Source organism: Flavobacterium sp. GP15 (assembly GCF_014281985.1).
In the GTDB taxonomy this organism is placed as follows: domain Bacteria; phylum Bacteroidota; class Bacteroidia; order Flavobacteriales; family Flavobacteriaceae; genus Flavobacterium; species Flavobacterium pygoscelis.
Genome location: NZ_JACFTC010000003.1, coordinates 1 through 57,671, shown reverse-complemented (window position 1 = coordinate 57,671; position 57,671 = coordinate 1). Strand labels below are relative to the sequence as shown.

Genomic DNA, 57,671 nt, shown 5'->3' with positions numbered 1-57,671 from the left:
TAAATATTTAAAAAAAAAAAAACGGTTTGAAATATTTCAAACCGTTTTTTTTTATAACAATAAATAAAGATTACATTTTAGCTTTTAATGCTTTTGACTCAGCAGTCATTTCTAAAGCACTATACACATTCAATAATGTTTTTGCAACGTCTTTATTAGCCGGATCTAATTCGTATGCTTTTTTAAGAGAAGGAATCACACTTTTAAAAATGTTATCTCTTTTTATTTTTAACTCATCATAGCGCTTCATATCTTTTGTAGAAGTACCTAACTTGTTCATTTCATCAATAATAACTTTTTCACCTTCCAGTTTCAAAGCAGCAAGATTGATATAAGCATTGATGTAATCAGGTTTAATTTCGATAGCTTTTAAATAATATTTTTCGGCATCTACTTTATTCCCTGCATTTCCGCTAATAACACCTAAGTTAAATGTTAAATCTGCATCATTAGGATTTTTAGCCAATACCTCACCTATTAATTTTTTGTAAGTTTCAAAATCTTTAGTTTCTAAATACAAATTAGCTTCAGTCAATACTAATGAAGTATCATCAGGATTGGCAAGTCTTGCTTCAGAAATTGCTTTTTTAGCTTCGGCAGTTTTACCATTTTCAACTAAAATTAAAGCCATGTTTTTATAGATCTCTCCTCTTTTAGAAGCAATAACTTCTGTTCTAGGCTTTTCGTGAGTCCCTAATTTTACCGCTAAATCTCTTTCTTTTTCATTATTAAAAAAATCTTCGGCATTTGTTAATTTGCTTATTGCATAAAAACCTTTTCCTTTACCCGAATAATTTAATTTTTTTAATGTTTGATACAAATCTAATGCCTTATCATATTCTTTTGCATTAACATAAGTAGAAGCAGCATAATATAAATTAATAGTATCTTTTTTGTCTAACAAATAAGCATCATATAATTTCTTTGCGCTTTCTGAATGTTTATCTACTTTAGAATCTGCAATAGCAGCATTAATTAATCGAAACTTAATGTCTGTAATTGAAGATGCTGCTTGAGCAGAAAACTTTGCTTTACCAGATTCATTCTCTACTTCTATTAAATCATTGTATGCAGCAGCTGCAATACTTAAATTTTTATCTGTATCGATTTTTTTATTAGCTAATTCTAAAAAAGTATTCCCTTTTACAAAGAAATATTGTGCTTTTTCAGTATCAACTGCATTGGTGATTAAGTACTCAACATCTTTTAATATGGTAGCAGCTTCTTGAACTTCTCCTTTTTTCAATGCTTTTTCAGCCGCTTTTATTTGATCTTTTTGAGCAAAAGTAGCTACTGATATCAATAACGCTGATGCTAATACTACATATTTACTTTTCATAACATTCTTTTATTTAATAATTATTCTTAATTTAACTATGCTTCATCGTCAGAATCCTCTTCTTCAGAATCGTCTTCCAATTCTTCTTCGTTTTCAGAATCATCGTCTTCTTCTTCAGAAACTTCTTCTTCAAGCACTTCCATTACTGGTTTTACTCTTTCGATAGCTTCTGTTTCAATTACATTTCCATCTTCATCAACTACAACTTCAGCCACATCATCTTTCATCACTTTTGTAACTGCCGCGATTGAATCTTTACCTTTCAAGTTAATCAACTTAACACCTTGAGTTGCACGACCCATCACACGTAAATCCTCAATTGCCATTCTAATGGTTAGACCCGATTTATTAATAATCATTAAATCATCAGCATCTGTAACCGCATTAATAGAGATCAGCTTACCCGTTTTCTCGGTAATATTTAAGGTTTTAACCCCTTTACCTCCACGGTTTGTAATTCGGTAAACATCTTCCCCATCTTCAACTAATTTAGTACGTTTTCCGTATCCGTTCTCGGTTACCACTAAAATTTGAGAATCATTAATGTTTTCTTTATCTACAGTAACCATACCAATTACTTCATCGGTATCATCTTTTAATGTAATTCCACGAACTCCAGAAGCAGTTCTACCCATTGGGCGCGTTTTAGTTTCTTCAAAACGAACTAATTTACCTGATTTTACAGCTAGTATAATTTGGCTTTCACCATTGGTTAATTTAGCTTCAAGCAACTCATCTCCTTCTTTAATCGTTATAGCTGCAACACCATTAACTCTAGGTTTAGAGTATTTCTCTAAAGAAGTTTTCTTAACCTGACCTTTTTTGGTCACCATAATAAGGTTATGACTATTGATATAATCTTTGTCTTTTAAATCTTGTGTACAAATAAAAGCTTTTACTTTATCGTCACTTTCTATATTAACCAAGTTTTGAATCGCTCTTCCTTTAGCTGTTTTACTTCCCTCAGGAATTTCATACACACGCATCCAGAAACATTTTCCTTTCTGAGTAAAGAACATCATGTATTGATGATTGGTCGCTACAAACATATGCTCTAAGAAATCTTGATCTCTTGTACCAGCACTTTTTTGTCCTACTCCACCTCTATTTTGAGTTTTATATTCCGTTAGGTTAGTACGTTTGATATACCCTGCGTGAGAAATAGTAATTACTACATTTTCATCGGCAATTAAATCTTCGATACTTACATCTCCACCAGAATACTCAATTTTAGAACGGCGTTCGTCTCCGTATTTTTCACGAATTTCTTCCAACTCTTCTTTAATCAAAGCAGTTCTAAGATTAACATCTTCTAATAAAGCTTTTAAGTGCGCTATTAATTTCATTAACTCTTCATACTCTGCTCTTAACTTGTCTTGTTCCAGACCTGTTAATTGACGCAAACGCATTTCTACAATAGCACGCGCTTGAATATCTGATAATTTAAATCTTTCGATTAATTTTTCACGAGCTTCTTCGGTATTTTTCGAGCCTCTAATTAAAGCGATTACTTCATCAATATTATCAGAAGCAATAATTAAACCTTCTAAAATATGCGCTCTTTCTTCGGCTTTACGCAATTCAAAACGCGTTCTTCTTACCACTACATCATGGCGGTGTTCTACAAAATAGTGAATCATTTCTTTTAGATTCAACATTTGCGGACGTCCTTTTACCAATGCAATATTATTAACACTAAATGAAGACTGTAGCTGAGTGTATTTATAAAGCGTATTTAAAACTACGTTTGGCGTTGCATCGCGTTTTAAGATGTAAACGATACGCATACCATTTCTATCTGATTCATCACGAATATTGGCAATTCCGTCAATTTTTTTATCATTAACCAAATCAGCAGTACGTTTGATCATGTCTGCTTTATTAACTTGGTAAGGAATCTCGGTAACAATAATACATTCTCTACCATCTACTTCTTCAAAACCAACTTTAGCACGCATTACAACACGTCCTCTACCAGTTTTAAAAGCTTCACGAACACCATCATAACCGTATATTACTCCTCCTGTAGGAAAATCAGGAGCTTTAATATGGTGCATCAATTCATCGATTTCGATATCATTGTTGTCCATAAATGCCAAAGTACCATTGATCACTTCTGTTAAGTTGTGTGGAGGCATATTGGTGGCCATACCTACAGCAATTCCTGTTGCTCCATTAATTAATAACGTAGGAACACGTGTTGGCATTACTTTTGGCTCATATAAAGTATCATCAAAGTTCAATTGAAAGTCAACTGTTTCTTTTTCGATGTCAGCCATAATTTCTTCCGAAATTTTACGCATTCTTGCTTCTGTATAACGCATTGCTGCTGGACTATCTCCATCTACAGAACCAAAGTTACCTTGACCATCTACTAATAAATAACGCAAACTCCACTCCTGAGCCATACGAACCATGGCATCATAAACTGAAGTGTCACCATGTGGGTGATACTTACCTAAAACTTCACCGACAATTCTGGCGGATTTTTTATGGGCTTTATTTGAAAACACTCCTAAATCATACATTCCATAAAGAACTCTTCGATGTACTGGTTTCAAACCATCTCTAACATCTGGAAGTGCTCTTGATACGATTACTGACATCGAGTAATCGATGTAAGCTGATTTCATTTCATCTTCTATGTTAATAGGAATTAACTTTTCTCCTTCAGACATAAGTTGTTATATTAAAAAATTATATTAGTTTCAAAACGTGCCAATATACACCTTTTTGAAATTTTTTAGCTACTTTTAGACTACTTATTTCAATGATTTATTAACAACACCAATAATCATTTTAGTTAATAATTTAAGGGAAATTTAACGTTGAAATTATTATATTTTTTGTCTATTAGCTGACACGAGCAGTTATGGGAATAGTTTTTGTTTTCCAAACACTAATTCACTAAATTTACGATAGCAAATATATATTATGGATGATAATTTTTCACCAAGAGTAAAAGACGTTATTACCTACAGCAAAGAGGAAGCACTACGATTAGGTCATGACTTTATAGGCACCGAACATTTAATGCTAGGTATTCTAAGAGACGGAAATGGAAAAGCAATTCAAATATTAAACAATCTACATGTTGACTTGGAACACCTGCGCAGAAAAGTAGAAATTCTGAGCCCTGCCAGTTTAACTTTAGAGATTAATATTGAGAAAAAGAACTTGCACCTAACCCGTCAAGCAGAACGAGCATTAAAAACTACTTTCCTAGAAGCCAAAGTTTTTCAAAGCTCTTCTATTAGTACAGCACATTTATTATTGTGCATTTTAAGAAACGAAAACGATCCAACAACCAAGCTATTGAATAAACTAAAAATTGATTATGATATAGCTAAAGAACAGTATATAAATATGACTCCAAACGAAGAAGATTTTTTAGAAAATTTACCCCGAAACGAATCTTATAATGACGATTCAGGACAAGATGACAGTCTAAAAGAAGGCACTTTTAACAACCCCGCCAATAAATCAAACAAAAAATCCAAAACTCCAGTTTTAGATAATTTTGGGAGAGATTTAACAGAAATGGCTGAGGAAGGAAAACTCGATCCTGTAGTAGGAAGAGAAAAAGAAATTGAACGTGTTTCTCAAATTTTGAGTCGTCGTAAAAAAAACAACCCGTTACTAATAGGAGAACCAGGAGTTGGTAAATCAGCTATTGCTGAAGGTTTAGCATTAAGGATCATCCAGAAAAAAGTATCTCGTACATTGTTCAACAAACGCGTCGTTACATTAGATCTTGCTAGTCTTGTTGCCGGAACCAAATACCGAGGACAGTTTGAAGAACGTATGAAAGCGGTAATGAATGAACTAGAAAAAAATGATGATATTATTCTTTTTATAGATGAAATTCATACGATTGTTGGTGCTGGTGGCGCAACAGGTTCTTTGGACGCCTCCAATATGTTTAAACCTGCATTAGCACGTGGAGAAATTCAGTGTATTGGTGCTACAACATTAGATGAATACCGTCAATATATTGAAAAAGACGGTGCATTAGAAAGACGTTTTCAAAAGATAATTGTAGAACCAACATCAGTTGAAGAAACAATTACAATTTTGAATAACATTAAAAACAAATACGAAGATCATCACAATGTTACTTATACGCAAGAAGCGATTGAGGCTTGTGTAAAATTGACAGATAGATATATGTCAGAGCGCTTTTTGCCAGACAAGGCGATTGATGCCTTAGACGAAGCAGGGTCAAGAGTTCACATCACTAATATTGAAGTTCCAAAACAAATTTTAGATTTGGAACGTCAATTAGAAGACGTACGTGAATTGAAAAATGTGGTTGTCAAAAAACAAAAATATGAAGAAGCGGCTAAGCTTCGTGACGATGAAAAACGCATCGAAAAAGATTTAGCCGTTGCTCAGGAACAATGGGAAGAAGACGCTAAAAATAACCGAATTGAAGTAACGGAAGATAATGTTGCCGATGTAGTCTCAATGATGAGTGGTATTCCTGTGAATCGAATTGCACAAACAGAAAGTAATAAACTAGCAAAATTGCCAGAACTTATTGAAGGAAAAGTTATTGGTCAAAAAGAAGCGGTAATGAAAATTGCTCGTTCTATTCAGCGTAATCGTGCTGGTTTAAAAGATCCTAACAAACCTATTGGTTCCTTTATTTTCTTAGGACAAACGGGTGTTGGTAAAACACAATTAGCAAAAGTATTAGCTAAAGAATTGTTCGACTCTGAAGATGCATTGATTCGTATTGACATGAGTGAATACATGGAGAAATTTGCCATCTCTAGATTAGTTGGAGCGCCTCCAGGATACGTAGGTTATGAAGAAGGTGGGCAATTGACAGAGAAAGTTCGTAGAAAACCTTATTGTGTAGTATTATTAGATGAGATTGAAAAAGCACATCCAGATGTTTTCAATATGCTTTTACAAGTACTAGATGATGGTTATTTGACCGACAGTTTAGGTCGAAAAATTGATTTTAAAAATACTATAATTATCATGACTTCAAATGTTGGAGCCAGACAATTAAAAGATTTTGGACAAGGTGTTGGTTTTGGAACCGCTGCTAAAGTGGCTCAGGCTGATGATAATTCGAAAAGTATTATTGAAAATGCATTGAAGAAAACTTTTGCTCCAGAATTCTTAAATAGAATTGATGATGTAATTGTATTTAATGCTTTAGAAAAACATGATATTGATTTGATTATCGAAATCGAATTGAAAAAATTGTATGCTCGTGTGGCTGAATTAGGTTATCAATTAAATCTTTCTGATAAAGCAAAAGCTTTTATCGCTGATAAAGGTTTTGATAGACAATTTGGCGCTAGACCGTTAAAAAGAGCGATTCAGAAATACGTTGAAGATGCACTTGCTGAAGAAATAATTACTTCAAAAATTGCCTCTGGAGACGAAATATTTATGGATATTGAAGAAGGAGCTCAAGAACTAACCGTGCAAGTTCACAAAGCAGGCGAAGCAACTAATCTTTAATTTTAGATACTAATAAATACTATAAACCCGTTACGTTTTAATAACCTAACGGGTTTATTCTTTATGTTAAATAGTCTTTATTTTAGAAAACAAATTTTTACATTTGATTTCAATATAACGAGACCTTTAAAAATACTTTATGTCAGATAACAAAGTCATTCTTGGGAGTGAAGAGTGGTGCTCTTTTCCAGAATTAGGAATTCCTACTATAAAAGCGCGAGTAGATTCAGGGGCAAAAACTTCTGCTTTACATGCAATAAACATTGCTCCTTTCATTAAAAACGAAAGCAATTGGGTAAAATTTGATATTAACCCGATTCAAAATAATTTAAAAACAGTTATTCACTGTGAAGCGCCACTTATCGATAAAAGAATAGTAAAAAGTAGTAGTGGTTTTAGAGAGCAGCGTTATGTAATTCAAACCAACCTTCAAATCGGTACTTCGACTTGGCCAATTGAAATGACCTTAACCAACCGAGATTCAATGGGATTTCGAATGCTTTTGGGACGTGAAGCCATGAGTGGTAGAGTATTAGTAGATCCTGAACAAAAGTACCTTTTGGGACAACCCACTTCTGACACTTTAAAAGAACTTTATAAGAATTCTGAAAAAGCAAGTTCTGGATTACGAATTGGCTTATTGGCTAGTAATCCCGAATTATACAGCAATAAGCGTATTATGGAAGCGGGTGAAATGCGAGGTCACGAAATGCACTTCCTGAACATCAAAGAATGCTATATGAAACTGGATGCAAAAACACCAGAAATTCATTATCGTGGTGGAAAAATACTGAATCAATTTGATGCTATCATCCCTAGAATTCGCCCAAGTATAACCTTTTATGGTTGTGCATTAACAAGACAATTTGAAGCACTAAAAGTATATTGCCTCAACTCTTCGCATGCGATTACACAATCTCGTGATAAACTCTATTCGTTACAATTATTACTGAATCATGGTGTTGAAATTCCAACTACTGGATTTGCAAATTCACCATTAGACACCGATGATTTAATAAAAATGGTAGGCGGACCGCCATTGATTGTTAAATTATTGGAAGGAACGCAAGGAAAAGGAGTGGTTTTAGCGGAGACAAAAAAAGCAGCAGAAAGTGTTATCAATGCTTTTAAAAGTTTAAATGCCAATATATTAGTTCAGGAATTTATAAAAGAAGCTAACGGAAAAGATATTCGTTGTTTTGTAATAGATGGTAAAGTTGTTGCAGCAATACAGCGAGAAGCGATGCCAGGCGAATTTAGAGCCAACATCCATTTGGGCGGAACGGCTTCTATTATCAAAGTTACTCCAGAAGAAAAACGCATCGCCATAAAAGCAACAAAAGCAATGGATCTTAAAGTAGCGGGTGTAGATATCATTCGTTCTTCAAAAGGGCCATTATTACTGGAAGTAAATTCGTCTCCAGGTTTAGAAGGAATCGAAGGAGCTACCAATAAAGATATAGCTGGTGAAATGATAAAAGCAATCGAGAAAAATTTCAAAAATCGATAACATCAAATGGATGAAATACAAAAGTGTATTTATCATTATTGCCATTTCACTTGTTTATGATGCCTTAGGCTTTTTATTTGAATATGCTCATTACGAAATTGGAGTAATTACAGGAAAAGAGCTCTTATTAGTCAGTTTGTCTTTGAAAGTTATAAGTGTTCTAATCTTAATAAAAGTGTATTTTAAATCAAAAAGTAATGAACCAATATCTTGATATAATAATTCGAAGTGCAGCTGTCTATTTCTTTATGGTAATCGCATTGCGTCTTTTTGGAAAGAAAGAATTATCACAATTAAATACTGCAGATGTCATTTTAATATTATTAATCAGTAACTCCGTTCAAAATGCTATGGTAGGCAATAACACCAGCTTATGGGGTGGATTGGCGGCAGCTTCTGTTCTTTTTACCATCAATTACATTTTAAAAAAATTAATGTTTAGGTATAGTAAGTTTAGTGATTTCATGCAAGAAAAACCAGAAATATTGATACATAATGGCAATCTAGATTTCAATATTTTAAGTAAACTCAACATCACTTCTGATGAGTTGAAAGAAGCAATGAGAGAACATGGAATCGAATATTTTAAAGATGTAAAACTAGCTATGCTTGAAATTGATGGTAACATAAGTATTATTTCTGGCACTCAAAACCTAAAACAAACTCATTTCAAGCGAAAACACAATCACAAAAATCTAAGTGGACTAAACTAATTATTAAATTATAGCTAATGTTAGTAGAAATTTATTTGTAATCTAAAAAAATATTATGACTAAAATTACAGCACATATTGGTGCAGCAAATTACAGAACAGAAATTAGATCAGCAACAAACACTATTATTTCAGATGAACCAGAAAGTGCCGGAGGAATTGATTCAGGCTTTTCACCTTATGAATTGCTTGCATCGTCTCTAGCAGCTTGCACCTGCATTACATTACGTATGTATGCAAATCGAAAAGGTTGGGAATTAAAGGATGTAAAAGTAGAAGTTTATTTTGAAGAAGAAACACAAGAAAATACAACTAAAATAACACGAACCATTGAATTATTTGGAAATTTGGGTCAGGATCAAAAAGACAGATTGCTAAATATTGCAAACAAATGTCCTATTCACAAAATACTAAGCAATACTATTGAAGTCAAATCAGAACTCAAATAGTAAACTCAATAATCAAAATAAGATAAATAATTATTTTCATAAAAAAAACCATTCATTGTGAATGGTTTTTTTTATGAAAATAAGTTTATACTAGAAAAATATATTTAAAATATAATAGATTACTGCTGCCAAAATTGCCGAAATAGGAATTGTTAATACCCAAGCCCAAATCAAACTTACTGTCATCCCCCATCTTACAGCAGAAACTCTTTTTGTAAGTCCTACTCCAATAATAGATCCAGTAATGGTATGCGTTGTACTCACAGGAACTTTAAAATGCTCTGTAAAATATAAGGTCAATGCACCTGCCGTTTCTGCAGCTACACCTTCAAAAGAAGTTACTTTTGTTATTTTAGAGCCCATTGTTTTAACAATTTTCCAACCTCCGCTCAAAGTTCCTGCTGCAATGGCAGAGTAACAGGCTAGAGGAATCCATTCAGGCATTTTAAAATCGCCATCTGCGTTAGGAAGAACAACATCCAACCAATGCGGAAGACTTTCTTGCGTAATTCCACTGGTGTGAATATAAACAGTAACGGCTGCAGCAATAATTCCCATTACTTTTTGAGAATCATTTCCACCATGACCTAAACTAAAAGCCGCAGAAGATATTAACTGCATCTTTTTTAACCAATAATTCGATTGATGTAGATTTAAACTACTGAATATCATACAAAAACCACTAATTGATAGGACAATAAAGGCTACTAAAAACCATTTAATGTTGTGAGATTCTAAAGCTACACTCCAAAAATGGGAATCGAAGCGTGGTTTTTTAATCTGATCATAATAAACCATTTGACTCTCTACAAACCAAATTGTCAATATCATCAAAAAAGCGGTAAATATTTTAGGATAAATACTCTTTTTAGAAGCGTTAAGAAGCCAAATAGAGATCAAATATGACATCAATGCACCCAAAACAGGAGCCAAAACAATAAAGGCAATAATAATTAAAACTCCCGAAGGAAAACCACCATCTTTTCCGGCTGTGTACCAGTTTACGGTATCATACCAATAAGAGGTATAGCTTTTTGCACCATCTACAATTGTATATTCAAAAAAACCATGAACTGCAATAGCATGTGCAATAGCAGCGCCTGCAAAACCACCGATCAATGTATGAGAAGAACTTGAAGGAATTCCTTGCCACCAAGTAAATAAATTCCAAATAATAGCTGCAATAACTCCTGCAAGGATTACAACTAAGTCTATTTCTAGGGTATTGGCAGTTTTCGCAACGGTATCCGCTACACCAAAACCAAAAACCCAATAGGCTAAAAAGTTAAAAAAAGCGGCCCAAACTACCGCCTGGAAAGGAGTTAGTACTTTTGTGGCAACAACAGTAGCAATTGCATTAGCCGCATCATGAAAACCATTGATATAATCAAAGATTAAAGCCAGTACTATGATAACTATAAGTAGAGTAAATTCCATAATTTTAATTTCAGAATAAAACGATTTAAATTAAGAATGTTTTACAGAAATTGATTCTAGGACACTTGCTACGCTTTTGCATTTATCAGCAGCATTTTCTAAAACTGATAATACTTCTTTGTATTTAATAATGTTTTTGGCATCTGTCTCATTTTCGAATAAATCAAGAACTGCTTTATCATAAACATTATCTGATTTATTTTCTAGCTTATTGATTCTAACGATAGCATCAGTGATGTTTTTCATTTTTTTCAAATCTCTCAATTCTCTAACAGCAACATCAATGTTCTGACAAGCTTCTAGATTTATTTCTGTTAGTTTCCTGATCGATTTTGTGATTTTGTCTACTTGGTACAAACGCATTCTACTCGCAGCTCCATGTAAATAATCAGCAACATTATCGATTGAAGTGATCAAGGCATGAATATCTTCTCTATCAAATGGGGTAATAAAATTTCTACTTAACTCTAAATTCGTCTGACGTGTTATGTCCTCTCCTTTTTGTTCTAAAGTATCAATTTTCTGAAAAAGAACTTCACGTTCCTTCAATGGAAGATTAACAGCTTCGTGCAAATTTGTAGCAATTTCAATCAAATTACTTGAAGCCTCTTCAAAAAGAGGAAAGAATTTTTTGTCTTTAGGAACCAAAAACTGGAAAAAATTATTTATGTTCATTTACTTTAAATTTAGTGCGACAAAATTACAGCATTCTTGTCTTTTAATGTTAAGCTAATATTAACAAATCGGTTTCGATTTGAAAAGTATTTAAAAAAGCTACCGTGTTTTCTATATCATAGTGTAAAATTCTGTCATCTTTAATTAACGGAACTTCTTGTCTATAGGCTGTCAAAAACATTTCAATAAAATCACTCGATTGCAAAGGTCTTCTGTACTCAATAGCTTGAGAAGCGTTCATTAGCTCAATGGCTAAAATTCGCTCCAGATTATCCAACACTCGCAATGCTTTTGTAGCTGCATTTGCGCCCATACTAACGTGATCTTCTTGACCGTTACTCGAAACAATACTATCTACACTTGCTGGAGTTGCTAATTGCTTATTTTGACTAGCAATACTCGCTGCTGTATATTGTGGAATCATTAATCCTGAATTTAATCCTGGATTATCTACTAAAAAAGCAGGTAGATTTCTAGTGCCCGATATTAATTGATAGGTTCTACGCTCTGAAATGCTTCCTAATTCAGCCAAAGCAATTGCCATAAAATCTAAGGCTAAAGCCAAAGGTTGTCCGTGGAAATTTCCTCCAGAAATGATTTGGTCACTTTCAATAAAAATATTAGGATTATCCGTCACCGAATTAATTTCTGTTTTAAACACTTTCTTCACATACTCAATCGCATCTTTAGAAGCACCGTGAACTTGCGGCATACATCTAAAAGAATAAGGATCCTGAACGTGTGCTTTAGTTTGCTCGATTATCTCACTTCCTTCTAGAAACCCTTTGATACGGTTTGCCGTTACAATTTGTCCTTTATGAGGTCTAATAAAATGAATTAACTCATGAAAAGGCTCGATTCTTCCGTCGAAACCTTCTAACGAAATGGTTCCTATTAAATCTGCTAAATAAGACAACTTACTTACTTTCATCAAAATATGAGCTCCGTAAGCACTCATAAATTGAGTACCGTTTAATAATGCTAATCCTTCTTTTGATTGCAAAATGATTGGTTCCCAATTAAAAATTTTCATTATTTCACTAGAATGGACTTTTTTTCCTTCATAATACACGTCACCTTCACCCAACAATGGTAAAGATAAATGGGCTAAAGGAGCCAAATCTCCCGATGCACCTAGAGAACCTTGAGTATAAATAACGGGTAAAATATCATTGTTATAAAAAGCAATTAACCGTTCTACTGTTTGCAACTGAACTCCGGAGTGACCATAACTCAACGACTGAATTTTAAGTAACAACATCAATTTTACAATACTACTTGGCACTTCTTCTCCTGTTCCGCATGCGTGAGATTTTACAAGATTCTCCTGAAGTTTAGAAAGATTTTCGTTTGATATTTTCACATTGCAAAGTGATCCAAAACCTGTATTGATACCGTAAATAGCACCAGACTCTGCGGCCATTTTTTTGTCTAAATAATCTCTACACTTCTGAATATTTATTTTTGCTTCTTCTGATAAAGCTAATGCTTTGTGATGCGTAATAATTTCAGCTAATGATTCAAGGCTAAGTAATTCAGTACTAATGTAGTGCGTATTATCCATTTTGATAGTGTTTAAAAAGTAAAATTGAGTAAATCTTTATTATTACACAACATATATTGATAATAATTTAAAAAGAGTCCTTAAACAAAACCAAAAAATAAATTCTTTACAAAGCCATTATCTAACTTAGCCCGCGTTGTGAGAATAACATATACTGGTATTACTATTTGAAAGACAATTCAAGCTATTCATTTTTAACGAAGTAATAATATTAAAATAAAACATTAAAGCGTATTTCTGTATTTTACAATTACCTACTTAAAAAAGAGTGTTTTTATATTGTATAAAAAGTTTATTAGCAAATTTGGAATTTTTGACGGTAAAGAATAATAATGAATTAAGAAATAAAAAACTCGGCAAAATGATTATTAAACAATTTATTCTTCTTACAACTTTAAATTTTGAGCTATTCGCAAAAATGAAACAAAAGTTTTCTAACTCTCTAAAAAAGGTTAGTTTTGTAGTAATAAAATGATAAACAACAGCATAACATATCAATATTCGATGACAACTCCTATTTGGGTTGCAACTGCTGTTACGTTTACTACAACAACTACAATTACCCCTTTGGGGTAAATTTCCTACATATAATCCTATTGTATATTCTCTTTTTTTCTAGAGAAAAAATTTATTGGGCTTATAATAAATAATTCCTTCTCGCATAAACAATGCAAAATCAAGTTGTCACTTTAAAAAAAGGGCAAATCTATTTTATAAAATAATACAAATACAACTTCGCATGAGAGTTTTAAAATTTGGAGGATCCTCCGTAGCCAATGCAAAAAACATAAAACTTGTTTTAGATATTATCACTAAAAAAGCAGCAACAGAAAAATTAATCGTTGTCGTTTCCGCCTTTAGCAAAATTACCGATTTACTCCTGTTAGCTTCTAAGAAAGCAGCAGCTGGTGACGAGAGTTTCAAAGAAATTCTTGCAGATATAGAGAGACAACATTTGGATTCTTTAAAAGAATTGATTCCGATAAGCGAACAAAGTAGTCTTTTAAGCCATGTTAAAAGAATTATCAACCATTTAGAAACTTTATTAGATGGCTGTTATCTCTTAGGAGAATTATCGTTGCGAACTTCAGATACCATTTTGAGTTTTGGAGAATTACTATCGTCTTATATTATTGCGGAAGCTTTAAAACAAAATCTAAAAAATAGCGGTTATAAAGACAGTCGCGAAATAATAAAAACAAACAATCATTTTGGTAAAGCAACTGTTAATTTTGAAATCACTAATCGATTAATAACTGATTATTTTGCATCTAATGAAAATCAAGTAGTTGTAATGCCTGGGTTTATCGCAGCTTCTTTAGACGGAATCAACACTACTTTGGGTCGTGGCGGATCCGATTATACTGCGGCAATTATTGCTGGCGCATTGAATGCAACTGAACTAGAAATATGGACAGATGTGAATGGGATGTTTACCGCAAATCCAAAAGTAGTAAAACAAGCACAACCCATTGCCTTTATATCGTATCAAGAAGCAATGGAGCTGTCGCATTTTGGTGCCAAAGTTTTATATCCCCCAACTATACAACCTGTTTTAAGAAAGAACATTCCAATTCTAATTAAAAACACTTTCGAACCGCAAGCCGAAGGAACCTACATTTCCAATCAAGAAATGTCACATACCAATCCTGTGAAAGGAATCAGCCATATTGACAATATTACTTTGATCACTCTAGAAGGTTCTGGAATGATTGGCGTAACTGGTTCCTCTAAAAGACTTTTTGAAGTATTATCACATCAAGAAATTAATGTGATTTTTATTACTCAAGCCTCTTCCGAGCACTCTATTTGCATCGGAATTCTAAATTCAGATGCCGATAGTGCAGAAGAATCGATCAATAAAGCTTTTGAAGTTGAAATTTCTCAAAATAAAATAGCCCCTTGTATTGTAGAGAAAAATTTATGCATCATTGCCCTAGTAGGTGAGAATATGAAAAATCATCAAGGTTTAAGCGGTAGAATGTTTAGTACTTTGGGGAAAAATAATGTAAATATTCGCGCTATTGCTCAAGGTGCTTCCGAACGAAATATTTCGGCTGTTATTAGCGAAAGAGATGTGAAAAAAGCATTAAATAGTCTTCATGAAACCTTTTTTGAAAAGAACACCAAACAACTGAACTTATTTGTAATGGGAGTTGGAAATGTTGGTGAAAAATTCATCGAACAAATTCACCAACAAAAGAAATTCTTAAAAGAAAATCTTAAAATTAATGTACGCGTTATAGCATTATCTAACTCTAAAAAAATGTATTTTGATGAAGATGGTATTTCATTGAAAGAATGGCGATTTTTGCTAGAGACAGGAGAAACTGCTGATAAAGAAAAGTTTATTACTACAGTAAAAGAACTCAATTTGCGCAATAGCATTTTTGTTGATATTACTGCAAATGAAAGTATTTCTCAAACATACGAACAGTTTTTAAAACGCAACATTGCCGTTGTCACTTGTAATAAAATTGCTTGTGCATCTGAATTTGACAATTACAAAAAATTAAAAAAATTATCTCAAAAATTCAATGCCCCATTTTTGTTTGAAACCAATGTTGGAGCTGGTTTACCTATTATTGATACACTAAAAAATTTGATTGCTTCTGGGGATAAAGTACATAAAATCCAAGCTGTTTTGTCTGGAAGTTTAAACTTTGTTTTTAATAATTTTGATACACAAAATAGTTTTCATGATGTCGTAAAAGAAGCAGGTATTCAGGGATTTACGGAACCAGATCCTAAAATCGATTTGAGCGGAATTGATGTCGCGAGAAAAATTTTGATATTAATACGAGAAAGCGGCTATCAAATGGAAATGAATCAGATTACTAATGAATCTTTTATGCCCGCTGAATGTTTAGATACCACTTCAAACGAAACTTTTTTTGAATCATTAAAAAAACACGCCTCCCATTTTGAAGCCATTTATCAAGAAGCTGTAAGCAAAGACTCAAGACTTAAATATGTAGCACAATTTGAAGACGGCAAAGCAAATGTTGGCTTGCGTTTTATTCCTAAAGACCATCCGTTTTATAATTTAGAAGGAAAAGACAACATTGTTTTATTCTTTACAGATCGTTACGTTGAGCAACCCTTATTAATAAAAGGTGCTGGTGCTGGAGCCGCAGTTACCGCATCTGGAATTTTTGCAGATGTGATCAGAATTGGAAATAACTAATTAGTCGAAAGTGAAAAGTCTTGCTGTCGAAAGTAAAAAACTTGATGACAAAAAGGCTACAACTTTAGACTATAAGACTTTAAAAACTTTATGAATACTATTAAAATATTTTGTCCTGCAACTATTGCGAATTTGTCTTGTGGATTTGATGTCCTTGGATTATGCCTAGAAACGGCTGGCGACGAAATGATTATTCGAAAATCTGATGTAAAAGGAGTTCGTATTATCAAAATTGTTGGTGCCGATTTACCATTGGAAACCGAAAAAAATGTGGCAAGTGTAGCGGCTTTAGCAATGCTCGAAAATGTAACAACCGAGTTTGGATTTGAAATTGAAATTTACAAAAACATAAAAGCAGGAAGCGGAATCGGAAGCAGTGCGGCAAGTTCAGCAGGAGCTGTTTTTGGAATTAATGAATTATTGGGTCGTCCATTTACCAGAAAAGAATTGGTTTTATTTGCCATGCAAGGTGAAAAACTAGCCAGCGGAAACGCACATGCTGATAATGTTGCTCCTGCCCTTTTGGGCGGATTTACTTTGGTTCGGAGTTACGATCCATTGGATATTATCAAAATTAAAAGTCCATCAGAATTATACGCGACGATTATTCATCCTCAAATTGAGTTGAAAACTTCGGATGCGCGTTCCGTATTAAAACAAAATGTATCGCTAAAAAGTGCCATTGTACAATGGGGAAACCTTGGCGGATTAATCGCAGGATTATACACTCAGGATTACGATTTAATCGGACGCTCACTTCATGATGAGATTGTAGAGCCGTTGCGAAGTGTTTTGATTCCAGGATTTGATTTAATCAAGCAAACTGCTTTAGAAAACGGTGCTTTAGGTTCTGGGATATCGGGTTCTGGACCTTCTATTTTTGCTTTAAGCAAAGGTTTAGCTACTGCTGAAAAAATTGCAAAAGCCATGAGTGAAGTTTATAACAATATGAATCTGCCTTATGAAATTCATGTTTCTAGAGTAAATGATGAGGGAATGAAAGTTATTATTTAAGATTTTTGATTAACGATTTTTGATTTCAGATGTAACTGCTTTGCAAAGAATCACAAGTCGTCAATCTCTTTTCTAAAATACATTTTAAGAATAAATAATATAAGAATATTGATTAATAATTTATGATTTCAGATGTAACGACGTCACGAAAAAATCATAAATCAAAAATCGTTAATGCGCAATCAAAAATCATAATGAAATATTACAGTTTAAACCATAATGCACCAAATGTTTCTTTTCAAGATGCCGTAATACAGGGAATAGCACCCGATAAAGGATTGTATTTTCCTGATACAATAACGCCATTAAATGCTGATTTTTTTGATACTATCGAAAATCTGAGCAATGAAGAAATTGCTTATCAAGCCATTAAACAATTTGTAGGCAATGAAATTCCAGAAATTATCTTAAAAGAAATTATCGCAGAAACATTATGTTTTGACTTTCCAGTAATTGAAGTAGAAAAAGATATTTACGCACTGGAATTGTTTCATGGTCCAACTATGGCTTTTAAGGATGTTGGCGCACGATTTATGTCCCGTTGTTTAGGTCATTTTAATAAAGAAAAAAAGGACAGCAAAAACACCGTTCTTGTTGCCACGTCTGGTGATACTGGTGGCGCTGTAGCCAGTGGTTTTCTTGGCGTAAAAGGCGTTGAAGTCATCATTTTATATCCTTCCGGAAAAGTAAGCGATATTCAAGAAAGGCAATTAACCACTTTAGGTCAAAACATCACTGCTCTTGAGGTTGATGGCGTTTTTGATGATTGTCAAGATATGGTTAAAAAGGCTTTTTTAGATATAGATTTAAAAAACAAGAACTTAACTTCGGCAAACTCTATTAATATTGCGCGTTGGCTACCACAAATGTTCTATTTTTTCTTTGCATATAAAGCCTTAAAAAAAGAGAACAAACCATTAATTTTCTCCTGTCCGAGTGGCAATTTTGGAAACATTTGCGCTGGCATTATTGCTAAAAAAATGGGATTACCAATCGAACATTTTGTAGCTTCTACGAATGTAAATGATACTGTTCCTAGATTTTTAGAAAATGGTGTTTACGATCCAAAACCTTCTAAAGCTACGATTTCGAATGCAATGGATGTTGGAAATCCAAGTAATTTTATCCGAATTCAGGAAATGTATCAAAATGATTTAGCACAATTCAAAAACGATTTTTCTTCATTTACATTTTCCGATGAAGAAACACTGGAAGCAATGAAAACTATTTATAACACCAACGGTTATATTGCAGAACCTCACGGAGCAGTTGGATATTTAGGGTTAAAAAAGGAATTGCAAAACCATAAAAATGCGATTGGTATTTTTTTAGAAACGGCTCATCCTATTAAATTTTTAGATACTGTAGAACCAACTTTGAATGTAAAACTACCCATTCCGACACAAATAGAAAGCGTTTTAAATAAAGAAAAAGTGAGTGTGAAAATTAAAACGTATCAAGAGTTAAAAGAGTTTTTAATCCAATAAATAAAGTCACGCTTTAAAACTTTTACTTGATTCAAAATTATAATCCTTACCACAAATTTACCGATGCGTAAAAGATGGAGTAAGGATTTTTTTGTTTGGTATATATTCAAATAATTTATTGATAACATCTTTTTTATTAGCTCTCTTCGCAATTCTAGTTAATGAGAAAAAGTAGGTTATTTAGCCTCGATAGTAGCGGTATCCTTTATGCTTGGCGTTCAAGCATAAAGATATAGCGAATAGCGAGACGAATAGCGTTGCTGAAATCAAAATGTGTGCTCCTAATTGAACATGAGAATAGGAACTTTTACAAGTTAGTTTTTATTAAAAATAAAAGGCCTAAAGCTTTAAAAATTAAAAAACTAAGACTAATAATATCAATAAAGTAAGCAAAAAAAATATTTTAAAATCACCCATTGATTTAGACCTAAATTTTAACTACTTTTGCAAAATAATAAGTTGTTTGTGTTCCCCTCTTTTAAGAATAGAAAAAACAACTTATCTTCACAAAAAAACAAAACGTAAGTAGTACTATTTTTTTGACTTTTATTAAAATTCGAACAGAGTCGTAATGCTTCAAAAAACTACCTGATAAAGTAGCTTCCCATATCAACATAATTTATTTAAAAAGAAGGAGAAAAAAGTTTATGACGAATCATAGCATGAATGCTGTTAGTTTTGAAATTGAATTATTGGACAAACATAAAGAGTATATCAATCAGTATAAATCGAATGATTTTTACTGGGGAGTTGGTATCGAAAATGAATGTTATTTAGAGTTTGAAAAACACCGAACGGTGGATAAAGATTTTTTGCTAACCAAGGGTCTGCATGAAAAGTACAGCGTGAATCATTTTAAGAATTACAAAGAAAATGTATTCGAAAATTCTTTGCTAAAAATCTTAACGGAAAAGGAATACCATATTCCTGTATTGATGAATTCGCATTCGTTTACAAAAACAGATGTGAATAATGAACACGAAACTTTAGATTTTATAGATAAGGAGCCTAATCCTGAGTATTCTGGAGTAAGTATATTTGATAAATTACAAAAAAATAATAGCTATTTTGTTGATGAACTTCAGAAAAAATTCATTTTTGATGGGGATACTATTGAATTTGTAACGCAAGATTTTTACAAAAAAGATGTTGATAGCGTTATTGCCGAGTTAGCAAATATCAAACAAGAATTTACAAATCACTTGCAAAACGGAATGGAGCAAGAAAATATTTTTTCGGAGTTTGGAAAAATAAAAATTTGCTCTGTCAATCATCCTTTTGCCATATTTGTGTCGAATAATGAGAATTATTCTGTTTTTAATAACATGACGTATCATTTTAATTTAACAATTCCGACAGAATTAAACGTGGAAGGTGAAATTAAAGATAAAATTGATTTCATAAAAAAACACCAACGCACGATTCGATTGTTTCAGTGGTTGAGCCCTTTGTTCATGATTAAATTTGGTTCTTCCGATTATTTATCACATAACGATATTGATGTAAACTTAACAAAGGCTTCGCAACGATGTGCTATGTCAAGATACATTGGCGTGGGAACTTATGATACTGATGTAATGAAAACGGGTAAGATTGTGCAAATGGATTTTACAGCACATCCGATGCATGATAATCCGAAGTGGTGGGTAAATCGCTACTCCGAAATATCAGATTACGAACAAATTGATAAAATAGGATTGGACATCAATTTTCACAAACATAAAAATCACGGTATTGAATTTAGAATGTTTGATTATTTTGAAGAAAAGCACCTAAAAGAAGTATTGCAATTTCTTGTTTTTATTATGGATCATTCTTTATTACACGAAATTGAAAATCCAATATGTAATTTAGAATGGAATAACTTTACTTTTGAATCGATTGTTCATGGAAAAGAAACCGTTGTTCCAGCTGATTATATTGCTATTTTAGAAGAAATGTTAGTAATCAATATTCCATCAACGGACCCAATAGAAATCTACAATCAGATATATGCTAGCTTTCATGCAAAATATTATAAAAATGGTTTTTGCAGTTCGTTACTAATTAAGAAAGACGCTATTTTGTCGTAATATTTAGGTAAGATAATTTCATAAAAAAAGACTTTTTGAAGGTTTAATCCTTTAAAAAGTCTTTTTTTTATTTTAAATATTTAATTAATCGTGGTAATAAAAAATCGCAGAGGAATAGCCTTTTTCAGGATCTGGATTTGCCCACCAATCTTTTCTCACTTCAGCAAAATAATTATAATTATCATAACCTGCTTGCGATTGCAAAGGATAAATCACTTTACCATCTACTCTGTACGCTTTCTCGGTTTCAGTTTCGGGAACGACTACAACAATATGACCGGATTTATTTAGGATAAATCGTTTTGCAGAGATAATTCCTACTCCACCATTTTCATTGACTCTTTTTTGAAGTTCATCAACATTGTCGATTTTTTGCCAACCAAAATTATTGGATGCTTCTTCAAACCAATCATAAAGATAATTGGAGTAAAAAGGTCTTACGGTATCATTAAAAATTAAGGGTACTTCATTTCCTTTTTCTAACTCCTCTATTGCCTTATCAGTCCATCGCAACCTTGGAATGTATACTTTAGTAAAAAAACAATAATCAAAAGTGTACACATTGCAATACGTATCGGCTTCATCCTTCTCGTATCTGAAACTTTTTGACACGTTTAATTTGTCGATAATTTTTTTTATAGAAGCTTTTTTAGTCTCTACATTTGTTAGATCTCTAAAAGGAATATCAGGATTGCCTATTGGTTTATAAGTTTCCTCTTTAGAATCTAGACTGGATTTTGAACTTGGTTCAAAATTAGGAATTTCTATATCTGAATTTTTAATAATCGTTTCGTCAATAAGTTCTAAATCTTTTGAACACACAAAACCCTCTTTATCAGTATTTAAAAGTTTTACTTTCCACCAATCAGATTCGGTGTCATCAAGTAATTTAACGGTATGCCTAAAAGGAATATCTGCTAAAATCGTAGAATTATCCATCGTCGGCGGAAAATCTCTAAGATTTAATGACGAAGTTGCTACTCTATATTTCATAGTAATCTAATTTAAAACCTAAATTATTTGATGCCAAAATACTAAAAAGCGCTAAGATTACGGCAAAACTAACTAGTTATTTTATAAAAAAAACAAAATTCATATTAGATCTTACTCATTTTTACATTGTTAATTTAAATTTCACGTTTTCGTTATCAATCTGAAAGTCAAAATATTTGAAATATCAGCCAGATACAAAACAATGCAAAGGAAATAACAACATTCTTTTTTATCTTTGAAAACGTAAAACCAAAATCCAATTATTTCGCATGATCACAATTGCAACACTTGAAGACGTTTCTGCATTAAACACATTAATAAACGCATCTTATCGCGGAGAATCATCTAAAAAAGGGTGGACTACTGAAGCAAATATATTAGAAGGACTTAGAACTACGGAACAAGAGTTACAAGAAAACATTATAAATCCTGCTAATACTATTTTAAAATTTACGGAAAACAATGTTATTATTGGTTGTGTATTGCTGGTTGTAAAAGAGCAGCAATTGTATTTAGGAATGTTGACCGTTTCTCCAGAATTACAAAATAGTGGGGTTGGGAAAAAGTTATTAAAACAGGCAGAAATTCATGCTCACGAAAAAGGACTGCCAAAAATTGTGATGACTGTTATTTCGGTTCGAGAAGAACTTATTGCTTGGTACAAACGCAATGGTTATGTAGATACTGGAGCCAGAGAACCTTTTCCTGCAAGTGAATTTCATATTCCGATTTCAGATACACCTTTAGAGTTTATTGTATTAGAAAAGAAAGTTTTGTAAAACATATTAGCCGTATATGAGTATTAAAGTTTTGAATTAAATATTATTATTTGGTAGTTACCAGAAACGTTAAAAAAACGAACGTAGAATGAAAAAACAATTGATATTTTTCGTTTTAATTTACGGAATGCTTACCAGTTGTAAGCAGGAATCTAATGAAGTTAAAACAAAATTAAAAAATGAAGAATTATTAAATACCAAAACAGAAAGTATGGTAATAACTAAAATAGATTCCTCCGAACTTCCAAAATCATTAAAATACTCTGGTTTTATTAAAAATGCTGTTCGATGGAATGATAATCAAGGAGAAAACATATTAATAACAACTGAAACAGGTATTTATACAAACGAAAAATTTGAACATGAAAATGATGGTTCTGATGCAGAACTTTATGCTTACCACTTCATTGTAAAAGATAATGAGTTATTTCAAACTTGGCAAGTTTATGATTATATTAAAGACTGTTCAGTTGATATTGAAGCTACATTTGTTAAAAATACTCTTCAAGTAACGGATTTAGATAAAAACGGAATTGCAGAAATATGGCTAATGTATAAAAAAGTTTGTCATGGAGATGTTAGTCCATCAGAGATGAAAGTTATTATGTACGAAGGAAATAAAAAATTTGCAATGCGCGGAGAAAATAAAGTATTTGCAGGAATAGATAATAATGGAAAAAAACAATTTTATGGTGGAGAATATAAATTTGACAAAGAATTTAAAAATGGTTCAAGAGTTTTTAAAAACTATGCGTTGAATTTATGGAACAAAAATATTATGTAAAGTTTAGATAAATAAAAAGCACTAGCTCCAAACAGTCTCTATACCTTATTGGGGTTTTGGACTTAATTTAAAGATAATTTTGTATCATGAAAATTGGTTTTTAGTGGGGAAATATCGATTCTTTAATCCCCAACCACTCCAAGCGTAAAGACGATATGTCACTAATCTATAAATCACATTTTATTGCCATCGTCATTAAATTATTACTTAAACGGAATAATTGCATTATTCAACTTTTTATGCATAGAGATCTCGCGTAAGGGATTGCGGCAGTATCCTTTATTTTTTTTAGAAAAAAATAAAGATAAAGCCAAAAGCCCGACCCCAAGCAACGCGAAATAGCAATTTGAATAGTAGTTTTCTGCTTGGGGTTACGCCCAAATTGTACAATAAACTTGCTGTTTTTAGAATAAGTTTAGGATATTGCATGGCATAAACGCTACTTTTGCCACGTGAAAAAATCAGTTTCTATTATTGGAGGAGGTCCAGCAGCACTTATGCTCGCTGCTTTCCTAGATTGCGAGAAATTTAACGTTACCATTTACGAGAAAAATAAAACACTAGGTCGAAAGTTTCTGGTTGCTGGAAAAGGTGGTTTTAACTTAACTCATTCTGAACCTTTAGAGGAGATGATCCATCGCTATTTTCCGCCATCTTTTTTAGAAGAAGCATTGCGGAATTTTGACAATAATGATTTTAGAAATTGGTTAAAAAGTATTGGTATTCCAACTTATGTAGGCAGTAGCAAAAGAGTATATCCGGAAAAAGGAATAAAACCAATTACCGTCTTGAATGCTATTTTAATGGTTCTTGAAAAGCAAGGAGTTGTTATTAAATACAATCATACTTGGACAAATTGGGGAAATAATCAATCTCTTATTTTTAATGAAAATATAGATATAAAATCTGACTATACAATTTTTGCTTTAGGCGGCAGTAGCTGGAAAGTAACTGGATCAGATGGATTATGGGTTGATTTTTTTAAAACAAAAGAGATTTCTACCGGACCTTTTCAAGCTTCCAATTGTGGGTATCAAGTAAACTGGCCCGAAGATTTTCTCTTAGATTATGAAGGTTGGCCGCTTAAAAATATTGCTATTAGCTGTTTGAATAAAAGGCAAAAAGGCGAAGCGGTAATTACTCGTTTTGGTTTAGAAGGAAATGCGATTTATGCATTGAGTCCACAAATTCGCCAAGAATTAAGCATGCAAAAGAAAGCGACTATTTTTTTAGATTTAAAACCTACACTGAATCAGGAAGATATTGCTCAAAAAATCAAGAATACTAAATTTAAAAAGACCAGCGAAACACTTCAAAAGGAACTGAAATTAACTCTAGCACAAATTGGACTTTTAAAAAAATACCTCTCGAAAGAAACCTATTTAAATCCAATATTATTAGCACAAAACATCAAGAATTTACCCATTTTAATTAGTGATATGGCACCAATAAACGACGCCATATCAACTATAGGTGGTATTTCTATTGATGCCGTTGATACCAATTTCCAACTAAAAAAAATGGAGAATTACTATTGCGTGGGCGAAATGCTAGATTGGGATGCTCCTACTGGCGGTTATCTCCTTCAAGCTTGTTTTAGCATGGGAGCTCACCTTGCAAGACATTTAAATCAAGTTTCATAACGTTATTCATAGAACTATTTCTTCAAACAAACGCTGTGCTGTTTGTTCCAAATCATTACTAAAGCCCGAATGTGGTCTTGATGTCTGAATTGCTGAACTTCGTAAGGCTGTCAACCAACGAAACCGCTCGGAAAGCTCGAATTGTGCTATAGGTCCACCGTTTTTAGCTCCATGTGCAATTTTCTGAAAAGACTCTAGGTTTAATTGGAATTGATCAACATCAAATTCACTACAAAGCATTTCTATTTTTGATTTTTCAATAGTAAAAAGCATCTTTATAAACTTGGCTCTTTTGCAAAAAAGAATAATACCTACATTGAGGAATTCTTCACGTTCTACCCTTGGTACAACACGGATTACCGCATACTCATATAAGTGTTTTTCTTGCATTTTGGGCTTCATTTATAAAAATTTCAGAATGATTTAATCGTATTAGTAAAAACTGAAGATAAACTTCCCGAAGCGCTTCGGGAGTTTCCTCACTATCCTCCCAAACTAACCATTCTTCTGGAATCAAATTAACAATAGATTGTAAAACTTCTGGAGATAAAATGGCTTTAAATTCTGAATCTACTTCGTTCAAAACAGCAGCTTGCGGCAACAAAACATGATCTTTTATCAATGCAAAAGGACTTTGGGCATGCTTTTCCCAATTGTTCCAAGAATGATGAAAATACAAACATGCTCCATGATCGATGAGCCATAATTCCTTATACCACATTAACATATTAGTGTTTCTAAAAGTTCTATCCACATTTGTTATATAGGCATCTAACCACACAATTTGAGACGCCAGTTTTGCATCGACAACCGTTACTACAGGATCATAATTGATGGCTCCGGATAAATAATGCATCGCTAAATTAAGTCCTTGACTTCCTTGTAATAGATCTTGGATTTCTTCATCAGCTTCGCTGCGACCAAAAGCTTCATCAAGATTTGCGAAAACAAGTTCTGGCATTTTTAGTTTTAAAACGCGTGCTATTTCTCCTCCAATTAATTCGGCAATTAGTGCTTTTACACCGTGACCAGCCCCTTTAAATTTTAATACATATTTAAAGTCGTCATCGGCTTCCGCCAAAGCAGGCAAAGAGCCACCTTCTCGCAGCGGAGTAATGTATCGAGTAACATTTACAGTTCTTAATTGTGGTTTATTTTCCATAAACTAATTTTAATGGCTTTTTTGCGCGTTTGCAAACTTACAAATATCTGCGCTTAATTTTATAGGAGTTCTTGTCGTTCAATATTATTTTCTAAACTCAGATAGGTTTTACCAATTGTATCAATAATTGTAGAAGCGATAAAAGATTGATAACCCGTTTCTGGCAAGGCAATATCAGCAGTTAAACCATGAAGATAAACACCAATAATTGCAGCATTTAGTGGTTCGTAAGATTGTGCCAATAAGCTTGTAATCATTCCAGTTAACACATCGCCACTTCCGGCTGTAGCCAATGCGGCATTACCTGTAGTGTTTTGGTAAATTGTATCTCCATCGATTATATATGTTGGTGCACCTTTCATAACCACTATTAAATCGTTTTGAAGCGAAAAAGCAATAGTTTTATCCATTTTCTCTTCGTCAGAATTCCATTTTCCGATAAGTCGTTCTAGTTCTTTTGGATGTGGCGTTAAAACAGTTTTTGGTTGTAATAAAGTCATCCAAGATTTATGTAGCGATAAAATATTTAAAGCATCCGCATCAATAACTAGTGGTATTTTATTGGATTTTAAAAATTTCTGAAAGGCGTTTTGAGTTGAAAACTCCTGCCCTATTCCGGGCCCAATACCAATTGCTTGTGGCAGAATTTGAAAATTTATGTTCGAAATAAACTCCTCTTCTTTGTCTGTTAACACCATGACTTCAGGGACGGAGATCTGAACAATTTCATAACCACATTTGGGAATAAAAGCCGTTACTAAACCGCAACCCGTTTTGAGGGCAGCTTTGGCCGATAAACAAACCGAACCTATTTTGCCATAACTGCCGCCAATTAATAATGCGTGCCCTTGAATGCCTTTGTGCGTATATTTATTGATGGGTTTATATCGTTTTATAATTTCTGATTTGTCAATAAAAATAGGTTTCATGGTCGATTTTGTTTCTTTAAAAATACAATTTTATATTGAAAAGAGAGAAAACCTATTCTGAATTATTAATAATAGAAAGCGTGAATTTCAATTATTGAATCAAATTGATTTCTATACTTTTTGTTATTCTTTCAAAAAACAATACTTTAGTATCCACATAATTACTAGCCAACCAATCTATACCCGTCTATTTATGAAAAAATTATTATTTGTAGTTCTTCTGTCAGGATTTATAAATTACGCTAATGCACAAGAAACAAAGGAGAAAAAAGAAGTGAGCAAAGACACTGATTCTGCTTCAAACCTTGTATTTAATCCGGATCAAAGTGTAATCACAGAGCACAATACAACAATTAAAGGGCAAAAAATTAGCTATAAAGCAACCACGGGAACCATGCCGGTTTGGGATGAAGAGGGTAAAGCAATTGCAGGATTATTTTATACCTATTATGAGCGTTCTAATATTAAAGATCGTGCTTCGAGACCATTGGTAATTTCTTTTAATGGCGGACCAGGTTCAGCTTCGGTATGGATGCAAATTGCCTATACAGGTCCTAGTTTAATAAATATTGATGACGAAGGATATCCGTTGCAACCTTATGGAATAAAAGAAAACCCTTATTCTATATTAGATGTAGCTGATATTGTTTTCGTAAATCCAGTAAATACTGCTTACTCACGAGCAACGAGTAAAGATATACCTAAAGCGAAATTTTTTGGAACCAATGCAGATATAAAATATTTAGCCGATTGGATTAGCGGATTTGTCACTCGCACAAATCGTTGGGCTTCTCCAAAATATTTAATTGGCGAAAGTTACGGAACTACTCGTGTCTCTGGGCTTGCTCTAGAATTACAAAACAGCGAATGGATGTATCTTAATGGCGTAATTCTAGTTTCGCCTACAGATTTGGGAATTACTCGTGGTGCTGCAACAGAAGCGGCACTTAAACTACCTTATTTTGCTGCAACAGCTTGGTTTCATAATAAACTTAGTAGTGACTTACAAAGTAAAGATTTAACGGCTATGCTTCCGGAGGTTGAAGATTTTACGATGAATGAACTGTTGCCTGCTTTAAGCAAAGGAAGTTCGCTAGAGGAACAAAAAAGAAAAGAAATAGCCACTAAAATGGCGCGCTATTCTGGAATTTCAGATAAAGTAATCCTACAAAACAACCTAGACGTTCCTTTAAATTATTTCTGGAAGGAATTATTGCGAGATGAAGGTTTCACCGTAGGAAGACTAGATTCTCGTTACAAAGGGATTGATAAAAAAGATGCAGGAAATGGTCCAGATTTTAATGCGGAACTTACTTCTTGGTTACATTCTTTCACTCCTGCGATAAATATGTATCTTAGAAATAATTTAAATTATAAAACAGATTTTAAATACAATATGTTCGGACCGGTTCACCCTTGGGATCGATCGAACGATGCAACAGGTGAAAATTTACGCCAAGCGATGGCTCAAAATCCTTATTTAAACGTGATGGTACAATCGGGCTATTATGATGGAGCTTGCGATTATTTTAATGCTAAATACAATATGTGGCAAATGGATCCGAGCGGAAAACTAAAAGATAGAATGAGTTGGAAAGGTTATAGAAGCGGACACATGATGTATTTGAGAAAAAATGATTTAGAAACAGCGAATGAAGATATTAGAGCATTCATAAACAAGTCATTACCTAAAGAAGGACAAGCCGCTAAATATTAAAAGTTTTTATAAAAAAATAAGATGAGAACACTTTCAATAGTATTATTTATATTTTTCGTTTCAATAGCGATGTCTGCACAAGACATTACCGGACAATGGAACGGTGTTTTAAAAGTTCAAGGAATGCAATTGCGTGTTGTATTTAATGTAACAAAATCAGGAGCTTTTTACACCTCTACGATGGATAGCCCAGATCAAGGAGCTGCTGGCATTCCCGTTACCCAAACTACCTTTGTAAACTCGACCATTAAATTTGAAGTTACCAATGCACGAATTCAATACAATGGAGCCTTAAAAAACGATGAAATTGTTGGAACTTTTAAACAAGGTGGTCAAGAATTCCCAATGAATCTCTCCAGAAAAACGATAGAAAAAGAGGTCATAAAAAGACCTCAAGAACCTACAAAACCCTATTCTTATTATTCAGAAGACGTCACTTTTCCAAATGCAAAAGCGAATATCAGTTTAGCAGGAACATTAACGCTCCCTAAAAAAGAGGGTAATTATCCAGTTGTAATTTTAATATCAGGAAGTGGAGCCCAAAATAGAGACAGTGAATTGTTAGGGCATAAACCATTTCTAGTAATCTCTGATTATTTAACAAAAAATGGAATTGCAGTTTTACGATACGATGACAGAGGTTTTGGGCAATCTACAGGTGATTTTAAAACAGCTACTTCTGCAGATTTTGCAACCGATGTCGAAAGTGCTGTTGCCTATTTAAAAACTAGAAAAGAAATTAATCTAAAAAAAATTGGATTAATGGGTCATAGCGAAGGTGGTATAATTGCTCCAATGGTAGCGGCAAAATCTAAAGATATTAGCTTTATTGTATTATTAGCAGGGACAGGAATTCAAGGTGATAAACTATTGTTATTGCAACAAGAACTAATTGCTAGAGCCAATGGAGCGTCAGAAGCGGAAATAAAAACTACCTTTCAAAACAATTCAAAACTTTTTGAAATGGTTGTAAAATCTACTGATTTACAAAAATTAAAAACAGAATTAACGACTAAAATTAACGAACTAATCAAAAATGATAATTCTACTGAAATTCCAAATGGAATGACAAAGGAACAATATATTGCCTTGCAAGTCAATCAAATAACAAATCCATGGATGCAATATTTTCTAAAATATAATCCACAACCAACATTAGAAAAAGTAAAATGCCCAGTCTTAGCCGTCAATGGAGAAAAAGATTTGCAAGTTCCGCCAAAACAAAACTTAACCGCAATCAAAAATGCACTGATCAAAGGTGGTAATAAAAATGTGACTACAATTGAATTTCCGAATTTAAACCATTTATTTCAAGAAAGTACGACAGGCTCACCTAGTGAATATGCAACTATTGAACAAACATTTTCGCCTGTTGCGTTAAACGAAATTACAAAGTGGATACAGAAACAAACCGAATAAATCAGCTGTTTTTTAACGAAACAATTGTAAGATTTAAAAAAAACCAAGAATATAAATTTCAATTATTTAAGCTAAATCCAAGAAGTAATAATACTTAATGGGTTTAGCTTTTTTTTACAATATCCTTAAAATTTTGAAAAAAAATAATTTTCAGAGACTAACTGGTTAATCACGCTAATAAATACAGCCCGCAAAACATAATTTTATAGGTCTACGGATTATTATTGCTTAAATTCGTAGCCAAAATACACAACTACACAAATGGAGCTACACAACCTTCTCATCAACGATAAAGAAATTGTTTCTTTGGACGATGTTTTTTTAAACCATTACAACCAAAAAAGCATTCAGCAACTGATTAAAGAACATAAATACGTAGATGAATTGACTAAATTTGGCTTACCTGTAAACAACAAAATACTGCTGCAAGGAAATTCAGGTTGCGGAAAAACAACGACCGCAAAAGCAATTGCTAATGCGATAGGGAAACCTATTTTGACATTGAATTTAAGTAATATTGTATGCTCTCGTATTGGCGAGACTTCGCAGAATATCAAGCAAGTATTTGACAAAGCAGGAAGAGAAAAAGCAGTACTTTTTTTAGATGAATTTGACCAGATAGGTAAAGCTAGAGGAAATGACGATAAAGATGTGGGCGAAATGCGACGTTTAGTGAATACTATCATTCAGTTAATTGATTATTTTCCAAAAAATGCTTTATTAATATGCGCTACTAATCATCCCGAAATCATTGATATTGCTTTGATGCGAAGATTCCAGTTGCGAATTAATTTTGAAATGCCATCTAAAGATATTTTAGATGATTATTACACCAAAATTCTTGCTTCTTTCCCTGCTGAATTGCAAAATATAGAACGTAAATATGAGATTTCATTTGCAGAAGCAAAAGACTATGCTTTTACAATCATTAAATCTGCATTAATAGAGAAATTAGAAAAGGCACAACCCTTAGATTAATTATCTTTTAAAGAATATGAATACAACTAAACAACGACTGCTGCTAATTTCTGATTTGTGGAGCAAAGAAAAATCAGATTGGATTACTTATTATACTTCGATTTTAGAAAATCATTTTGAAATAGAATATTATGATAGTTGCGATTTAGGAACAATCGATAAAAGTGATTATTCAGAAGAAAACTTACATCATCAATTTGTTAATGGCGGAATTGACAGAGCAGTTTCTACTTTAATTCAAAAAGAGAAACAAAAAATCTCTGTTCTAGGATTTAGCATTGGTGGCACTATTGCATGGAAAGCCGCATTATTAGGTTTAAAAATTGAAAAATTATTTGCAATTTCTTCTACAAGATTGCGTCATGAAACTGAAAAGCCAGTGGGAAAAATTATTTTATTTTATGGTGACAACGATACTTTTCGCCCAGATAATGATTGGGTCAATAAAATGAATCTCGAACAAAATCTGATTCCGAATCAAGACCATGAATGTTATACCAATGAAGAAATTGCGCAGAAAATTTGTAAAATAATTGTAGCAGAAATGACAAATTAAGCGAAAAGTGTTGTTATAAAAAACATATAAGACATTTAAGATTAGAGATTAAATTTATCATAACAACAGCATATAAATCTCTTTTGATAAAATACGACATTAATACTAAAACCAATATAAGAGTTTTTGAAAATAGGTTCACGGAAATTGGTAATGAATCCTTAAAGTTTGAAAACTTATTTGTAAACCATAATCCTATTTAATACTTTTGAAAAATTGGGATTAGAAAAAAATCCAAAAATATTTTTTGAAAAAATTCATAATGAATAAAGCCGTAATTACTTCAACAAAATCATTTGTCATTCTTGTAATGGCATTTTTGTTGTTAGTTGCACCTTGTTCTTTTAGGAATAACTTAGAATCTAGTTTAGAAATTAGCACAACCAAACCGCTAAATCCTGTTAAGAGCGCCAGTACGAATTCGAATTACTGCTCTGCTTTAGAAATCAATTCCGAAAAAAAGGAAACGAAGATATTCGCAAATAAGATCATTAAAAAAAGTACTTTCTTAACTGCTGTCGCATTTACTAATCTTTACCGTTCTGAAAAAAAACAATACCTTTTAGCAAACACTGCTTCAAGCTGGATTCCTCCCTATTATATTTTATATAAAAGACTAAAAATATTTGATTTAAACGATCTGAATTTCGCTTAAACTCAAATTATCTTTTACTATAAAATACTTAAATAATGCAAAATAAAGAATTATTGCAGTCCTATCATATGGCTGGACTTTTTACGTTGACCTTACGATTGGTTGTTGGATGGACTTACTTTTCAGCTTTCTGGCGTCGATTGATTTTAGAAAACAAATTAGATCCCGACACCGCAGGATATATTGGAGAAAAATTCAATCACTTTTTACCCAATGCTTTAGGAATTAAACCTATTATAGAATATCTAGTTACTAATCCAGATGCTTTATGGTGGGCTATGGCGGTTTTTACAATTGTTGAAGCTATTGTAGGTTTATTTATAATGCTGGGATTATTTACCAGATTAATGAGCATTGGCGTATTTAGTTTGGCAATGGGAATTTTATTAGGTTCTGGTTGGTTAGGCACGACTTGCTTGGACGAATGGCAAATTGGAGTTCTTGGTGTAGCTTCAGGATTTACGATCTTTCTGTCAGGAAGCGGTAAATATTCATTAGATTATTTCTTGCAAACTAAAAATTATAAAATTACAAAACATCCAATTTTCAGTTGGTTAGGTTCGGGTGTTTTGCCTATTCGATTTACTATTTTGCCTAAAATTGTGTTTGGTGGTGCCCTCGCCATTTTAGCACTTACTTTATATACAAACCAATATTTTCACGGAGGTGTTTGGGGAACATTACACAATAAATCAGTTAAACCTAAAATTGAAATCACTAATTCTACTTTAAATCAAGACGTACTTTCGTTTCAAATCTTTAGAGTTGAAGGCGCTGATGTATATGGTTCGTTCCTAATTGGTATTAAAATTGTCGATGGTAATGAAAATACCATTTTAGAGTTAGATCAAAAGGCGTTGGCTAATTTTCCAAAAGAGAACATTAAAAATCGATATGTTGCTCAAATAAAAAGCGGAAAACACAGTATGATTATTCCTTTGGGTGCCAAAGCAAATCTGGAGATCAGAGAGGAAAAACTGGCTCATTTATCTAATGGAAATTACAAAGTGATTCTCACCGATATTAGTGGTGTAACTTGGACTGACACTTTTGAAATAAATAAATAAATACATTATTATTTGGAATGGCTTCCTTACTCTTAAAACAAAAGTGGTGAAGCCATTTTTTTTATGAAATAGATTATTGATGTATTAAAGATGATACGGGAATTATAAACCAAACCCTAGCCCAGATAGAAATGGAAAGCCCACAGCAGAGCGTTTTAGCGAGGCGAGGACTTGAAATGAATAGCTGGAAATAGCTCCAGAAAATAATTAGAGCAAACTGTGATTTCTAGATTAACGAAAACGATTGAATCTTTTAATTTTGCTTGCTGTCTTCTTTGCTACTCCATAAAAAAGCAATAAATTAGCGACTTCAAATTTTATACAACAACACAATGAAAAATACTGCGCTTACGCACATACACGAAAGTTTAGGAGCTAAAATGCTTCCGTTTGCTGGATACAATATGCCAATTACTTATGAAGGAGTGAATGCTGAACATGAAACAGTGAGAAATGCTGTAGGTGTTTTTGACGTTTCGCACATGGGTGAATTTTTACTTTCTGGACCAAATGCTTTGGCTTTGATTCAAAAAGTTTGTTCGAATGATGCATCGACTTTAACAATTGGTAAAGCGCAATATTCTTGTTTGCCAAATGAGGATGGTGGAATTGTAGATGATTTGATTATCTATAAAATGAAAGAAGAAGAGTATTTATTAGTGGTAAATGCTTCGAATATCGATAAAGATTGGGAATGGATTTCGGCTCGTAATGATGTAGGAGCGGATATGAAAAACCTTTCGGATGAGTATTCATTGTTTGCTATTCAAGGGCCAAAAGCTGTTGAGGCAATGCAGCCTTTATCTTCATTAGATTTAGCTGCGATTCCTTACTACCATTTTGAAGTTGGTGATTTTGCTGGTTTTGATAACGTAATTATTTCAGCAACTGGATATACTGGTTCTGGTGGTTTTGAAATTTATTGTAAAAATGACCAAGCAGAAGCGATTTGGAATAAAGTTTTTGAAGCTGGAGCAGCTTTCGGAATCAAACCAATTGGTTTAGCAGCTCGTGATACTTTGCGTTTGGAAATGGGTTTCTGTTTGTACGGAAATGACATTAGCGACACTACTTCACCTCTTGAAGCTGGATTAGGCTGGATTACAAAATTCAATAAAGAGTTTACCAATTCTGAGAACTTGAAAAAACAAAAAGAAGAAGGTGTTACTAGAAAAATAGTTGCTTTTGAAATGCAAGAGCGTGCTGTGCCAAGACACGATTATGAAATTGTAGACGCAAATGGAGCTGTAATTGGAATTGTAACTTCTGGAACAATGTCTCCTTCTATGAACAAAGGAATTGGATTGGGTTATGTAACGGTAGCAAACAGTGCTATTGACAGTGATATTTTTATTAGAATTCGTAAAAATGATGTTCCTGCAAAAGTGGTAAAATTACCTTTTTACAAGAAATAGAAATAACATTATACTAGCGCTTTGTGCGTAAATAATAATAAAAACGAACCACAAATTTCACGAAATAAAACGTGTACATTTGTGGTTACTTTTTTATAAATAAAATTTTGAAGTACCAATAGAATCTATTCTTTTTGAAACAAATGAAAAAAACTTTACTCCTGTTTTTATTGGCTCCATTTTCATTACTAGCGCAGCAAAATGAGAATACCTGTGAATTAGCTTCAAAAATAAATACATTGTTACAAGAAGAGCATTTTAAACCAAAAAAAGTAGACGACAGTTTATCTGTTTATGTTTTTGATACTTTTATGGACGCACTCGATTTTAATAGAAATATTTTTACCAAAAAAGAATATTTAAAATTACGCAGGCATAGACTAAAATTAGACGATTATATTTTAAAAAATAATTGCTCATTTATGAATGAGTTTGTTTCTGTTTACAAAAACGCTTTGATTAGAAAGAAAAAAGTGCTTCATAAAATACAAAATGATCCTTTTGACTACACAAGTAAAGATTCGATTCGGTTTTCTAAAAAAAATTTTCCATTTGATCTAGTCGCTAAAGACTTAGAACGCGTTTGGAAAAAGAGGCTTAGATACACTATTCTAGAAGATATTGCTAAACTGAGCGTTAATTTAGATTCATTAGCACAAAATTTTTCGACTCTAGAAAAAGTGAATAAAACAAAACTTTTTGATGCAACTATTTGTCAAGTAGATAATATTTTAGAGAATAAAAATCAAATCGAAGAAGATCTTAAAAATACTTTTTTGAATCTTTTTTGCACTTATTTTGATCCGCATACTAATTATTTTTCTCTAGCTGCAAAATCAAGTTTTATGTCTGGCTTATCTACCAGTACTCTTTCCTTGGGATTAAATTTTAGTTTAGGACAAAATGATGAAATTATCATTACAGAAATTGAACCTGGAGGACCAGCTGCAAAAACTAATAAATTAGAAAAAGAAGATTTAGTTTTAAAAGTTTCTAACAATAAGGGCATTGCATATGCGGTTTCTTGTTCGTCTATTGAAAAAATTGGAGAAATGATTTCATCAGATTCTAATACCGAAATAGAACTTACTATTCAGAAAAAAAATGGAACTATACAAAATGTTTTGCTTCAAAAACAAATCATGAAGGCGACAACAAATGCCGTTTATAGCTTCATTGCCGAAAAAGAAACAAAAGTAGGATACATTAATATTCCTAATTTTTATTCCAACTTTGATGGCACAATTGTACAAGGATGTGCTGATGATGTTGCCCTTGAGATTGCAAAACTTAAAAAAGACAATATAAAAGGACTCGTTATCGATCTTCAAGATAATGGTGGAGGATCAATAGAAGAAGCGGTGAAACTTGCTGAAATGTTTATTGAAAAAGGTCCGTTATCTATTTTAGTGAATAATAAAAACGAACAAATTATTTTAGAAGTTTGTAATGAAGACAATGTATATGATGGACCAATTGTTTTATTAATAAATGGAAATTCGGCATCTGCTAGCGAACTGTTTGCGGCAGCAATTCAGGATTACAATAGAGGAATTGTAATAGGAAGCAAGTCATTAGGAAAAGCCACAATGCAATCTATTTTGCCATTGGACGAGCAAAGGCAACAAGATTTTGTAAAAGTTACAGTTGAAAAATTTTATAGAATTACTGGTGAAAGCAATCAGATAAAAGGAATTTTACCCGATGTAGTATTGCCGGTTTTATTTGAAAACGTTATTTCTAGTGAGGCCAATTATAAAACGGCTTTTAAAAATGAAGATATTATTCCGAAAGTAAAGTTTGTTCCTTTACCCAAAAATTATTTTGCACAGGTAATTGAAAGTAGTAATTTAAGAGTGACCAATAAACTCATATTTAATGAAATTAACTTGGCTAATGAACAAATCAATTTATTTTATAATACACCAAAAAAACCAACAAGATTAATCTTTAAAGATGTTTTTGAAGATGTACATCAAATAGATTCACTTTGGGATAAAGTAAAAAAAATTGTTGAAACTAAAAGTGATTTAGTCATTTCTAATAACACCACCGATTTAGAAAAACTAAAATCAGACACTTTGCAACAAGATATTAATACTTACAAAATAAAAAATATAAAAAACAGTCCCTATTTAGAAGAGGCAATAGCAATTTTAAACGATTACAATACTTTAATCAAAAAATAAAGAGTTAGATAAAATCAACTTTATTTTTAAATACAGTTTTAATTGAGTTCAAAAAATATTTGAATAAATAACTAATAACTGTATTTTTGCAGTACAAAATAATAAATAGCAATGGGAAGAGCATTTGAATTTAGAAAAGGTAGAAAAATGAAACGTTGGTCAGCAATGGCCAAAGCATTTACCAGAATTGGAAAAGATATTGTAATGGCTGTTAAGGAAGGCGGACCAAATCCCGAGGCGAATTCCAGATTAAGAGCTGTTATACAAAATTCAAAGGCAGCAAACATGCCTAAAGAAAACGTAGAACGCGCTATAAAAAAAGCAACCGATAAAGATACTGCCAATTATAAAGAAGTTTTATTTGAAGGATACGCACCTCACGGAATTGCACTTTTAGTAGAAACGGCGACTGATAATAATAATAGAACTGTGGCTAATGTAAGAAGCTATTTTAATAAATGCAACGGAACAATGGGAACTCAAGGTTCAGTTGAATTTATGTTTGACCATACTTGTAATTTTAGAATTCCAGCCAACGGAATGGATCCTGAGGAATTAGAGCTAGAATTAATTGACTTTGGTGCTGAAGAAGTTTTTGAAGATGAAGATGGAATATTAATTTATGCGCCTTTTAATAGTTTTGGAACTATACAAAAAGAATTAGAACATAGAGGGATTGAAATTCTTTCGTCAGGTTTTGAAAGAATCCCTCAAATTACCAAAAAACTAACAGAAGCGGAAGTAGCTGATGTTGAAAAATTAATAGAAAAGCTAGAGGAAGATGATGACGTTATGAACGTATATCACACCATGGAAGAGAACTAGTTTTTTTAGTTAATCCTATTTTATACTCAACAAAAAAGTCCTTTTTGCTTCTGTAAAAAGGACTTTTCGATTCCTAATTTATGGTTGATTTATTCCTTAGTTACAATAATCAAATTAGTTGTAAGTCTTAATGAAATAAAAACAGACTTGTATTGCAAAAAAGAATAACTATTGTTGGTCATTGAACTTCAATTAATTTTTTTTGTTTTAAATTTGATCAATTCCTCAAAAAAAATACTACACTATAAATTTAAAGCTTTAAACCATTTGGGATTTTGTAGATTTAAATCATACAAATCTAAAATTTGAGCTTATCAAACAGGAACAATATTTAGTTGATCAAGTATTTATTCCTAATTAAAGAACTTCGTTCAGATGAACGTTTTAAAATATAAAATCTATGACAAACAACATTCTAATTGAAAATCAATACAATAGAACTAGTTTATTCGAAAAGGAAAATGTAAACTACTTAGTTCGCGTTTTAAAAAGATTTAATACTGTACCGAAAATAAATAATATCAATATTATTACCTCTGCTACAGAGCCTACTGTTTTTAAAATTATTCCCAATAAATCGATTATAATTGGTGCTGACTTTTTAAATCAACCCGTTTTAGCTTTAGTTTATTTAAGGTATGGTATCGAATGGCAACTGTGGTATAAAGCTTTAAACAATGAAAAAAAAGACATTGTATTGTGCGATATTGCGGCACTTGAAGTGACTCGAATATTTTATAAATTACTTCCTAAAGATGATAAAGAAAAACTAGACAATCTTGATTATTTTTTAATTAATTTAATTAAGAATGAAACTGATTTTAGCACTGAATCTTCTTTGAATCATGAAGGACTTGATGTTTTTCATGGCTTGAAAACTTCGGGAAAAGAATGTAAAGAATCTTGGAAGCCTATTATAGAAAATCTTGCAAAACCAACAGAATATTTATTAATGGCTGGAGGTGATCTTAGATTAAATATTGATGAAATTGAATTATTAAATAAATACGGTTGCCGACCTTTTCCTAGACCAGATGCTTTTACTTTTGCTTCGTCAACAGCTACAAGTGTTTCTAATTTTGCTTTTGACAAAACCGATAAAGTCAGAAGCATTTTAATTAATAATAGCCTGAAAAACGGATTCAAAAAAACAACAATAGAGTTTACTGAGTTATTGAAAAATAATCTTAGAAAAACATTCAAGTTAAATGAAGAATGTGAAATCATTTTTTCACCCTCAGGTACCGATTCTTCTCTTCAAATTGCAGCGATAACTCAAATTATCTCCGAAAAAGACATTACGCATATTTTAGTTGCTTCTGACGAAACTGGTAGCGGTGTGGCTTCTTCATTAAAAGGGAATCATTTTGAAAATACGACAGCTTTAAATTATCCGGTTAAAAAAGGAGATCGAATTGAAGGTTTTAGAGATGTCGATTTGATTGAAATTCCTTTTAGAGATAAAAATGGAGTATTAAAATCATCTGATCAATTAGACGAAGAAGTGCTGAATGCCATTACTAGAACTAATGAGCTAGGGAGACATGTGGTATTGCATACCATGGATCAATCAAAATTAGGATATCAATCTCCTAGTGATGGATTTATTCAAAAACTAAATTCACTTAAAAAGTTATCCATTCAGATAATTGTAGATGGTTCACAACTGCGATTAGATCCAAAAGACATTCAAAATTATCTTAGTAAAGGATATATTGTTACTATTACGGGAAGTAAATACTTCACTGGACCACCCTATTGCGGAGCATTAATTTTACCTAAAAATGTAAATAAATTAATTCGTTCTGTAAAAACTTCGTTACCTAAAGGATTAACCCAGTATTATAATCATTCCGACTGGCCCACTTCATGGTTTTGTTCAAATGAATTATCAGAAGGATATAACTATGGCTCTTATATGCGCTGGAATGCCGCCATAGTTGAAATGGATCGATACTATAAAACACCTGTTCTATATCGAAATATGGGAATTGAGATGTTTTGTAATTTTGTGGATGACTCTATAAAAGATGCCTCTTTTTTAGAGCCTATTTATGGTGATGAAACCAAATCTAAAACTTACTATAGTAAAGAATTTGGTATTAGAAATATACGAACCATTTTCCCATTCTTCATTCTTAAAGACAATGAACCTTTATCGGTTGATAAAGTTAAAAAGCTATATACTTTATTAAATTCTGATTTATCGGATCAGTTTGAAGGTTCTTCGATAGAAATCATTCGACTTGCTGCACAAAAATGTCACATAGGTCAAGCCGTAAATGTAAAATATAGTACTGGTTTTGAAAGTGCTGTTTTAAGAATGAGTTTGGGTGCAAGGGTTATTTCTGAAAGTTGGGTCAATAGAGACATTAGTCTCTTTTTTAGAAACATAGAATTACAAATGAATCAAATTACCATCATTATAAAAAAGATAGAATTATTACTTAGTAATCCTGAGTTATTAGATTAAATAAAAAGGAATACGCTAGTTTAAACTTAAGTAAGCTTTGGTAACATTTTTTAATAAGCTAAGAATTATAAACTATTAAAAAATTAGTCTTTTTACTTCAAAAAAAAGTCCCATTTACAAATGCAAATGGGACTTTTTTTTATGAATAAATGTTATTTTATAAATTCTATTTTTTGAGCTTCTTCTTGATTAATACTGTCAAAGAAACCTTGTTCGTTCATCCAATCATCGCTAAACACTTTGCTCATATAACGAGAACCATGATCCGGAAAAATAGCAATAACATTACTGTTTTCATTAAACTCTCCTTGTTCTGCGTATTGTTTAATAGCTTGCATTACAGCTCCAGAAGTGTAACCCACAAATAAGCCTTCTTTTTTGGTGATTTCTCTCGCTGCATGTGCACTTTCCTCGTCAGTTACCTTTATGAATTTATCAATAACATCAAAATCTGTAGCTGATGGAATTAAGTTTTTCCCTAGACCTTCAATTCTGTATGGATAAATTTCGTCGTTGTCAAACTCTTTTGTTTCATGGTATTTTTTTAAAACCGAACCAAAAGCATCAACTCCTAGAATTTTAATATTTGGATTTTGCTCTTTTAAATATTTAGCCGTTCCAGAAATAGTTCCTCCCGTTCCGCTACAAGCTACAAGATGTGTGATTTTACCGTTTGTTTGTTTCCATATTTCTGGTCCCGTAGATTTGTAATGCGCATCAATATTCAATTGATTGAAATACTGATTGATGTATACCGAACCTTTAGTTTCTTCATGCAAACGTTTTGCCACATTGTAATAAGAACGTTCATCATCTGCGGCAACGTGTGCTGGACACACATATACTTTTGCACCCAAACTACGAAGCATATCTATTTTATCTTTTGAAGATTTTGAACTAACAGCTAGAATACAATTATATCCTTTTATGATACTTACCATCGCTAAACTAAAACCAGTATTACCTGATGTAGTTTCGATTATTGTATCACCTGGAGTTAATATTCCTTTTTTTTCAGCTTCTTCAATTATGTATAATGCTATTCTGTCTTTAGAGGAATGTCCTGGATTAAAGGCTTCTACTTTAGCATAGAAATTACCTTTTAAATCTTCAGTAACTTTATTTAGTTTAATAAGTGGAGTATCTCCTATTAATTCTAAAACATTATTGTAAGCATTTATTTCATTTTTCATAAAAAAATAGTTAGTCGAGAACAATTTATAAATTATTCACGAACGATACAAATTTAACAAAAAAAAGTAATTACTTTTTAATTTGTTCTAAATCTAATAAAAAAGTATATTCTTTTGCTAATTCCTTTAATGCTTCAAATCGTCCAGAAGCGCCACCATGACCCGCATCCATATTAGTATTTAAATATAGAACTGTATCATTTGTTTTTTGAGTCCTTAACTTAGCAACCCATTTCGCAGGTTCCCAATATTGTACTTGAGAGTCATGAAGTCCTGTAGAAACATACATATTAGGATAATTTTGAGCTTTTACATTATCGTATGGTGAATAAGACAACATATAATCATAATATTTTTTTACGTTCGGATTTCCCCATTCGTCATATTCTCCTGTAGTAAGCGGAATTGTATCGTCTAACATGGTAGTTATTACATCAACAAAAGGGACTTGTGCAATGACTCCATTATATAATTCTGGAGCCATATTTACCACTCCACCCATCAATAAACCTCCTGCAGAACCACCTTCAGCATATAAATGTTTTGGTGAAGTATATTTTTCACTGATCAAGAATTTAGAACAATCAATAAAATCAGTAAAGGTGTTTTTCTTTTTTAGTAATTTCCCATCTTCATACCATTGTCTTCCTAAATCTTCACCACCGCGTATGTGTGCTATTGCAAAAACAAAACCTCTATCAAGTATTGATAATCGAGTTGACGAAAAATACGTATCCATAGTAACTCCATAAGAACCGTAAGCATAAAGTAAAAGAGGATTGTTACCGTCTTTTTTTAATCCCTTTCTATAAATCATAGAGATTGGTACTTTAGTTCCATCAGTAGCTGTAGCCCATACACGTTCTTCGATATAATTATTTTTATCAAATTGACCACCAAGAACTTGTTGTTCTTTTTTGACTTCTTTCTCTTTGGTTTTCATGTTAAAATCGATAACAGAAGACGGAGTAGCCAATGACTGATAACTATAACGCAAAATATCAGTATCAAAATCTACGTTTGTAGTAGTATAAGCACTATATGTTTCGCTACCAAAAGGCAAATAATATTCTCCTTGCCCGCTCCAAGGCATTATTCTTATGTGATTTAAGCCATTAGATCGCTCTTCGACTACCAGATAATTGCTAAAAATTTCAATATCTTCTAATAAAACATCCTTTCTATGGGCAATAACATCTTTCCAATTCTCTTTTTTAGTTGCGTTTTCAGGAGTTTTCATCAACTTAAAATTAGTTGCTTTGTCCTTATTAGTCATAATATAGAAAGAATCTCCAAAATGAGAAATACTATATTCTAGACCACGAACCCTTGGCTGAAAAACTACAAATTCTCCGTCAGGAGTATCTGCGTTTAAAATTCTATATTCATTAGTCAAAGTGCTTCCTGATCCAATTACAATATATTTTTTTGATTTTTCTTTACCAACAGAGACATTAAAAGTATCATCTTTTTCATTAAAAACTAATATATCATCAACTGCACTTGTTCCTAATTTATGTTTAAAAACCTTATCTGAACGGAGTGTAACTTCATCTTGTTTAGTATAAAAGATAGTTTTATTATCATTGGCCCAAACAGAACTTCCTGTAGCGTTTTCAATCTTATCGGAGAGTATTTCGCCTGTTTCTAAATTCTTTATCTGGATAGTATAAATACGTCTTCCTACAGTATCCATACCAAAACTAACATATTTATTATCGAGACTTACACTTAAACCTCCCAACTGAAAGTAGGAATGCCCAACAGCCATTTCATTGCAATTAAATAATATTTCTTCTGCAGCGTCAAGAGTTCCTTTTTTTCTAGAATAAATAGGATAATCTTTTCCAGTTTCAAAACGTGTTATATAGTAATAACCGTTGTACAAGTACGGTACAGATTGGTCATCCTCTTTAATACGCGATTTCATTTCCTCGTACAATTCTTTTTGAAAACCTTTCGTATCGGCAGTCATGGCATCGTAATAAGTGTTTTCCTGATTTAAATAATCAATAACTTCAGGATTTTCTCTGTCGTTCAACCAGAAGTAATTATCTACTCTTTTTGCAGCATGCTTTTCTAAGGTTTTTGGAATTATTTTAGCGATTGGAGTCGGAATATTTTTTGACATTTTTTGTGCTTTAATTTTAGTGTGTGAACTTGCAAAAATAACACAAAGACAACTTAAGACGATCTTATTTTTCATGAATTTTTATTGATTATCAGTATGCAATATACTAATTTTGCTTTTCAGTTTAATTTAAATATTTAAATATGGATTTAATGGGAATGATGGGTAAACTTAAAGAAACCCAACAAAAAATAGAAGACACAAAAAAACGTTTGGATACGGTTTTGATAAACGAACAAAGTAATGATGCTTTATTAAAAGTTACCATAACTGCCAATACGGCTATAAAATCTATTGCAATCGATGATAGTTTGCTACAAGATAAAGAGCAATTAGAAGACTATTTAATTTTAGTTTTAAATAAAGCCATTGAAAAAGCAACTAGACTAAACCAATCAGAATTAGATGCTGTTACTAAAATGGATATGCCAATGATTCCAGGAATGGAAGATTTATTTAAATAATTATAAATGATGAATTATGAGTTTTCAATTGTAAAACTCATAATTCATTATTATTTATTTACAGTTTAGATAGAGTTTCTAAAACGTAAGTATGCATTACCTCTCTGTAATCTAGGTGCGTTACAATTCTTAGTTTTCCTTGCCCCATTGAACTAATAGAAATATTTTTCTGTTTCAGCAATTCAATTAAGTTTTTTTCGATGCAGTTAGGAACTAATTTAAAAATCAAAATATTAGTTTCAACCGGTTCTACTGATTCTACCCAAGAAACATTTTTTAATACTTCAGCAATTTCCTTCGCTCTCCTATGATCTTCAGAAAGACGCTCAATATTATTATCTAAAGCATAAATTCCTGCAGCAGCTAAATAACCCACTTGACGCATTCCGCCTCCAAGTATTTTACGAATACGTAGTGCTCTATGTATTGTTGCCTTATCACCTAGTAAAACAGAACCTATCGGTGCGCCTAAACCTTTGGACAGACAAACCGAAATGGTATCAAAAAGTTGTCCGAATGCTTTTGGATCTTGCTTTTTGGCAATCAAAGCATTCCAAATACGGGCACCATCCATGTGAAATTTTAAATTGTTAGCCTCACAAACTTGCTTAATTTTATATAATTCTTCTAATTCATAACAAGCACCGCCCCCTTTATTAGTCGTATTTTCTACACATACTAAACTGGTCATCGGACTGTGATAAAACTCAGGATCATTGATTGCACTAGCTACTTGTTCCGCAGTAATCATTCCGCGAACTCCATCTAATAAACAACAAGAAACACCACTGTTAAAAGATACTCCACCTCCTTCATAGTGGTAAACATGAGCATATTTATCAGCGATTAGTTGTTCTCCTGGTTGGGTATGTAACTTTATAGCCGTTTGATTGGCCATCGTTCCTGACGGAAAAAAAAGCCCCGCTTCCATTCCGAACATTTCAGCCACCTTGGCCTCCAACTCAATAACGGTTGGATCTTGCTTGTAAACATCATCACCAACTACTGCATTTAACATGTGCACTAACATTTCGCGTGATGGTTTTGTAATGGTATCGCTAACTAAATTTATTTCCATATAGTGTTTATTATTTATATTGTGTCGAAGTATCAACTTGCTCCTCCATTAAAAATTATCTATTTTTGCAACACAAAATTACATAATTTATGACAACTACCGAACAAATAAAAGGTATTGTAGAGCGCCTTGGTGCGTTGAGGAGGTATCTTTGACGTTGATGCCAAATTAATTGAGATTTCTAACGAAGAAGAAAAAACTTTTGCTCCAGACTTTTGGAATAACGCGAAAGAAGCCGAAATAATTGTAAAGAACCTCAGAAATAAAAAAAAATGGATCGAAGATTACAATAAAGCCGTTGAAATGACGGATGAATTGCAACTCGCCTATGATTTTTATAGAGAAGGGGAACTTGCTGTAGAAGAGCTTGACGAACAGTATAATCTTACCCAAAGTCACATTGAAGTGATAGAGTTTAAAAACATGCTCTCAGACGAAGGCGATACCTTGAGCGCTGTTATACAAATTACTGCAGGCGCAGGAGGAACAGAAAGTTGCGATTGGGCAGAAATGCTTATGCGCATGTACATGATGTGGGGCGAAAAGTATGGTTATAAAATCAAAGAACTTAACTTTCAAAAAGGAGAAGCTGCGGGAATCAAAACCGTTACTCTTGAATTTGAAGGCGATTATTCATTTGGATATTTAAAAGGAGAAAATGGCGTTCATCGATTGGTTCGTATTTCGCCTTTTGATAGTAATGCTAAACGACACACGTCTTTTGTATCTGTTTATGTTTACCCCCTTGTAGATGATAGTATCGAAATTGATATCAATCCTGCTGATATTGAAATTACAACGTCTAGATCAAGTGGTGCAGGAGGACAAAATGTAAATAAAGTAGAAACTAAAGTGCAATTATTTCACAAACCTACTGGAATTCAAATACAATGTTCAGAAACACGATCACAACAAGACAACAGACAACGTGCCATGCAAATGCTACGTTCCCAATTGTATGAAATAGAGCTAAAAAAGAAGCAAGCCCAACGCGCAGATATTGAAGCTGGAAAAATGAAAATAGAATGGGGTTCTCAAATTAGAAATTACGTTATGCAACCTTATAAATTAGTCAAAGATGTTCGTACAGGTTATGAAACCAGCAATGTAGATGGCGTAATGAATGGGGAAATTGATGAATTCCTAAAAGCCTATTTAATGATGATGGGACAAAAGGAGGAAGAATAGAACTCTTATTAAAACCAGATTTTATACTGAATTCGATTTTTAGATTATATACCTGAATTCATTTAGTTAAAAAAAATCCTAATACAATAAAACGATAAAATAAAAAGCCTCTCCACTTTCAGATACAGAAATTGTGGTGAGGCTTTTTATTTTTTTTATTAAGTTTTTATTGATGAAAACTATGAGCTGTACTCCCAAATTTAAAACCATTCAATTAAAGAAACCCCTACACCTACACTAGTTTGTAGATGATTGTAATCGATCATAGACTCTCCGTATCCATGAGCAACTTGCAAGAATCCTTTTAAATTATTTTTAATTGGATAAGACCAAGAGAAAGAAGCGCCACCGTTTGCTTTCGAATTAAAATTAAAATTATAACTACCCGTTAATGACAGTATATTTCCATTTTTAGTATAAATAACGTTCATATCACCTCGTCCTATATAAGAGGAAATATCCGGATTGTCATCTTTTTTTGCTCGTAACACAAACCAAGGCCTAACATAAACACTCCAATTATTGCGTTCAAAACCAGCATGAAAAATTATTCTATTCCAACTTCTCGAGTAGGGATTACTTTTCCCATTTGATTCATGATTAAAAGCCACACCAACCATTCGGGTTTTAAAACCTAAAATATTAAGTTTTACAGGAACATTCAAAATCACTTCAGGCTCATAATTAATTTCTCTAAAAGGACGTGACAAAGCATCATTATAAATTTGCCAATGCGAAACTTGAGTATATCCAACCCATAAATCACCATGTCCCCAAAAGATACTTTGTAAAATCTTAGTTTTAAAACTCAATTGAAATTTAGCTTCGATATTATTATAGTTAACTCCGTCTGGAACTACATAATCGGGACCTTCATTCACAGAAATAGGTTGCTCATTAGGAGAACTAGACCATCTAAGCGGGATAACATATATGGGTTTATACGGTGTAATTAAGAATGTCCCTCTTACTGAAGTGGTATCCAACTCCCATCGTTCGTTCATATTCCTAATTTGCGTTTTATTATTAAACAAAGCTTGAATTTGCGCATTTACAGAAAAAATAGAGAATAAAAAAACAACTATTGCTAACTTTATTGAAGTCAAATTCATAATTAAAAATATTAATATCGCCGGCAAAAATAAACTTTTACAGTACCAAATTGTTCTATAATTTCATTTAATCCTTACATAAATACCATTTTTATTCTTGTTAAAGAATCTGAAAATATTAGGAAATTTAAAGCCAATTTGTTTTATTTGATGAGTAATTAACCAAATCCAAACTACAAATAATGAAATCTTATTCTGTTCAAGAAATAAATGAAATATTAAAAGGAGTTATCGTCGGAAATACGTCTCATAACATTACTGCTCCAGAACAACTAGAAGTAGCTAATGAAACTGAAATTTCTTTTATTGGAAACAAAAAATATGAGAAATTATGGCAATCTTCTAAAGCTTGTGTTGCCGTTGTAAATGAAGATATTTCTATTGAACCTGGAGAAAATAAGGCTTTTATAAAGGTTAAAAATGCTGATTTAGCAATGTCTCAAGTTTTAGAACTTTTTGCTCCACCTACTCCAATTTTTCATACTGATATTCATCCAACTGCAATTGTAGACACCACAGCAACTATTTGTAATGGAGTTCGAATTGGTGCAGGTTGTTATATAGGACCAAAAGTGATCATTGGAGACAACAGCACTATTTATCCTAACGTAACGATACTTGATGAGTCTACAATAGGTAAAAATACTGTAATTTGGTCTGGAACAGTTATCAGAGAACGTTGTATTATTGGTAACGATTGTATTATACACCCTAATGCTACTATTGGTGCAGACGGATTTGGATTTCGTCCTGATCCACAAAGAGGTCTTGTAAAAATACCTCAAATAGGTAACGTAATAATAGGTAATAATGTAGAAATAGGAGCTAATTCTTGTATTGATAGAGGTAAATTTAGTTCTACTGTTTTAGGCGATGGTTGCAAAATTGATAATTTAGTGCAAATTGGACACAATAGTAAACTGGGTAAATTTTGTATTATGGCAGGTAACAGCGGATTAGCAGGCTCTGTAACATTAGGAAATGGGGTGATTATAGGAGGAAGCGCTTCTATAAAAGACCATACTACTATAGGAGATGGTGCAATCGTAGGTGCTGGTTCAGGTGTAACTGGTGATATTCCAGCAGGAAAAACCATGTTAGGATATCCCGCAGTAGAAGCTAGAGATGCTCTAAAACAATGGGCTATTCTAAAAAGATTAGTAAACGAATCTAAAAATAAATAATACGTATTTTATAGAATTCATAAAAAACAGAACTAAAATTCTGTTTTTTTTGTTTTAAAACGAAATATAAATTCTATTTTCTTTCTAATATGATAAAATATTAAAATTGATTCCATTTGATTTTGTATTTTAGCGCAAATTTTTTTAATATTATTTCATCATGGATTTAAACTTCAACAAAAACGAAGATCACAATAAACTTTTACTTTCTACATTACGCCAAAAATTAACGGTGGTTAAATTAGGGGGTGGCGAAAAACGCATTCAAAAATTACATGCTGAAGGTAAAATGACAGCAAGAGAACGCATCGATTATTTATTAGATCCAAAAGCAAAAAGCATTGAAATTGGCGCTTTTGTTGGCGAAGGAATGTATGCGGATCACGGCGGTTGTCCTTCTGGTGGCGTAGTGGTAAAAATGGGATACATTAGAGGCAAACAATGTATAGTAGTAGCCAATGATGCTACCGTAAAAGCGGGTGCATGGTTTCCGATAACGGCTAAGAAAAATTTACGCGCACAGGAAATTGCTATGGAGAATCGTCTTCCAATTATTTATTTGGTTGATAGTGCTGGAGTATATCTTCCGCTTCAAGACGAAATTTTTCCTGACAAAGAACACTTTGGAAGAATATTTAGAAATAATGCTCAAATGAGTAGTATGGGTATTACTCAAATTGCTGCTGTTATGGGAAGTTGTGTTGCTGGTGGTGCTTACTTACCAATTATGAGTGACGAAGCTATGATTGTTGACAAAACAGGAAGTATCTTTTTGGCTGGTAGCTACTTGGTTAAAGCCGCTATTGGAGAAAGTATTGATAATGAAACATTAGGTGGAGCAACCACACATTGTGAAATTTCTGGAGTCACAGATTATAAAGCGAAAGATGATAAAGACGCTTTAGACAGAATAAAAAATATTATAGACAAAATAGGTGACTTTGATAAAGCCGGTTTTAGCAGAATAAAAGCAGAAAAACCAGCACTAGATGAAAAAGAGATTTACGGAGTTTTACCTAAAGCACGTAATGAACAATATGACATGATGGAAATCATCAATCGTTTAGTTGATAATTCAGAATTTGAAGCGTATAAAGACGGTTATGGACAAACCATTATTACGGGTTATGCGAGAATTGATGGTTGGGCAGTTGGAATTGTTGCTAACCAACGAAAAGTAGTCAAAACTAAGAACGGTGAAATGCAATTTGGAGGTGTAATTTATTCTGACAGTGCAGACAAAGCGACTCGTTTTATTGCCAATTGCAATCAAAAGAAAATTCCTTTAGTTTTCGTACAAGATGTTACGGGATTTATGGTTGGTTCAAAATCTGAGCACGGAGGAATCATAAAAGATGGAGCAAAAATGGTAAATGCTGTTTCTAATTCTGTGGTACCAAAATTTACAGTTATTGTTGGAAATTCATACGGTGCAGGAAATTATGCAATGTGTGGTAAAGCTTATGATCCTAGATTAATATTTGCTTGGCCAAGTGCAGAATTAGCGGTAATGGGTGGTACACAAGCAGCAAAAGTATTAGCACAAATTGAAGCTTCTTCGCTTAAAGCGAAAGGTGAGATTGTAGATGAGGCAAAAGAGAAAGCATTATTTGATAAAATAAAAGCGAGATATGACGAACAAGTTTCTCCATACTATGCGGCTTCTAGATTATGGACAGATGCTATTATAGATCCTATTGATACTAGAACATGGATCTCTATGGGTATCGAAGCTGCTAATCATTCTCCAATTGAGAAAAAATTTAACTTAGGAGTAATTCAAGTTTAATTAAAATTAATCAATTACATATAAAAAAAGCATCTGATGAAAACAGATGCTTTTTTTATGATTAAAAACTAAATATTTTTTAAAATCTCTTTTCTTTTTATTTTTCCATTTTCTGTTTCAATAAATTTTTTAGTAAAAAAAACAGCCTTTGGTTTTTCATATTTATCCAAATCATCAAAAATAGTTTCCTCTAAAGGATACTCATCCCCTTCTATAATGAGCACTAATTTCTCGCCTAAATTGGCATCCGCAACACCTATTACAAAAAATCGGGAGGCAATTTTTTGAGTCAACTTGTCTTCAATTTTTTCTGGTATTAATTTAATTCCTCCACTATTAATCACATTGTCAATTCTGCCTAGAAAGATAAATTGATTCTCATTGACTATAGTTACTAAATCATTCGTAACTAAAATTTCAGACGTAAGATTGGGAGCACTAATTACCAAACAATTTCGATTATCTTGACTAATTGCAACATTGGGTAAAAGCGAAAAAACCTCTTCATTTATTTTCTTTGCAGCAATATGAGTAATCGTTTCTGTCATTCCATAAGTCTCGTAAACCTTAGACTTTATTTTTAGTAGCTCTTTTCTCAATTCACTATTGAGTTTAGCTCCTCCAATAATTATCTTTTTGACGTTAACGAATTCAGATAAACAATTTTGAATTTGCAAAGGCACCATAGCAACAAAATCATAACTCGCATTTTCCCGAATTAAAGGATGTGAAGTGGGTGCTACAAAATCAATTTCTAATCCTAAAATTAATCCTCTTACAAACATCATTTTACCCGCAATATATTTCATCGGTAAACAATGCAAAGCGGTGTCACCTGGTTTCAAATCAAAAAAATCACCCGTTGCAAGTGCAGAATTAATCATTGCTTTTTTTTCGATTCTGATTTTCTTAGGAGCGCCAGTAGTGCCGGAGGTAGTTAGTTCAATAAATAATTTCTGATCAAACCAATCGAGTATAAAGTCGCCCATGTCTTTTTCATACCCCTCACCCTCTTTAATAAAACTATAGGCTACTCGACATAAATCATTTTTATTGAGATGATAACCATTAAGTTTAAATAAATTATGGACATTTTTATAGGTAACTTTATGTTTCATATTCATTTATTATTTAATTATCGAAAAGGTTAAATTTTTCCAGTTAATTTTTCTTTCCAATTGTTCCAATTGTATTTTTTACTAAAAATAAATAAAAGTAAAGGGAAAATAACTAAAACAGGGAAAAAAACCTCATATCCTGCCGATGGTTCAGAAATATCTTTAAAAATTGAATGTGTCTGTAAAGCAGTCCAATCTGCAGTTACGAGCAATGCACCAATCAAATTATTAGCCGCATGAAATCCTAAAGCAAGCTCCATACCTTCATCCATTAATGTAATTATTCCAAGAAAAAATCCGGTTCCTATATAATAGACCATGATTATTGGACCAACTTTAGCTACTTCAGGATTAAAATAATGCAAACTTCCAAAAATCAAAGACGTTAATAACAGCGGAAACCACTTGTTTTTAGCCAAATTGGCAAAACCTTGCATTAAATAACCTCTAAAAATATATTCCTCACAACTTGTTTGTATCGGAACAAGAAGTATGGCTATTACTGCTAAAATTGCAAATGGAATGGGTTTAAAATTAAATATAAAGTTAGTAGGATCGTAAAAATAAGACAACAAAGTAGTAATAATAGTAAAAGCAGACCATAGACAAAAGGAAAATATAATGCGTTTCCAATCTACTTTATTTCTAGAAGTTGTAACGGAAAGAATAGTTTGTTTGTGTATCAAACGCACAACACCATAAACTGCTATCATTGTAAAAACAAAAGAAAACAAAACTAACAACAAGGTTAGATTGGAATCAAAGTAACTCATTACTGCATCATTTGTGGTTGGATACAGCTTTTTACTTGAAAACGAATCATACAATATTGCTGCTGCAAATATAATTTGCCCAACGAATGAAGCAAATATGATAGCCAACGATCCCAAAATATACTTCCAAAAGTGATTTTCTGGTCTAACTCCTTGTTCTATAAACATAAATTTTTGTTTAATTTAATGTGTAATCAGCTAAACAAATCTTATTTTTGCGAAATAAAAATAAAATTGACAACTTATACAAACTAATTATAATAAATATGATACAAATATACCATAATTCACGTTGTGGAAAATCTAGAAATTGTTTACTAGAATTGCAACATTCAAAAAAAGATTTTGAAATCATTAATTACTTAATAAACCCTCCATCCTTTGACGAATTATCAAGTATCATCGAAAAACTAAATATTAATCCAATTGATTTAGTTAGAAAAAAAGAACAAATATGGATAGATCAATATAAAGACCAGAAAATGAGTGATCAAGAAATAATTACAGCCATGATAACTCATCCTATTTTGATTGAAAGACCTATTGTAATCAAAGATAACAAAGCAATAATAGCAAGAGATTTAGAAAAATTAGAAGGTTTTATTTAATATTCTGAGCACACTTTAATTAACATATATTTATGAATTCTGGTTTTAAACCAAAATCAATTTTTACAGTCTAATAGTATATAACCAATGTTTTTAAAAATGAAAAAAATAAAATCTGTTTTAATTCTTGTTCTCTTTCTAACAACCATTTTCAGTTTTGCTCAGGAATCCCCAGTTGCAAAAATAAAAATTTCAGGTAAAGTAGTTGAAAAAACAAGTAATCAACCGCTTGAATACGCAACCATAACTTTTTTTGCTGCAAACAATCCCAAAGCAATTGCTGGTGGTATTACCAATCCCAAAGGAGAATTTGATATCGAAATTAAACCAGGTATTTATGATATAAAAATTGAGTTCATATCTTTCAAGATTAAAGAAATTAAACAAAAGGCTTTAAATACAACTAGCAGTTTAGGTTTAATTAGCTTAGAAGAAGATGTAAACCAATTAAACGAGGTTGTTATTCGTACCGAAAAAACAACTGTTGAAATTAAATTAGACAAGAAAGTTTACAATGTAGGAAGTGACCTTATGGTAAAAGGTGGGACAGTAAGTGATGTTTTAGACAATATTCCATCTGTTTCTGTCGATGTAGAAGGAAATGTAAGTCTTCGTGGAAATGATAATGTTAGAGTACTTATTGACGGGAAACCATCAAATGCTATTAATATAGCCGAAGCATTGCGTTTGATTCCAGCAGATGCTATCGAAAAAGTTGAAGTAATAACAAATCCGTCCGCAAGATATGATGCTGAAGGTGGTGGAGGTTTATTAAATATCATCTTGAAAAAAGGAAAAAACCAAGGTTTAAATGGAACATTTATAGCTTCTACTGGATATCCAGAAACTTATGGTTTGAGCGGAAATATAAATTATAAATCAAAAAATTTCAACCTTTTTACCACTCAAGGATATAACAATCGCAACAGTCCAGGAAACTCATTCACTAATTCAGAATATTTAAATCCAGACAATACTACCCGTAATTATATCTACGAGAACAGAGACAACAAAAGAAATAACAAAGGGTATAATGGTAATTTTGGTATCGAATTATATTTAAATAAATCAACTTCATGGACAAACGCTATAAATTATAGAAAAAGTAAAGGGGATAATGTTGATGATGTTCTTCAAAATTATTACGACTCCGGTTTTAATTATGATTACACTCGCAATAGAATCAATGGAGAAATTAGCGATAGTGAAAGCGTAGAATTTACAACAAATTTTATTAAAAAATTCAAAAGAGACGGCCATAAATTAACAATTGACGGTTCGTTTTCTACAAGTGATGATCTGAACGATGCTATAATTACTGACAAAGCAACCAACACAAATATTGTTAAATTTGACAATACAATAAATAATCAGACACAAGGTAGAAATTTAATTCAAATGGATTATGTTTTACCTTTTGGAAAAGGAAGTCAATTTGAAGCAGGATATCGTGGTGATTTTTCAAAATTACTTACTGATTACGAAGTAGAAAATGATGGCGTAATTAACAACAACTTTACTAATTCACTAGAATATAAAGAGAAAGTAAATGCTCTTTATACACAATATGGGTTAAAAATTGATAAATTTTCTGCTCTTTTTGGACTTCGTTTTGAAGATTCAAATATTGAAATCAATTTATTAGGCACCAATAATTATAATACTAAAAAGTACAACAACTTTTTTCCAAGTGCCTTTTTTACTTATGAAATATCAGACAAAAGTAGTGCTTCTGTAAGCTATAGTCGTAGAATACAAAGACCTAGAGGGCGTTTTTTAAATCCCTTTAGCAATTTATCTAGTAACATCAACATTTTTGTTGGAAACCCTGATTTAAATCCTGCGTTCTCTGATGCAATTGATTTAGGTTTTATCAAAAGATGGGACAAATTGACCTTTAATACTTCTTTGTATGTTAACAAAACTTCAGATTCATTTCAATTTGCACGAAGAGAATCAGGTGCTTTCGTTAACGGAACGCCAGTATTAATTAGCTCACCAATAAATATAGCAACAGAATACAGAACAGGATTTGAATTTACTTTGAATTATTCTCCTTATAAATGGTGGAAATTAAATGGTAATTTCAATTTCTACAGAACAGAAACACAAGGAGATTTCTCCTATACTGATTTTAACAGTAACTTAGTGACTCAAGACTTTGGAAATATTGCTACTTCTTGGTCTTCAAGAATAACATCAAAAATAACCTTGCCTTACAAAATTGATTGGCAAACAAATGCAAGTTATAACGCACCACAAACAAGCGCTCAAGGTAAAAGTTTAGGTGTATTTGGAGCGAACTTAGCCTTTAGCAAAGACATCTTGAAGGAAAAAGGAACTCTTGCATTTAACGTAAGTGATGTATTTAATTCTAGAAAAAGAATTACTGAAAATTATTTAGCAGGTGTTGTAAATTCATACAGCGAAATGCAATACAGACAAAGACAGTTTACTTTATCATTTACATACCGCTTTAACAAGCCGAAAAATGAAAGAGAAAGACCTAAACAAAATCAAAACGATAGTGAAGGTGACTTTCAAGGATAAAAAAAAAGGACTCCAGCAATGGGGTCCTTTTTTTATAATATAAAAATAAATAAGCACAAAAAAAAGGCCCCATGTAAATGAGTCCTTTTTTTATTTAACAAAGAGTTTTAAACTGATTGTTGTTCTTGCTTCTTTTTATCTCTTTTCTCTTTGTATGCTTCCCAAGTTGCACCACCTACCCAATAGGATACGAAACTAACTAAAAAAAACATTAACCAGAATCCTATAGTAAGAACGGTTAAGAAAAGTAAAAAGCCTAAATACTGTGAAAATTCAAACATGTTTTCCGGAATTTTTGAATGTAGCCACAAATGTAAGTCTAATTCCTTTTCATACCAATAAAAAAGTATAAAAACTACTAATGAATTTTTATAAAAAAGGAATTATCCGTATTTTTGAACTCAGAATTTGGAGCTATTCCCGCTGTGCTCTCCAATCTTTTCTTTTTTAAGAAAAAAAGTAAAGGATTTCCGTTTCCATCGGGGCTAAAAATCTAGTAAACTACATATTTATAAATACCAACAACATGAAATTTAGAATAGAAAAAGACACCATGGGTGAAGTGCAGGTTCCTGCCGAAAAATATTGGGGTGCGCAAACAGAACGTTCTCGTAATAACTTTAAAATAGGTCCATCGGCATCTATGCCTAAAGAAATTATTGAAGGTTTTGCTTATCTAAAAAAAGCGGCTGCTTACGCTAATTGCGATTTAGGAGTTTTGCCTACAGAAAAAAGAGATGCAATAGCTGCTGTTTGTGATGAAATATTAGCAGGAAAACTTGATGATGAATTTCCATTGGTAATTTGGCAAACGGGTTCTGGTACGCAAAGTAACATGAACGTAAATGAAGTTGTTGCAAATCGTGCACAAGTACTTAAAGGTTTTAATATTGGTGAAGGAGAACAATTCATCAAAGCGAATGACGATGTAAACAAATCACAATCTTCTAATGATACTTTTCCAACAGGAATGCACATCGCAGCTTACAAAGCAGTGGTAGAAGTTACCATTCCAGGAGTTGAAAAACTAAGAGATACATTGCACGCTAAAGCAATTGAATTCAAAAATGTGGTGAAAATAGGCCGTACGCATTTAATGGATGCTACACCACTTACATTAGGACAAGAAATTTCAGGTTATGTAGCACAATTAAACTACGGTTTAAAAGCAGTCAAAAATACTTTAGCTCACTTATCAGAAGTTGCATTAGGTGGAACTGCAGTAGGAACTGGATTGAATACGCCAGAAGGATATGACGTAAAAGTGGCTGAATATATTGCTGAATTTACAGGACATCCGTTTGTAACTGCTGAAAATAAATTTGAAGCATTGGCTGCACATGATGCGATTGTAGAATCTCACGGTGCTTTAAAGCAATTAGCTGTTTCTTTAAATAAAATTGCTAATGATGTGCGTATGTTAGCTTCAGGACCACGTTCAGGAATTGGAGAAATCATTATTCCAGAAAACGAACCGGGATCATCGATCATGCCAGGAAAAGTAAATCCAACACAATGTGAAGCGTTAACTATGGTTTGCGCTCAAGTGATGGGGAATGACGTTGCTATTACTGTTGGTGGAATGCAAGGTCAATATGAATTAAATGTTTTCAAACCATTAATGGCAGCTAACTTTTTGCAATCGGCTCGTTTATTAGGTGACGCTTGTCTTTCTTTTGATGAACATTGCGCACAAGGTATCGAACCAAATTACAAACGCATCAAAGAATTAGTTGACAACTCATTAATGCTAGTTACAGCTTTGAATACTAAAATTGGTTACTACAAATCGGCTGAAATTGCGCAAACAGCACATAAAAACGGTACAACTTTAAAAGATGAGGCCGTTCGTTTAGGATATGTAACCGCAGAAGATTTTGATGCTTGGGTAAAACCTGAAGACATGGTAGGAAGTTTGAAATAAACCTCACTAAAATCTAAAATAAAAAAAATCCCAAATTCCATCTTAAAC

The 57,671-nt window shown here is 32.4% G+C and carries 45 protein-coding genes; 29 read left to right on the top strand and 16 right to left on the bottom strand.

The genetic code is table 11. From position 1 onward, the window contains the following. Positions 1-70 precede the first annotated feature (70 nt). Complete coding sequence (locus H2650_RS08245) at positions 71-1,339, bottom strand: tetratricopeptide repeat protein (RefSeq protein ID WP_188050337.1); 1,269 nt, start codon at positions 1,337-1,339, stop codon at positions 71-73. A 35-nt stretch (positions 1,340-1,374) separates the two neighbouring features. Next, positions 1,375-4,017, bottom strand: a complete 2,643-nt coding sequence (gene gyrA, locus H2650_RS08240; protein ID WP_188050336.1) for a DNA gyrase subunit A — start codon at positions 4,015-4,017, stop codon at positions 1,375-1,377. Between the two features lie 256 nt (positions 4,018-4,273). Here gyrA and H2650_RS08235 point away from each other — a divergent pair, with 256 nt between their 5' ends. The 5 genes from H2650_RS08235 (at position 4,274) to H2650_RS08215 (ending at position 9,491) form a co-directional block, all read left to right on the top strand. Continuing rightward, on the top strand, positions 4,274-6,820 hold the full coding sequence (locus tag H2650_RS08235) for an ATP-dependent Clp protease ATP-binding subunit (RefSeq protein WP_188050335.1): 2,547 nt from the start codon (positions 4,274-4,276) through the stop codon (positions 6,818-6,820). 139 nt (positions 6,821-6,959) lie between these two features. Next, positions 6,960-8,330 carry a 30S ribosomal protein S6--L-glutamate ligase gene (gene rimK / locus H2650_RS08230; RefSeq protein ID WP_188050334.1) on the top strand — a complete coding sequence of 457 codons (1,371 nt, stop codon included), beginning with the start codon at positions 6,960-6,962 and terminating at the stop codon, positions 8,328-8,330. 10 nt (positions 8,331-8,340) lie between these two features. After that, entirely contained in the window at positions 8,341-8,544 is a 204-nt protein-coding gene (locus H2650_RS08225) for a hypothetical protein (protein WP_188050333.1), read from the top strand. Further along, a complete protein-coding gene (locus H2650_RS08220; RefSeq protein ID WP_188050332.1) occupies positions 8,528-9,043 on the top strand; it encodes a DUF421 domain-containing protein in 516 nt (171 codons plus the stop codon). The genes H2650_RS08225 and H2650_RS08220 overlap by 17 nt, the downstream gene beginning before the upstream one ends. Before the next feature lie 55 nt (positions 9,044-9,098). Continuing rightward, a complete protein-coding gene (locus H2650_RS08215; RefSeq protein ID WP_188050331.1) occupies positions 9,099-9,491 on the top strand; it encodes an OsmC family protein in 393 nt (130 codons plus the stop codon). A gap of 90 nt (positions 9,492-9,581) precedes the next feature. Here the strand turns inward: H2650_RS08215 and H2650_RS08210 are convergent, their stop codons facing one another. Genes H2650_RS08210 through hutH form a run of 3 tightly spaced genes read right to left on the bottom strand, consistent with a single transcriptional unit; the run spans position 9,582 to position 13,167 of the window. Continuing rightward, positions 9,582-10,928 carry an inorganic phosphate transporter gene (locus H2650_RS08210; protein ID WP_188050330.1) on the bottom strand — a complete coding sequence of 449 codons (1,347 nt, stop codon included), beginning with the start codon at positions 10,926-10,928 and terminating at the stop codon, positions 9,582-9,584. Between the two features lie 30 nt (positions 10,929-10,958). Beyond that, positions 10,959-11,603, bottom strand: coding sequence for a DUF47 domain-containing protein (locus tag H2650_RS08205; protein ID WP_188050329.1), 645 nt, complete (start codon positions 11,601-11,603; stop codon positions 10,959-10,961). A 49-nt stretch (positions 11,604-11,652) separates the two neighbouring features. Further along, positions 11,653-13,167: a histidine ammonia-lyase gene (gene hutH, locus H2650_RS08200; protein WP_188050328.1), complete on the bottom strand. Its 1,515-nt coding sequence runs from the start codon at positions 13,165-13,167 to the stop codon at positions 11,653-11,655. Between the two features lie 739 nt (positions 13,168-13,906). On the opposite strand from hutH, the gene thrA reads away from it, so the two are divergent. The 4 genes from thrA to H2650_RS08180 all read left to right on the top strand — a co-directional run bounded on the left by thrA (position 13,907) and on the right by H2650_RS08180 (position 20,927). Continuing rightward, positions 13,907-16,354: a bifunctional aspartate kinase/homoserine dehydrogenase I gene (thrA, locus tag H2650_RS08195; protein WP_188050327.1), complete on the top strand. Its 2,448-nt coding sequence runs from the start codon at positions 13,907-13,909 to the stop codon at positions 16,352-16,354. 90 nt (positions 16,355-16,444) lie between these two features. After that, a complete protein-coding gene (locus tag H2650_RS08190) occupies positions 16,445-17,368 on the top strand; it encodes a homoserine kinase (RefSeq protein ID WP_188050326.1) in 924 nt (307 codons plus the stop codon). A 194-nt stretch (positions 17,369-17,562) separates the two neighbouring features. After that, positions 17,563-18,855, top strand: a complete 1,293-nt coding sequence (gene thrC, locus H2650_RS08185) for a threonine synthase (RefSeq protein ID WP_188050325.1) — start codon at positions 17,563-17,565, stop codon at positions 18,853-18,855. Positions 18,856-19,502: 647 nt separating this feature from the next. After that, complete coding sequence (locus H2650_RS08180) at positions 19,503-20,927, top strand: hypothetical protein (RefSeq protein ID WP_188050324.1); 1,425 nt, start codon at positions 19,503-19,505, stop codon at positions 20,925-20,927. Positions 20,928-21,011: 84 nt separating this feature from the next. Here H2650_RS08180 and H2650_RS08175 read toward each other — a convergent pair whose 3' ends face one another. Beyond that, the gene (locus tag H2650_RS08175) at positions 21,012-21,920 is read right to left on the bottom strand and encodes an SH3 domain-containing protein (RefSeq protein ID WP_188050323.1); all 909 of its coding nucleotides are present in this window, start codon (positions 21,918-21,920) and stop codon (positions 21,012-21,014) included. A gap of 269 nt (positions 21,921-22,189) precedes the next feature. Here H2650_RS08175 and H2650_RS08170 point away from each other — a divergent pair, with 269 nt between their 5' ends. The 3 genes from H2650_RS08170 to H2650_RS08160 all read left to right on the top strand — a co-directional run bounded on the left by H2650_RS08170 (position 22,190) and on the right by H2650_RS08160 (position 25,126). Further along, a complete protein-coding gene (locus H2650_RS08170; RefSeq protein ID WP_188050322.1) occupies positions 22,190-22,699 on the top strand; it encodes a GNAT family N-acetyltransferase in 510 nt (169 codons plus the stop codon). An 88-nt stretch (positions 22,700-22,787) separates the two neighbouring features. Beyond that, complete coding sequence (locus H2650_RS08165) at positions 22,788-23,483, top strand: M949_RS01915 family surface polysaccharide biosynthesis protein (protein ID WP_188050321.1); 696 nt, start codon at positions 22,788-22,790, stop codon at positions 23,481-23,483. 452 nt (positions 23,484-23,935) lie between these two features. After that, positions 23,936-25,126, top strand: coding sequence for a TIGR03862 family flavoprotein (locus H2650_RS08160; protein WP_188050320.1), 1,191 nt, complete (start codon positions 23,936-23,938; stop codon positions 25,124-25,126). Between the two features lie 6 nt (positions 25,127-25,132). Here H2650_RS08160 and H2650_RS08155 read toward each other — a convergent pair whose 3' ends face one another. From H2650_RS08155 to H2650_RS08145, 3 genes are read right to left on the bottom strand one after another with little or no spacing between them, the layout of a single operon-like run. Then, positions 25,133-25,516: a DUF3037 domain-containing protein gene (locus H2650_RS08155; protein ID WP_188050319.1), complete on the bottom strand. Its 384-nt coding sequence runs from the start codon at positions 25,514-25,516 to the stop codon at positions 25,133-25,135. Continuing rightward, positions 25,494-26,288, bottom strand: a complete 795-nt coding sequence (locus H2650_RS08150) for a HipA family kinase (RefSeq protein WP_188050318.1) — start codon at positions 26,286-26,288, stop codon at positions 25,494-25,496. The genes H2650_RS08155 and H2650_RS08150 overlap by 23 nt, the downstream gene beginning before the upstream one ends. Positions 26,289-26,347: 59 nt before the next feature. Continuing rightward, a complete protein-coding gene (locus H2650_RS08145) occupies positions 26,348-27,217 on the bottom strand; it encodes an NAD(P)H-hydrate dehydratase (RefSeq protein ID WP_188050317.1) in 870 nt (289 codons plus the stop codon). 193 nt (positions 27,218-27,410) lie between these two features. On the opposite strand from H2650_RS08145, the gene H2650_RS08140 reads away from it, so the two are divergent. The 10 genes from H2650_RS08140 to H2650_RS08095 all read left to right on the top strand — a co-directional run bounded on the left by H2650_RS08140 (position 27,411) and on the right by H2650_RS08095 (position 40,511). Next, on the top strand, positions 27,411-28,934 hold the full coding sequence (locus tag H2650_RS08140) for a S10 family peptidase (RefSeq protein WP_188050316.1): 1,524 nt from the start codon (positions 27,411-27,413) through the stop codon (positions 28,932-28,934). 21 nt (positions 28,935-28,955) lie between these two features. Next, positions 28,956-30,353, top strand: a complete 1,398-nt coding sequence (locus tag H2650_RS08135) for a S9 family peptidase (RefSeq protein WP_188050315.1) — start codon at positions 28,956-28,958, stop codon at positions 30,351-30,353. 261 nt (positions 30,354-30,614) lie between these two features. Then, entirely contained in the window at positions 30,615-31,331 is a 717-nt protein-coding gene (locus H2650_RS08130; protein ID WP_188050314.1) for an AAA family ATPase, read from the top strand. Between the two features lie 16 nt (positions 31,332-31,347). Next, positions 31,348-31,887: an alpha/beta hydrolase gene (locus H2650_RS08125; RefSeq protein ID WP_188050313.1), complete on the top strand. Its 540-nt coding sequence runs from the start codon at positions 31,348-31,350 to the stop codon at positions 31,885-31,887. Between the two features lie 262 nt (positions 31,888-32,149). Further along, positions 32,150-32,542, top strand: coding sequence for a hypothetical protein (locus H2650_RS08120; protein ID WP_188050312.1), 393 nt, complete (start codon positions 32,150-32,152; stop codon positions 32,540-32,542). 35 nt (positions 32,543-32,577) lie between these two features. Further along, positions 32,578-33,609: a TQO small subunit DoxD gene (locus tag H2650_RS08115; protein WP_188050311.1), complete on the top strand. Its 1,032-nt coding sequence runs from the start codon at positions 32,578-32,580 to the stop codon at positions 33,607-33,609. A gap of 332 nt (positions 33,610-33,941) precedes the next feature. Next, positions 33,942-35,024 (top strand): glycine cleavage system aminomethyltransferase GcvT, encoded by a 1,083-nt coding sequence (gcvT, locus tag H2650_RS08110; protein ID WP_188050310.1) that lies wholly within the window; start codon positions 33,942-33,944, stop codon positions 35,022-35,024. A 143-nt stretch (positions 35,025-35,167) separates the two neighbouring features. Beyond that, complete coding sequence (locus tag H2650_RS08105; protein WP_188050309.1) at positions 35,168-37,213, top strand: S41 family peptidase; 2,046 nt, start codon at positions 35,168-35,170, stop codon at positions 37,211-37,213. Between the two features lie 111 nt (positions 37,214-37,324). After that, positions 37,325-38,038, top strand: coding sequence for a YebC/PmpR family DNA-binding transcriptional regulator (locus H2650_RS08100; protein WP_188050308.1), 714 nt, complete (start codon positions 37,325-37,327; stop codon positions 38,036-38,038). A 400-nt stretch (positions 38,039-38,438) separates the two neighbouring features. Then, positions 38,439-40,511, top strand: coding sequence for a hypothetical protein (locus H2650_RS08095; protein WP_188050307.1), 2,073 nt, complete (start codon positions 38,439-38,441; stop codon positions 40,509-40,511). Positions 40,512-40,663: 152 nt separating this feature from the next. On the opposite strand, the gene H2650_RS08090 is transcribed toward H2650_RS08095, so the two are convergent. Then, on the bottom strand, positions 40,664-41,704 hold the full coding sequence (locus H2650_RS08090) for a PLP-dependent cysteine synthase family protein (protein WP_188050306.1): 1,041 nt from the start codon (positions 41,702-41,704) through the stop codon (positions 40,664-40,666). A gap of 70 nt (positions 41,705-41,774) precedes the next feature. Continuing rightward, complete coding sequence (locus tag H2650_RS08085; RefSeq protein WP_188050305.1) at positions 41,775-43,910, bottom strand: S9 family peptidase; 2,136 nt, start codon at positions 43,908-43,910, stop codon at positions 41,775-41,777. Between the two features lie 68 nt (positions 43,911-43,978). Here H2650_RS08085 and H2650_RS08080 point away from each other — a divergent pair, with 68 nt between their 5' ends. Further along, entirely contained in the window at positions 43,979-44,299 is a 321-nt protein-coding gene (locus H2650_RS08080; RefSeq protein WP_188050304.1) for a YbaB/EbfC family nucleoid-associated protein, read from the top strand. A gap of 58 nt (positions 44,300-44,357) precedes the next feature. On the opposite strand, the gene H2650_RS08075 is transcribed toward H2650_RS08080, so the two are convergent. Beyond that, positions 44,358-45,377, bottom strand: coding sequence for a low specificity L-threonine aldolase (locus tag H2650_RS08075; protein ID WP_188050303.1), 1,020 nt, complete (start codon positions 45,375-45,377; stop codon positions 44,358-44,360). Positions 45,378-45,466: 89 nt separating this feature from the next. Here H2650_RS08075 and prfB point away from each other — a divergent pair. After that, a protein-coding gene (prfB, locus tag H2650_RS08070; protein ID WP_188050302.1) for a peptide chain release factor 2 occupies positions 45,467-46,565 on the top strand; the annotation gives its coding sequence in 2 pieces (ribosomal slippage) (positions 45,467-45,529 and positions 45,531-46,565; 1,098 coding nt in all). 200 nt (positions 46,566-46,765) lie between these two features. Here the strand turns inward: prfB and H2650_RS08065 are convergent. Beyond that, entirely contained in the window at positions 46,766-47,677 is a 912-nt protein-coding gene (locus H2650_RS08065) for a phospholipase A (protein ID WP_188050301.1), read from the bottom strand. Between the two features lie 182 nt (positions 47,678-47,859). Between H2650_RS08065 and lpxD the strand changes: the two genes are divergently transcribed. After that, positions 47,860-48,861: a UDP-3-O-(3-hydroxymyristoyl)glucosamine N-acyltransferase gene (gene lpxD / locus H2650_RS08060; RefSeq protein WP_188050300.1), complete on the top strand. Its 1,002-nt coding sequence runs from the start codon at positions 47,860-47,862 to the stop codon at positions 48,859-48,861. Positions 48,862-49,021: 160 nt separating this feature from the next. Then, entirely contained in the window at positions 49,022-50,650 is a 1,629-nt protein-coding gene (locus tag H2650_RS08055; protein ID WP_188050299.1) for an acyl-CoA carboxylase subunit beta, read from the top strand. Positions 50,651-50,718: 68 nt separating this feature from the next. Here H2650_RS08055 and H2650_RS08050 read toward each other — a convergent pair whose 3' ends face one another. Together H2650_RS08050 and H2650_RS08045 are read right to left on the bottom strand one after the other, a co-directional pair. After that, the gene (locus tag H2650_RS08050) at positions 50,719-51,768 is read right to left on the bottom strand and encodes an AMP-binding protein (RefSeq protein ID WP_188050298.1); all 1,050 of its coding nucleotides are present in this window, start codon (positions 51,766-51,768) and stop codon (positions 50,719-50,721) included. Positions 51,769-51,797: 29 nt separating this feature from the next. Continuing rightward, on the bottom strand, positions 51,798-52,709 hold the full coding sequence (locus tag H2650_RS08045) for a CPBP family intramembrane glutamic endopeptidase (RefSeq protein WP_188050297.1): 912 nt from the start codon (positions 52,707-52,709) through the stop codon (positions 51,798-51,800). A gap of 98 nt (positions 52,710-52,807) precedes the next feature. Here H2650_RS08045 and H2650_RS08040 point away from each other — a divergent pair, with 98 nt between their 5' ends. Then, positions 52,808-53,149: an ArsC/Spx/MgsR family protein gene (locus H2650_RS08040; protein WP_188050296.1), complete on the top strand. Its 342-nt coding sequence runs from the start codon at positions 52,808-52,810 to the stop codon at positions 53,147-53,149. A gap of 99 nt (positions 53,150-53,248) precedes the next feature. Then, positions 53,249-55,699, top strand: coding sequence for an outer membrane beta-barrel family protein (locus H2650_RS08035; RefSeq protein WP_188050295.1), 2,451 nt, complete (start codon positions 53,249-53,251; stop codon positions 55,697-55,699). A 107-nt stretch (positions 55,700-55,806) separates the two neighbouring features. On the opposite strand, the gene H2650_RS08030 is transcribed toward H2650_RS08035, so the two are convergent. Beyond that, positions 55,807-55,980, bottom strand: coding sequence for a hypothetical protein (locus tag H2650_RS08030; protein WP_188050294.1), 174 nt, complete (start codon positions 55,978-55,980; stop codon positions 55,807-55,809). 245 nt (positions 55,981-56,225) lie between these two features. Here H2650_RS08030 and fumC point away from each other — a divergent pair, with 245 nt between their 5' ends. After that, on the top strand, positions 56,226-57,623 hold the full coding sequence (gene fumC / locus H2650_RS08025; RefSeq protein WP_188050293.1) for a class II fumarate hydratase: 1,398 nt from the start codon (positions 56,226-56,228) through the stop codon (positions 57,621-57,623). Positions 57,624-57,671: the final 48 nt, after the last annotated feature.

Coding starts and splice junctions, on each gene's coding strand:
- H2650_RS08245 (WP_188050337.1), bottom strand. CDS start 1,339: ATGAAAAGTAAATATGTAGTATTAGCATCAGCGTTATTGATATCAGTA.
- gyrA (WP_188050336.1), bottom strand. CDS start 4,017: ATGTCTGAAGGAGAAAAGTTAATTCCTATTAACATAGAAGATGAAATG.
- H2650_RS08235 (WP_188050335.1), top strand. CDS start 4,274: ATGGATGATAATTTTTCACCAAGAGTAAAAGACGTTATTACCTACAGC.
- rimK (WP_188050334.1), top strand. CDS start 6,960: ATGTCAGATAACAAAGTCATTCTTGGGAGTGAAGAGTGGTGCTCTTTT.
- H2650_RS08225 (WP_188050333.1), top strand. CDS start 8,341: ATGAAATACAAAAGTGTATTTATCATTATTGCCATTTCACTTGTTTAT.
- H2650_RS08220 (WP_188050332.1), top strand. CDS start 8,528: ATGAACCAATATCTTGATATAATAATTCGAAGTGCAGCTGTCTATTTC.
- H2650_RS08215 (WP_188050331.1), top strand. CDS start 9,099: ATGACTAAAATTACAGCACATATTGGTGCAGCAAATTACAGAACAGAA.
- H2650_RS08210 (WP_188050330.1), bottom strand. CDS start 10,928: ATGGAATTTACTCTACTTATAGTTATCATAGTACTGGCTTTAATCTTT.
- H2650_RS08205 (WP_188050329.1), bottom strand. CDS start 11,603: ATGAACATAAATAATTTTTTCCAGTTTTTGGTTCCTAAAGACAAAAAA.
- hutH (WP_188050328.1), bottom strand. CDS start 13,167: ATGGATAATACGCACTACATTAGTACTGAATTACTTAGCCTTGAATCA.
- thrA (WP_188050327.1), top strand. CDS start 13,907: ATGAGAGTTTTAAAATTTGGAGGATCCTCCGTAGCCAATGCAAAAAAC.
- H2650_RS08190 (WP_188050326.1), top strand. CDS start 16,445: ATGAATACTATTAAAATATTTTGTCCTGCAACTATTGCGAATTTGTCT.
- thrC (WP_188050325.1), top strand. CDS start 17,563: ATGAAATATTACAGTTTAAACCATAATGCACCAAATGTTTCTTTTCAA.
- H2650_RS08180 (WP_188050324.1), top strand. CDS start 19,503: ATGACGAATCATAGCATGAATGCTGTTAGTTTTGAAATTGAATTATTG.
- H2650_RS08175 (WP_188050323.1), bottom strand. CDS start 21,920: ATGAAATATAGAGTAGCAACTTCGTCATTAAATCTTAGAGATTTTCCG.
- H2650_RS08170 (WP_188050322.1), top strand. CDS start 22,190: ATGATCACAATTGCAACACTTGAAGACGTTTCTGCATTAAACACATTA.
- H2650_RS08165 (WP_188050321.1), top strand. CDS start 22,788: ATGAAAAAACAATTGATATTTTTCGTTTTAATTTACGGAATGCTTACC.
- H2650_RS08155 (WP_188050319.1), bottom strand. CDS start 25,516: ATGCAAGAAAAACACTTATATGAGTATGCGGTAATCCGTGTTGTACCA.
- H2650_RS08150 (WP_188050318.1), bottom strand. CDS start 26,288: ATGGAAAATAAACCACAATTAAGAACTGTAAATGTTACTCGATACATT.
- H2650_RS08145 (WP_188050317.1), bottom strand. CDS start 27,217: ATGAAACCTATTTTTATTGACAAATCAGAAATTATAAAACGATATAAA.
- H2650_RS08140 (WP_188050316.1), top strand. CDS start 27,411: ATGAAAAAATTATTATTTGTAGTTCTTCTGTCAGGATTTATAAATTAC.
- H2650_RS08135 (WP_188050315.1), top strand. CDS start 28,956: ATGAGAACACTTTCAATAGTATTATTTATATTTTTCGTTTCAATAGCG.
- H2650_RS08130 (WP_188050314.1), top strand. CDS start 30,615: ATGGAGCTACACAACCTTCTCATCAACGATAAAGAAATTGTTTCTTTG.
- H2650_RS08125 (WP_188050313.1), top strand. CDS start 31,348: ATGAATACAACTAAACAACGACTGCTGCTAATTTCTGATTTGTGGAGC.
- H2650_RS08120 (WP_188050312.1), top strand. CDS start 32,150: ATGAATAAAGCCGTAATTACTTCAACAAAATCATTTGTCATTCTTGTA.
- H2650_RS08115 (WP_188050311.1), top strand. CDS start 32,578: ATGCAAAATAAAGAATTATTGCAGTCCTATCATATGGCTGGACTTTTT.
- gcvT (WP_188050310.1), top strand. CDS start 33,942: ATGAAAAATACTGCGCTTACGCACATACACGAAAGTTTAGGAGCTAAA.
- H2650_RS08105 (WP_188050309.1), top strand. CDS start 35,168: ATGAAAAAAACTTTACTCCTGTTTTTATTGGCTCCATTTTCATTACTA.
- H2650_RS08100 (WP_188050308.1), top strand. CDS start 37,325: ATGGGAAGAGCATTTGAATTTAGAAAAGGTAGAAAAATGAAACGTTGG.
- H2650_RS08095 (WP_188050307.1), top strand. CDS start 38,439: ATGACAAACAACATTCTAATTGAAAATCAATACAATAGAACTAGTTTA.
- H2650_RS08090 (WP_188050306.1), bottom strand. CDS start 41,704: ATGAAAAATGAAATAAATGCTTACAATAATGTTTTAGAATTAATAGGA.
- H2650_RS08085 (WP_188050305.1), bottom strand. CDS start 43,910: ATGAAAAATAAGATCGTCTTAAGTTGTCTTTGTGTTATTTTTGCAAGT.
- H2650_RS08080 (WP_188050304.1), top strand. CDS start 43,979: ATGGATTTAATGGGAATGATGGGTAAACTTAAAGAAACCCAACAAAAA.
- H2650_RS08075 (WP_188050303.1), bottom strand. CDS start 45,377: ATGGAAATAAATTTAGTTAGCGATACCATTACAAAACCATCACGCGAA.
- H2650_RS08065 (WP_188050301.1), bottom strand. CDS start 47,677: ATGAATTTGACTTCAATAAAGTTAGCAATAGTTGTTTTTTTATTCTCT.
- lpxD (WP_188050300.1), top strand. CDS start 47,860: ATGAAATCTTATTCTGTTCAAGAAATAAATGAAATATTAAAAGGAGTT.
- H2650_RS08055 (WP_188050299.1), top strand. CDS start 49,022: ATGGATTTAAACTTCAACAAAAACGAAGATCACAATAAACTTTTACTT.
- H2650_RS08050 (WP_188050298.1), bottom strand. CDS start 51,768: ATGAAACATAAAGTTACCTATAAAAATGTCCATAATTTATTTAAACTT.
- H2650_RS08045 (WP_188050297.1), bottom strand. CDS start 52,709: ATGTTTATAGAACAAGGAGTTAGACCAGAAAATCACTTTTGGAAGTAT.
- H2650_RS08040 (WP_188050296.1), top strand. CDS start 52,808: ATGATACAAATATACCATAATTCACGTTGTGGAAAATCTAGAAATTGT.
- H2650_RS08035 (WP_188050295.1), top strand. CDS start 53,249: ATGAAAAAAATAAAATCTGTTTTAATTCTTGTTCTCTTTCTAACAACC.
- H2650_RS08030 (WP_188050294.1), bottom strand. CDS start 55,980: ATGTTTGAATTTTCACAGTATTTAGGCTTTTTACTTTTCTTAACCGTT.
- fumC (WP_188050293.1), top strand. CDS start 56,226: ATGAAATTTAGAATAGAAAAAGACACCATGGGTGAAGTGCAGGTTCCT.